The organism is Pedobacter humicola (assembly GCF_056490705.1).
On sequence record NZ_JBWJIG010000002.1, the window covers coordinates 115,344 to 173,014 of the forward strand.

General features: G+C 43.0%; 60 protein-coding genes (2 of these 60 cut by a window edge). 31 read left to right on the forward strand and 29 right to left on the reverse strand.

Translation table 11 applies throughout. The features are described from left to right. The 28 genes from AC04Q1_RS04065 to pepE form a co-directional block, all read left to right on the forward strand. Window positions 1-548: the 3' portion of an ABC transporter permease gene (locus AC04Q1_RS04065; RefSeq protein WP_478362060.1), read on the forward strand. It extends 307 nt beyond the left edge of the window; only the last 548 of its 855 coding nucleotides appear in the window; its start codon lies beyond the left edge, outside the window; it ends in the stop codon at window positions 546-548. 51 nt (window positions 549-599) lie between these two features. Continuing rightward, the gene (locus tag AC04Q1_RS04070) at window positions 600-1,859 is read left to right on the forward strand and encodes an ABC transporter ATP-binding protein (protein WP_478362062.1); all 1,260 of its coding nucleotides are present in this window, start codon (window positions 600-602) and stop codon (window positions 1,857-1,859) included. Continuing rightward, window positions 1,838-2,668: a hypothetical protein gene (locus tag AC04Q1_RS04075; RefSeq protein WP_478362064.1), complete on the forward strand. Its 831-nt coding sequence runs from the start codon at window positions 1,838-1,840 to the stop codon at window positions 2,666-2,668. Before AC04Q1_RS04070 ends, AC04Q1_RS04075 begins: the two co-directional genes overlap by 22 nt. After that, window positions 2,665-3,591, forward strand: coding sequence for a hypothetical protein (locus AC04Q1_RS04080; RefSeq protein WP_478362066.1), 927 nt, complete (start codon window positions 2,665-2,667; stop codon window positions 3,589-3,591). The genes AC04Q1_RS04075 and AC04Q1_RS04080 overlap by 4 nt, the downstream gene beginning before the upstream one ends. Window positions 3,592-3,613: 22 nt before the next feature. Continuing rightward, window positions 3,614-4,408: a glycosyltransferase family 2 protein gene (locus AC04Q1_RS04085; protein WP_478362068.1), complete on the forward strand. Its 795-nt coding sequence runs from the start codon at window positions 3,614-3,616 to the stop codon at window positions 4,406-4,408. A 32-nt stretch (window positions 4,409-4,440) separates the two neighbouring features. Continuing rightward, on the forward strand, window positions 4,441-5,460 hold the full coding sequence (locus AC04Q1_RS04090; RefSeq protein WP_478362070.1) for a hypothetical protein: 1,020 nt from the start codon (window positions 4,441-4,443) through the stop codon (window positions 5,458-5,460). A gap of 90 nt (window positions 5,461-5,550) precedes the next feature. Further along, complete coding sequence (locus AC04Q1_RS04095; RefSeq protein WP_478362072.1) at window positions 5,551-6,324, forward strand: glycosyltransferase family 2 protein; 774 nt, start codon at window positions 5,551-5,553, stop codon at window positions 6,322-6,324. 38 nt (window positions 6,325-6,362) lie between these two features. Next, window positions 6,363-7,211 (forward strand): alpha-1,2-fucosyltransferase, encoded by an 849-nt coding sequence (locus AC04Q1_RS04100; protein WP_478362074.1) that lies wholly within the window; start codon window positions 6,363-6,365, stop codon window positions 7,209-7,211. Between the two features lies 1 nt (window position 7,212). Beyond that, window positions 7,213-7,869: a glycosyltransferase family 25 protein gene (locus tag AC04Q1_RS04105; RefSeq protein ID WP_478362076.1), complete on the forward strand. Its 657-nt coding sequence runs from the start codon at window positions 7,213-7,215 to the stop codon at window positions 7,867-7,869. 1 nt (window position 7,870) lies between these two features. Then, window positions 7,871-9,184, forward strand: coding sequence for a glycosyltransferase family 4 protein (locus AC04Q1_RS04110; RefSeq protein ID WP_478362078.1), 1,314 nt, complete (start codon window positions 7,871-7,873; stop codon window positions 9,182-9,184). Beyond that, on the forward strand, window positions 9,181-10,119 hold the full coding sequence (locus AC04Q1_RS04115; RefSeq protein WP_478362080.1) for a glycosyltransferase family 2 protein: 939 nt from the start codon (window positions 9,181-9,183) through the stop codon (window positions 10,117-10,119). Before AC04Q1_RS04110 ends, AC04Q1_RS04115 begins: the two co-directional genes overlap by 4 nt. Then, a complete protein-coding gene (locus AC04Q1_RS04120; protein ID WP_478362082.1) occupies window positions 10,112-11,071 on the forward strand; it encodes a glycosyltransferase family 2 protein in 960 nt (319 codons plus the stop codon). Before AC04Q1_RS04115 ends, AC04Q1_RS04120 begins: the two co-directional genes overlap by 8 nt. Next, complete coding sequence (locus tag AC04Q1_RS04125; protein ID WP_478362084.1) at window positions 11,068-12,036, forward strand: glycosyltransferase family 2 protein; 969 nt, start codon at window positions 11,068-11,070, stop codon at window positions 12,034-12,036. The genes AC04Q1_RS04120 and AC04Q1_RS04125 overlap by 4 nt, the downstream gene beginning before the upstream one ends. Further along, window positions 12,026-13,057: a glycosyltransferase family 4 protein gene (locus tag AC04Q1_RS04130; RefSeq protein ID WP_478362086.1), complete on the forward strand. Its 1,032-nt coding sequence runs from the start codon at window positions 12,026-12,028 to the stop codon at window positions 13,055-13,057. Before AC04Q1_RS04125 ends, AC04Q1_RS04130 begins: the two co-directional genes overlap by 11 nt. Then, window positions 13,051-13,764, forward strand: coding sequence for an FkbM family methyltransferase (locus AC04Q1_RS04135; RefSeq protein WP_478362087.1), 714 nt, complete (start codon window positions 13,051-13,053; stop codon window positions 13,762-13,764). Before AC04Q1_RS04130 ends, AC04Q1_RS04135 begins: the two co-directional genes overlap by 7 nt. After that, window positions 13,752-14,975, forward strand: a complete 1,224-nt coding sequence (locus tag AC04Q1_RS04140) for a glycosyltransferase family protein (protein ID WP_478362089.1) — start codon at window positions 13,752-13,754, stop codon at window positions 14,973-14,975. The genes AC04Q1_RS04135 and AC04Q1_RS04140 overlap by 13 nt, the downstream gene beginning before the upstream one ends. Beyond that, window positions 14,972-16,255: a glycosyltransferase gene (locus AC04Q1_RS04145; protein ID WP_478362092.1), complete on the forward strand. Its 1,284-nt coding sequence runs from the start codon at window positions 14,972-14,974 to the stop codon at window positions 16,253-16,255. The genes AC04Q1_RS04140 and AC04Q1_RS04145 overlap by 4 nt, the downstream gene beginning before the upstream one ends. Beyond that, complete coding sequence (locus AC04Q1_RS04150; protein ID WP_478362094.1) at window positions 16,249-17,325, forward strand: acyltransferase family protein; 1,077 nt, start codon at window positions 16,249-16,251, stop codon at window positions 17,323-17,325. The genes AC04Q1_RS04145 and AC04Q1_RS04150 overlap by 7 nt, the downstream gene beginning before the upstream one ends. Window positions 17,326-17,495: 170 nt before the next feature. Next, entirely contained in the window at window positions 17,496-18,503 is a 1,008-nt protein-coding gene (locus AC04Q1_RS04155) for a glycosyltransferase family 4 protein (RefSeq protein ID WP_478362096.1), read from the forward strand. Next, window positions 18,496-19,599, forward strand: a complete 1,104-nt coding sequence (locus AC04Q1_RS04160; protein ID WP_478362098.1) for a glycosyltransferase family 4 protein — start codon at window positions 18,496-18,498, stop codon at window positions 19,597-19,599. The genes AC04Q1_RS04155 and AC04Q1_RS04160 overlap by 8 nt, the downstream gene beginning before the upstream one ends. A gap of 71 nt (window positions 19,600-19,670) precedes the next feature. Beyond that, on the forward strand, window positions 19,671-21,017 hold the full coding sequence (locus AC04Q1_RS04165) for a hypothetical protein (protein ID WP_478362100.1): 1,347 nt from the start codon (window positions 19,671-19,673) through the stop codon (window positions 21,015-21,017). Between the two features lies 1 nt (window position 21,018). After that, window positions 21,019-22,230, forward strand: a complete 1,212-nt coding sequence (locus tag AC04Q1_RS04170) for an XrtY-associated glycosyltransferase XYAG1 (protein ID WP_478362102.1) — start codon at window positions 21,019-21,021, stop codon at window positions 22,228-22,230. Further along, a complete protein-coding gene (locus tag AC04Q1_RS04175; RefSeq protein ID WP_478362104.1) occupies window positions 22,227-23,081 on the forward strand; it encodes a glycosyltransferase family 2 protein in 855 nt (284 codons plus the stop codon). The genes AC04Q1_RS04170 and AC04Q1_RS04175 overlap by 4 nt, the downstream gene beginning before the upstream one ends. Window positions 23,082-23,218: 137 nt before the next feature. Next, complete coding sequence (gene xrtY / locus AC04Q1_RS04180; protein ID WP_478362106.1) at window positions 23,219-23,839, forward strand: exosortase Y; 621 nt, start codon at window positions 23,219-23,221, stop codon at window positions 23,837-23,839. A 7-nt stretch (window positions 23,840-23,846) separates the two neighbouring features. Then, window positions 23,847-24,398: a WcaF family extracellular polysaccharide biosynthesis acetyltransferase gene (locus AC04Q1_RS04185; RefSeq protein WP_478362108.1), complete on the forward strand. Its 552-nt coding sequence runs from the start codon at window positions 23,847-23,849 to the stop codon at window positions 24,396-24,398. Between the two features lie 366 nt (window positions 24,399-24,764). Beyond that, window positions 24,765-25,994 (forward strand): helix-turn-helix domain-containing protein, encoded by a 1,230-nt coding sequence (locus AC04Q1_RS04190; protein ID WP_478362110.1) that lies wholly within the window; start codon window positions 24,765-24,767, stop codon window positions 25,992-25,994. Between the two features lie 198 nt (window positions 25,995-26,192). Next, complete coding sequence (locus AC04Q1_RS04195) at window positions 26,193-26,783, forward strand: Crp/Fnr family transcriptional regulator (RefSeq protein WP_478362111.1); 591 nt, start codon at window positions 26,193-26,195, stop codon at window positions 26,781-26,783. 95 nt (window positions 26,784-26,878) lie between these two features. Continuing rightward, window positions 26,879-27,574: a dipeptidase PepE gene (pepE, locus tag AC04Q1_RS04200; protein WP_478362113.1), complete on the forward strand. Its 696-nt coding sequence runs from the start codon at window positions 26,879-26,881 to the stop codon at window positions 27,572-27,574. A 154-nt stretch (window positions 27,575-27,728) separates the two neighbouring features. Here pepE and AC04Q1_RS04205 read toward each other — a convergent pair whose 3' ends face one another. The 29 genes from AC04Q1_RS04205 to AC04Q1_RS04345 form a co-directional block, all read right to left on the reverse strand. Then, window positions 27,729-28,580, reverse strand: coding sequence for a hypothetical protein (locus tag AC04Q1_RS04205; RefSeq protein ID WP_478362115.1), 852 nt, complete (start codon window positions 28,578-28,580; stop codon window positions 27,729-27,731). 59 nt (window positions 28,581-28,639) lie between these two features. Next, a complete protein-coding gene (locus tag AC04Q1_RS04210) occupies window positions 28,640-29,428 on the reverse strand; it encodes a DUF4099 domain-containing protein (protein ID WP_478362117.1) in 789 nt (262 codons plus the stop codon). Window positions 29,429-29,438: 10 nt separating this feature from the next. Next, the gene (locus AC04Q1_RS04215) at window positions 29,439-30,656 is read right to left on the reverse strand and encodes an ArdC family protein (protein ID WP_478362119.1); all 1,218 of its coding nucleotides are present in this window, start codon (window positions 30,654-30,656) and stop codon (window positions 29,439-29,441) included. Beyond that, on the reverse strand, window positions 30,649-30,807 hold the full coding sequence (locus AC04Q1_RS04220; protein WP_478362121.1) for a hypothetical protein: 159 nt from the start codon (window positions 30,805-30,807) through the stop codon (window positions 30,649-30,651). Before AC04Q1_RS04220 ends, AC04Q1_RS04215 begins: the two co-directional genes overlap by 8 nt. 4 nt (window positions 30,808-30,811) lie before the next feature. Next, window positions 30,812-31,252 (reverse strand): M23 family metallopeptidase, encoded by a 441-nt coding sequence (locus AC04Q1_RS04225; RefSeq protein ID WP_478362123.1) that lies wholly within the window; start codon window positions 31,250-31,252, stop codon window positions 30,812-30,814. 32 nt (window positions 31,253-31,284) lie between these two features. Continuing rightward, window positions 31,285-31,701: a hypothetical protein gene (locus AC04Q1_RS04230; protein ID WP_478362125.1), complete on the reverse strand. Its 417-nt coding sequence runs from the start codon at window positions 31,699-31,701 to the stop codon at window positions 31,285-31,287. Window positions 31,702-31,752: 51 nt separating this feature from the next. Then, a complete protein-coding gene (locus AC04Q1_RS04235) occupies window positions 31,753-33,735 on the reverse strand; it encodes a type IV secretory system conjugative DNA transfer family protein (RefSeq protein ID WP_478362127.1) in 1,983 nt (660 codons plus the stop codon). A 25-nt stretch (window positions 33,736-33,760) separates the two neighbouring features. Then, window positions 33,761-34,597 carry a DUF4138 domain-containing protein gene (locus tag AC04Q1_RS04240; RefSeq protein WP_478362130.1) on the reverse strand — a complete coding sequence of 279 codons (837 nt, stop codon included), beginning with the start codon at window positions 34,595-34,597 and terminating at the stop codon, window positions 33,761-33,763. 17 nt (window positions 34,598-34,614) lie between these two features. Next, window positions 34,615-35,829 carry a conjugative transposon protein TraM gene (gene traM / locus AC04Q1_RS04245; RefSeq protein ID WP_478362131.1) on the reverse strand — a complete coding sequence of 405 codons (1,215 nt, stop codon included), beginning with the start codon at window positions 35,827-35,829 and terminating at the stop codon, window positions 34,615-34,617. After that, window positions 35,810-36,217: a hypothetical protein gene (locus tag AC04Q1_RS04250; RefSeq protein ID WP_478362133.1), complete on the reverse strand. Its 408-nt coding sequence runs from the start codon at window positions 36,215-36,217 to the stop codon at window positions 35,810-35,812. Before AC04Q1_RS04250 ends, traM begins: the two co-directional genes overlap by 20 nt. 16 nt (window positions 36,218-36,233) lie before the next feature. Then, window positions 36,234-36,854 (reverse strand): conjugative transposon protein TraK, encoded by a 621-nt coding sequence (traK, locus tag AC04Q1_RS04255; RefSeq protein ID WP_478362134.1) that lies wholly within the window; start codon window positions 36,852-36,854, stop codon window positions 36,234-36,236. 4 nt (window positions 36,855-36,858) lie between these two features. Continuing rightward, on the reverse strand, window positions 36,859-37,998 hold the full coding sequence (locus tag AC04Q1_RS04260; RefSeq protein ID WP_478362136.1) for a TraJ family protein: 1,140 nt from the start codon (window positions 37,996-37,998) through the stop codon (window positions 36,859-36,861). A gap of 2 nt (window positions 37,999-38,000) precedes the next feature. Continuing rightward, window positions 38,001-38,774 carry a hypothetical protein gene (locus AC04Q1_RS04265; RefSeq protein WP_478362137.1) on the reverse strand — a complete coding sequence of 258 codons (774 nt, stop codon included), beginning with the start codon at window positions 38,772-38,774 and terminating at the stop codon, window positions 38,001-38,003. Then, entirely contained in the window at window positions 38,771-39,433 is a 663-nt protein-coding gene (locus AC04Q1_RS04270) for a hypothetical protein (protein WP_478362138.1), read from the reverse strand. Before AC04Q1_RS04270 ends, AC04Q1_RS04265 begins: the two co-directional genes overlap by 4 nt. A 2-nt stretch (window positions 39,434-39,435) precedes the next feature. Continuing rightward, window positions 39,436-40,089, reverse strand: a complete 654-nt coding sequence (locus tag AC04Q1_RS04275) for a hypothetical protein (RefSeq protein WP_478362140.1) — start codon at window positions 40,087-40,089, stop codon at window positions 39,436-39,438. Beyond that, entirely contained in the window at window positions 40,086-40,751 is a 666-nt protein-coding gene (locus AC04Q1_RS04280; RefSeq protein ID WP_478362142.1) for a hypothetical protein, read from the reverse strand. The genes AC04Q1_RS04275 and AC04Q1_RS04280 overlap by 4 nt, the downstream gene beginning before the upstream one ends. Beyond that, window positions 40,748-43,207: a TraG family conjugative transposon ATPase gene (locus AC04Q1_RS04285; protein WP_478362143.1), complete on the reverse strand. Its 2,460-nt coding sequence runs from the start codon at window positions 43,205-43,207 to the stop codon at window positions 40,748-40,750. The genes AC04Q1_RS04280 and AC04Q1_RS04285 overlap by 4 nt, the downstream gene beginning before the upstream one ends. Continuing rightward, window positions 43,182-43,484 carry a DUF4133 domain-containing protein gene (locus AC04Q1_RS04290; protein WP_316847078.1) on the reverse strand — a complete coding sequence of 101 codons (303 nt, stop codon included), beginning with the start codon at window positions 43,482-43,484 and terminating at the stop codon, window positions 43,182-43,184. The genes AC04Q1_RS04285 and AC04Q1_RS04290 overlap by 26 nt, the downstream gene beginning before the upstream one ends. 2 nt (window positions 43,485-43,486) lie before the next feature. Continuing rightward, entirely contained in the window at window positions 43,487-43,798 is a 312-nt protein-coding gene (locus tag AC04Q1_RS04295; protein WP_478362145.1) for a DUF4134 domain-containing protein, read from the reverse strand. Window positions 43,799-43,829: 31 nt separating this feature from the next. Further along, window positions 43,830-44,144, reverse strand: coding sequence for a DUF4134 family protein (locus AC04Q1_RS04300; RefSeq protein ID WP_478362147.1), 315 nt, complete (start codon window positions 44,142-44,144; stop codon window positions 43,830-43,832). Window positions 44,145-44,156: 12 nt separating this feature from the next. Beyond that, on the reverse strand, window positions 44,157-44,354 hold the full coding sequence (locus AC04Q1_RS04305) for a hypothetical protein (protein ID WP_478362148.1): 198 nt from the start codon (window positions 44,352-44,354) through the stop codon (window positions 44,157-44,159). Window positions 44,355-44,505: 151 nt separating this feature from the next. Next, the gene (locus AC04Q1_RS04310; RefSeq protein ID WP_478362150.1) at window positions 44,506-45,138 is read right to left on the reverse strand and encodes a nucleotide-binding protein; all 633 of its coding nucleotides are present in this window, start codon (window positions 45,136-45,138) and stop codon (window positions 44,506-44,508) included. 46 nt (window positions 45,139-45,184) lie between these two features. Next, on the reverse strand, window positions 45,185-46,171 hold the full coding sequence (locus AC04Q1_RS04315; RefSeq protein WP_478362152.1) for a relaxase/mobilization nuclease domain-containing protein: 987 nt from the start codon (window positions 46,169-46,171) through the stop codon (window positions 45,185-45,187). Continuing rightward, window positions 46,168-46,560 (reverse strand): hypothetical protein, encoded by a 393-nt coding sequence (locus tag AC04Q1_RS04320; RefSeq protein ID WP_478362154.1) that lies wholly within the window; start codon window positions 46,558-46,560, stop codon window positions 46,168-46,170. The genes AC04Q1_RS04315 and AC04Q1_RS04320 overlap by 4 nt, the downstream gene beginning before the upstream one ends. Window positions 46,561-46,665: 105 nt before the next feature. Continuing rightward, window positions 46,666-47,607 (reverse strand): toprim domain-containing protein, encoded by a 942-nt coding sequence (locus tag AC04Q1_RS04325; RefSeq protein WP_478362156.1) that lies wholly within the window; start codon window positions 47,605-47,607, stop codon window positions 46,666-46,668. Window positions 47,608-48,443: 836 nt separating this feature from the next. Continuing rightward, window positions 48,444-48,737, reverse strand: a complete 294-nt coding sequence (locus AC04Q1_RS04330; protein WP_478362835.1) for a hypothetical protein — start codon at window positions 48,735-48,737, stop codon at window positions 48,444-48,446. After that, window positions 48,738-49,559, reverse strand: coding sequence for a hypothetical protein (locus AC04Q1_RS04335; protein WP_478362158.1), 822 nt, complete (start codon window positions 49,557-49,559; stop codon window positions 48,738-48,740). 334 nt (window positions 49,560-49,893) lie between these two features. Next, on the reverse strand, window positions 49,894-50,916 hold the full coding sequence (locus tag AC04Q1_RS04340; RefSeq protein WP_478362160.1) for an LLM class flavin-dependent oxidoreductase: 1,023 nt from the start codon (window positions 50,914-50,916) through the stop codon (window positions 49,894-49,896). Between the two features lie 115 nt (window positions 50,917-51,031). Continuing rightward, window positions 51,032-52,027, reverse strand: coding sequence for a glycerophosphodiester phosphodiesterase family protein (locus AC04Q1_RS04345; protein ID WP_478362162.1), 996 nt, complete (start codon window positions 52,025-52,027; stop codon window positions 51,032-51,034). Between the two features lie 291 nt (window positions 52,028-52,318). Here AC04Q1_RS04345 and AC04Q1_RS04350 point away from each other — a divergent pair, with 291 nt between their 5' ends. The 3 genes from AC04Q1_RS04350 to AC04Q1_RS04360 all read left to right on the forward strand — a co-directional run. After that, the gene (locus tag AC04Q1_RS04350) at window positions 52,319-52,918 is read left to right on the forward strand and encodes a GIN domain-containing protein (RefSeq protein ID WP_478362164.1); all 600 of its coding nucleotides are present in this window, start codon (window positions 52,319-52,321) and stop codon (window positions 52,916-52,918) included. A gap of 134 nt (window positions 52,919-53,052) precedes the next feature. Further along, window positions 53,053-53,781 (forward strand): hypothetical protein, encoded by a 729-nt coding sequence (locus AC04Q1_RS04355; RefSeq protein ID WP_478362166.1) that lies wholly within the window; start codon window positions 53,053-53,055, stop codon window positions 53,779-53,781. Window positions 53,782-54,100: 319 nt separating this feature from the next. Then, window positions 54,101-57,671 carry the 5' portion of an amino acid adenylation domain-containing protein gene (locus AC04Q1_RS04360; RefSeq protein WP_478362168.1) on the forward strand. It continues 2,996 nt past the right edge of the window, so 3,571 of the gene's 6,567 nt are visible here — the first part of the coding sequence; the start codon lies at window positions 54,101-54,103; the stop codon falls past the right edge of the window.

Genomic DNA, 57,671 nt, shown 5'->3' on the forward strand with positions numbered 1-57,671 from the left:
CATCCGTATTCCGAGATAATGCAGGAATTTTTGGCAAAGTGTATTTCCCCAGGTTAATTATGCCTTTAAGTATTGTAGTAAGTAATCTGGTACGCTTTGGCGTCCAAATGATCTTGTTCCTTATCATGATGGCTTATTATTATTTTACCGGAGCAGCTTTTAGCGTAAGCTGGGCAATTCTACTGTTCCCACTTGTAGTTATTTTAATGGCAATGCTGGGCCTGGGTACAGGTATGATTATTTCGGCCTTAACCACAAAATACCGCGATCTGGCATTTTTGGTTGGATTTGGTGTGCAATTGTTAATGTATGCTACTACTGTAATCTACCCCCTTTCTACCGCATTGGAGAAATATCCAAAATATGCCTGGATCATTGAATACAATCCGATGACCCCGATAATAGAAACTTTTCGCTATGGTTTTTTGGGTGAAGGAAGTTTTGATTGGGAAAGTTTAGGTTATGCCACTGGTGTTACACTGGCCTTGCTGGTTTTTGGAATCGTGATCTTTAATAAGGTGGAGCGTAATTTTGTTGACACCGTTTAGAAGGAAAATATAACATGAATAATGTAGGATTAAACTTCAGGATATTTTAAAATGTCGAACATCGCTGTTAAAGTAGAAAATCTCTCCAAAGCATACCAATTGGGGCAGATCGGAACTGGCACAATCAGCCGTGACCTGGAGCGGTGGTATGCCCGTATCCGTGGCAAAGAAGATCCTTTTTTACGCGTTGGCGAAAACAATAATCAGCATACCAAAAGCGAAAGTGATATCGTTTGGAGTTTGAAAGATATCAATTTCGAAATCGAACAGGGTGATGCGGTTGGAATAATCGGCCGGAACGGTGCTGGCAAAAGCACCCTACTCAAAATTCTCAGTAAAGTTACCGCCCCCACTACTGGCAAAATCAGTGGAAAGGGTAGAATTGCAAGTTTATTGGAAGTGGGTACTGGCTTTCACCCAGAACTTTCCGGGCGCGAGAATATCTTTTTAAATGGTGCCATTTTAGGTATGCGGAAAAAAGAGATACAGCGGAAATTAGAAGAGATCGTATATTTTGCCGGCATAGAACGATATTTAGATACACCTGTTAAACGTTATTCTTCAGGAATGTATGTTCGTTTAGCCTTTGCTGTAGCTGCTCATTTAGAGTCTGAAATTTTAATTGTGGATGAGGTTTTAGCTGTGGGTGATGCTGAATTTCAAAAAAAATGCCTGGGAAAAATGGATGATGTTAGTAAGGGCGAAGGGCGAACCGTATTATTTGTTAGTCACAATATGGCCAGTGTAGAACAATTGTGTAAAAAAGGCATATATCTATCTAATGGAAGAATTCAAAATACGGGCGATATTAACCAAATTATTGATGATTATACTAATTCCGAAAACGCGAACAACTCCTCATATGAATCAAAAATCAATAAACAAGACGGGAACTTTTTAAAAATAGACCTGTTTGAAGAATCGGGTAAAAAAGGAAATATCTTTTTTAATGAAACAAAGCCTTATTTATTGATAAAATATCAATTAGGTGAAAATGTAAATAATTTTAATGTTGGAATTATCGTTTCTAATTCCTTGAATGCGAACATATATTCCTCAGCCGATACGGATTTGAACCCATCATTAACGTCATTAAAAAAAAGTGGCGTATACCATGTCAAAGTTCCATTAAGTATTTTGAACCTTAACAATGGAAATTATAAAATCACCCTTTTAATGGGTATTATTAATACAACCTTATTTGACGAGGTATCATTAAATTTCACAATTCAGAACAACAATTATCTAAATACCGGCCATAGAGGTGGTATGCTATTAAATATCGTAAAATGGGATTACTTACAAGAATAAAGCAAAAGCTTAAACGTATTGTAAAAAAAGAAAAAAAACTGAAGTTAAATACTTTAGAAATTGACCTTATAAAAAAGAAAAACAGAAATTCACTGAAAGAAATTCAAAACTGGATTAATGATGATGATTTCGAAAAATCTTTTTTTAATTATGGTGTCCCAGATTTTGTTAAACCATTATTGAACCGTGAAATTGGCAATGAAACTACCTATACCGATTTGCTGCTTTATTTTAGCAGGCATTTAAATGCTCCAAAATATTTAGAACTAGGGGTATCTGTCGGTAAAAACTTTTATCAAATCGCTGAAGGACTGGAAAACTCTTTTTTAATGGGTTTTGACATTGAAGATATCAGCAGCCCACTGAAAAATAAATTCAATTTTGTAGAAACTGAAAGCTGGAAAGGGCCCGAAACTTCATTAAGAAACAGGGAGTTTGAGTTAACGAGCTATCATTACAAATCTAATAAAATAAAATATCTGGCAGGCGACATATGGGATGAGGCATCATGGATGAAATTATCAGGAAATAAATTTAACATTCTTTTTTCAGACGCACTTCATACTCCCGAAGCACTTTTATGGGAATATCAAATGTTAAATAAATACCAACTTTTAGATGAAAAATTCATCATCATTTGGGATGACCTTAATAACGGGTTAGAAAAGTCATTTCAGCAGATTGCCAAAAATTTGATCAACGATAAAAAAGTGAACTCAAAGAATGTTTCTCTACTAAAAGTTAATGGCTGGCTTGGAGAAAACGAAATCCCACATGATATTGGTCTAATCACAAATATTGTTTTATGATGAATGTGACTTTAGTTAATTTATCTAACGATTTGTTTAATACCAGTCGAAGCAGACTTAACCTATCTGCTAAAAATATAGGTATCAACCAGATTAATTCTTATCATTTTGACGACTTAAAAGGAACCGAATTCTTCTCGAACAATGAGGAAATACTGGCATACCCAAAAGGTATGGGTTATTGGCTTTGGAAACCATATATTATACTTGAAAGTTTAAATAAGCTTAAAGAGAACGATATTCTTGTTTATTCCGATTGTGGAATAGAACTGATCGATGATATTCAGCCAATCACCCAATTAATTAATAATCAATCTATTATATTATTTGGCAATGCCAATCATCAAAATTATATGTGGACCAAAAGAGACTGCTTCACTTTAATGGATTGTGATACTGAAGAATATTGGTATGGTCCGCATGTGGATGCAGCGTTTATCCTGTTAAAAAAGACCGATTTCACCATTAATTTTATTAAAGAATGGTTACAATTTGGACAAAACAAAAACATCATTACCGATTTGCCAAATGTTACCCTGGAGAATCTGAATGGCTTTATAGAACATAGATGGGACCAGTCTATATTATCCGTTTTAGCCCAGAAACATAAATTAAATCTCTATCGGATGCCTACTCAATTTGGCAATCATTACAAGACTCACAACCTGAGAATAAAAGGTGAATTTAATTGCGTAAATCAAGCTGATAAAACAGAGACAAACTATTATACCACTATTCCCTACTATAATTCACCTTACTTACAGCTTTTGAACCACCATAGGTTTAAAGATGCCGAGGCTATAGTAGAAGATTTACACTTATCAGATACTAAAGTAAATAAAAACCCGGCGGTGATTAATCCTTTAAAAAAATCAGTAAATAGATTGTTGAGTTATTTTGGCATCAAAATCGTAAGAATATGACCGGTTAATGCTTTATTCTTGCATGTTCAGTATTATAATTCCAACATACAATTCATCTGAAACATTAAAAAAATGTTTGGAAAGTATTTTAAACCAATCCTACGAAGACTTTGAAATACTTATTATGGATGGGAACTCAAATGATTCAACTGTTCGAATTGCTAAAAATTATGATCACGATAAGATAAAAATTTTCTCGGAGAATGATTGTGGCGTATACGAGGCAATGAATAAAGGGATAAAGACTGCTAAGGGAGAATGGCTTTATTTTTTAGGGAGTGATGACGAATTATACGAGGATCTTATCTTAAAAAAAATCGCAGATTTTTCTAAAGGTAATTCTAAAATTATATACGGGAATGTTATGGTCGATCGGGATGCTGGATGGGCCAAAAACGGACAGGTATATGATGGCTTTTTTAGCAAAGAAAAAATTATCCAGAATAACATCTGTCATCAATCGATTTTTTATCACAAAGATGTTTTCAATTCAATTGGTTATTATAATCTAAAATATCCTATAAATGCAGATCATGAGTTCAACATAAGAGCTTGTGCCCATTTTGAATTCCGGTATATAGACTTAATCATTGCCAAATTTAAAGGTGGTGGCTTAAGTTCTAATCCTGATCGGCTATTTAGAAGTGACGTTGATAACATCGTTATTGATCATCATTTAAATTTTTTACACAGATTACGGTTAAGTAATAAAAAAATATTAAAAAGAGTTATTTACAACTTTATAAGGTTTAAACCCGTTATCGCTGCCCGTATTTTAATTGTTCTAATAAAAAAATACTTAAAAATTGAAAAATAATTTGAAACGCCTGGAAATCTTGATTAAAAAAAATGAACACTAATCATCTGGTTGTATTTACTATATGTTCTAATAACTACTTAGCTCAGGCAACTGTTTTGGGTCGAAGTATCAAGGAAAACAATCCTGACATCGTGTTTCAAATATTCTTATGTGATGTAAAGAGCTCGAAGATTGATTATAACACATTGGATTTCGACATCGTCGAAATTTCAACTATCGAACCGGATATAGTGCAAATGGCAAAGAAATATAATATTGTAGAATTGAACACTGCAGTTAAGCCCGCTATTTTCAAATATCTTTTTGACCGTAAAAACGTTGAAAAAGCAATCTATTTAGACCCAGATACATGTGTTTTTGACAGTTTAGCCTTTATAGAAGAGGAATTGAATCATCATTCTATAATATTCACACCCCATATACTTACACCGATCCAGAGAGATGGTAAAACACCTGACGAAAACTTATTTTTAAACTTCGGCAGTTTCAATCTGGGGTTTCTTGCCTTGAAGAATGATATTAACAGTTCTGGTTTATTAGAATGGTGGAAAGCCCATACCTATGAGAATGGATTTATTATGTCAGAAAAAGGAGTCTTTGTAGACCAATTGCCTATGAATTTAGCGCCAATATTCTTTGATGGGGTAAAAGTTCTAAAATATTTTGGGTGCAACATGGCGCCCTGGAATTTACATGAAAGATTTTTAACTAAAGAGGGAAAAAAATACACTGTAAATGGTACAGAAAAGTTAGTATTCTACCATTTCAGTTCTTTTACCGTTGATAAAAGTATACTCCCTAAATGGCTTAATAGATTTGTTTTAGAAGACAGGGATGATTTAGCAGAGATTTATAAGCAATACAATGCAAATGTGGTAAACTCACATTTTTATACTTTTTCTAAAATCGCCTCTTCTTATTCATTAATCTACGAGGAGGAAAGAGTGTTAAACCGAAAATTGAAGTGGCAACAAACTTCGGCCCTAAAAAAGACCTTCAGTTATTTAAAAAAAATCATCCCCCAATCACTAAAAAACAGGCTTAAGTAAATGATGTTGGTGAAAGATCAATATCAAATATTTAATATTTAAAAAAATGAAATAGTGATGCTTAACAAAATAATATAAACTTTTATTAGCTTGAAAATCTCCATCATCACCGTAAATCTTAATAATTTAACAGGACTAAAACAAACGGCCGAGAGCGTATTTAATCAGTCATCAAAAGATTTTGAATATTTAATTATAGATGGAAATTCTACCGATGGAAGTAAAAAGTATGTAGAGGAGATCTCGGATAAATTAGCCTATTGGCAATCTGAAAGTGATTCGGGCATCTATGACGCCATGAACATAGGAATTAAACATGCAACGGGTGAATATTTAATCTTCTTAAATTCCGGTGATATTTTTTTTAACGACGATGTAATAAAAAATGTTTTAGATCTGCTGGTTGAAGACATTGTTTATGGCGATATAGAAATCGTAGATCCCAATAAAAAATACATATTTTTTACTCCTAGCACACTGTCTTTTGGCCATTTTGTTAACAATAATCTGCCTCACCAATCGGCATTTATTAAAAGAGAATTGTTCAGTAAGTACGGATTGTATAACGCTGACCTTAAAATTTGCGCAGACTGGACTTTTTTTTTAGATGCCATATTCATTTACAATGTTTCCTATTTACACGTACCGATAACTATTGCCTCATTTAAAACCGATGGAGTAAGTTCACTTGCAGAAAACAACCAGATTATTTTTGTAGAGCGGGATAGTCATTTGATGAAAAAATATTCAGCATTCTTAAGTGATTTTAGAACAAATGAACCGATGATAGCTAAATATAAGGCACTAAAAAATTCCAGGGTTGTAAAAATCTTATCAATCGTCTTCAAACAATTAAGGTTCTAACTAATGAGTTTTTTCTGTAATCAGCAACCAGGATATAAATGATAATTGTTAAATTAAAAGGTGGGTTGGGAAACCAGATGTTCCAATATGCGGCAGCAAGGGGCTCAACAGAAAAAACGATCTATTTAGACTTAACGTTTCTCGAAAGGAATAATCAAACTACCGAATCATTTACTGCAAGAGACTATGAATTAGCTATTTTTGAGAAATTAAATGCTAAGAAATTAAATGGTCTTATAGCAAGAATACTATCTCATACAGGCAGGTTTGCTTTTTTAAAAAAAGTATTGCCCAAACGCTTGGGCAACTTTATAATTTTGAACGATAATAGTTCCTCACAAATAGATGAAGGAAACAATTACATTTTAGATGGTTACTTTCAAAATGAGGATTTCTTTTTAAAAAATGCTATCTCTATCAAAAATGCATTTACCTTTCCAAAGCCGTCAGATTCTGTTATTTCCATCGCGAATGAAATAATCGGAAAGCACAATCCGGTAGCAATTCATGTGAGAAGGGGTGATTATCTCAACTTATCCATTAGTCACCATCATCCCGTGCTAAGTATAGAATACTATAAAAATGGAATAATAAAGCTGAACAAGAAATTAGAAAATATCTCTTTTTACATTTTTTCTGATGATCCAGCATGGTGTGCCTCTGCTTTTGGATTTTTAACTTCAGACTATAAAATAATAAACGAAACGAATACAGATTGGGAGGCGATATACCTTATGTCTATCTGCAAGCACAATATAATAGCAAACAGTAGCTTTAGCTGGTGGGGAGCCTGGTTAAACAATAATCCGGAAAAAATCGTAATTGCTCCGGAGAACTGGTTTCCGGCCTTGCCCAACCCTGCCTCAAAAACCTGGATTAAGATTTAATATGGAAAATTTGGATAAATATTTCGATGAAATTTATTGCATAAACTTAGCAAGGAGGCATGATAGAAAGAGGAGTTTTGAAAAAAACTATAAGAATTTAGGCACAAAAAATGTAACATTTTTCGAAGCTTGTGATGGTAACGACATCGAAGATGCGGAATGGCAATTTTCAAAAGGTGCCTTGGGTTGCAGGTTGAGTCATTTAACGATATACAAAGAGGCGATACGTAAAAAGCACAGCAAAATCTTAATTCTGGAGGATGATGTCATCATCAAAAAACAATTTACTAGAGATTTAAATGCTATCATTTCGCTAGTTGGAGACGATTATGATATGATTTATTTTGGCGGATTTAATTTTCTACCTCCTAAACCAGTTACTAACCATATTCTACGATTACAAAATACATTGGCCCTTCAAGCAGTTGCAATAAATGCCCGATGTTTAGATGCTTTGATCAGAAAAGTGGAAAACGATAAAAGATCAATAGATTCAGTTATCGCAGACTTACATCCCCAACTTAAAGTTTATGGTTTTACAAAAGCTTCTACTGTTCAAAGGAAAGGATACAGTGATATCATGAATAAAAATGTAAATTATACCGGTACATTTTTAGGAAAACTATACCTAAAGATAAATCAATTTATAAAAAACTGATTTGAAAATCCTTTTTATCCTTCCCGAATATTATCCCCATTCCGGAGGGGGTATTTCTACTTATTATCTGCATTACATCAAAGCATTAAAACCGCATGTAAAGGAAATAAAAGTAATTGTAGGCAGTGGTTACACTCAATCAAATGAGAGCTATAATTTAGAAGGGCTGAACATCGAATATCTTAAACCTGAACTATATCAAGATCAATTAGAGAAATTTAGCCGATTTGATTTATTACCAGAATATAAAAAGAATGTAGCTGCAGCATGGGCAATGTGGGAACAGGCAGGCCGGGGTAATGGCTTCGATCTGGTAGAATGTACTGATTTTGGACTGGGGTTTATCCCTTGGTTAGTTAACCATCAGATCCCCGTAATCACCAGGTTACACGGCAGTTCGGGGCAGATAGAAATGTTTGAGCCTGATCTTAAAGAAGGTTTATCAGGCGATCTATTCAGGCATACAGAGCTCAATCTACTTAAACATGCCGACCGATTAATTACGCACAGCGTAGCCAATCAAACATTTTGGAAAAATATTCTAAATCAAGAGGTGATACGGATCCCACCGGTATTTCCCCTGCTTTTCACATCAATCCCTTATCCCGAGAAAGCGCATTTTGGCATAGTAGCTGGTAGAATCCAAGAATGGAAAGGGCCAGATATTTTATGTAAAGCCATACAAGCATTAGGTAATGAAGATATTTTGATCAAATGGTATGGAAAAGATACCAATTATGATAATAAAGAGTCCAAATCAACGCAATTAAAAAATGAATACCCTGCAATATGGGGAACAAAGATTATTGCCCATAAACCTATTGAGCATACAAACCTTCAGTTCATCCAACAAAAAGCACTATATGCGATTATTCCCTCTACATGGGATATGTATAATTTTACGGGTTTAGAGTACATGGCTGCAGGTACCGTATTAATCTGTTCGGATGGTGCCGGTGTTTCCGAACTCATTGAAGGTGGCATAAATGGTTTCAGGTATCAAAAAGAAGATCCTCTTGCTTTAGCCAATTGTATTAAAAAGGTACGGACGCTCAGCAAAAATGAGTACGAATCTATGGTCATAAGTGCCAGGAACACGCTCACTAAAAAGTTATGCACTCTGGCATTGATAGAAGAAAATTTATTGGAGTATAAAAAAGCAAGTAAACAATTTATTCCGACAAAGGCTAATGACTATCAAATTTCGCTGTTTCAGCCATCTGAAACTAAACATCGGATTGATGAACTTCTTGATAAGCAGCCTTTAAAGAAATTAATTACTTACCTGCTTAAAAGAATCAGGAAAAAAATATGAGTACCATAGCTTTATGTATTCCTGCTTATAATGCAGCTTGGTGCTTACCCCGATTATTAGACTCTGCATTAAAACAATTTATCCCTTTTGATGAAATATTAGTTTATGATGACTGCAGTACCGATGCCACAAAAGAAGTGGCAAAACGCTTTGGTGCAACAGTAATTGAAGGAGATATAAATCGTGGTTGCTCTTATGGAAAAAATAAATTAGCTGAGCTATCAGATGCGCATTGGCTGCACTTTCATGACGCCGATGATGAATTGATGCCTAATTTCACCACTTTAGCGCATAGATGGATTGAAAAAGAAAAATGTCCTGATGTGATTCTTTTCGACTATCAATGCAAAGATAATCTAACTAAAGAGGTGATAGATGTAAGAAGGTTTGATTCGCAAGCATTAAATGAAGACGCCATTGCTTACGCACTGTCAGAACAGATCAATCCATTTTGCGGGCTGTATAAAAGAGAAAAATTTTTAGAAGCTGGTGGTTATGACTGTGATCCACTCGTACTTTTCAATGAAGACTGTGCTTTCCATATTTCACTTGCCGTGCACGGACTTTCTTTTGACAGCGAAAAGGAATTGAGTATTATCAATTATTTTGTACCCGGTTCCATGTCACAAAGCAGTTTACATCAATGTGCTGTGGCCAGATTCCATGTTTTAAATAAAGCTGCAAAAAAAACAAATGCCAGATATCATCAAATTATTATAGATCAACTGTATAGATGTGTTTCAAGTCTGTCTGCTTTCCAAGATTGGAAAAATATAACCAAAGCACTGGCTTTATGTCGAAAGCTCGGCCGGTATTATTCATCAAATGGTAATCTAGCATTTAATTTTATGACCAAAATGAGCCCGTACTTTACCGTATGGGTTCGTGAAAAAATTATAAGATTGTTTAAACCACATCTAAGAAGGAATGCCTAGTCCATTAGTGTCCATTTGCATTCCCTGTTATAATGCAAGTAAATTCATTGCCGAAACTATCGAAAGCATCAGTATTCAAAGCTATGGAAATATTGAGGTCATCATTGTGGACGATGGATCTACTGATAATAGTGTAGACCTTATTCTGAAAATTAAACAGAAATATTCCGAAGCAAAAATTTCCCTTTATCAACAAAAAAACAAGGGACAATGCCATGCAGCCAATACCGCCTTTAAAAATTCGAATGGAAAATATATTAAATTTATTGATGCCGATGATCTAATCAATCCCGGGCATATAGAAACTCAGGTTTGTGCTATTGAAAAAAATGACAACCATATTGCTGCCGGCCAGGTTAAAAGGTTTTACAATAACAATATTAAAAACGCATTGGAAGAAAAACTGGCAAACTGGAAGGATTTAAAACCGATTGACTGGCTACTGATGGATAATGGAAAAGGATTGGGCATGATGCAATGCGGCATGTTCCTGATTCCCAGGAATATACTGGATACGGCCGGTTTATGGAACGAGGAGCTTTCGTTGATCAACGACCTAGAATTTTTTCCCAGGATATTGTTAGCTGCCGATAAGGTTATTTTTACCGAAGAGGCCAAAGTATTCTACCGAAGTGGTACAACTAATTCTCTATCGAACATACTAAGCAGAGAGGCGTTAAATTCTGCTTATATGGCACTTTGCCTTACAAGCAGTAGGATACTGGCTTTTGAGAACTCCGATCGGTCACGTAAAGTGATGGCCAATTACTGGTCTTTATGGGCCTATCACTTTTATCCTAAAAGTAAAGCGCTTTTTATTTCTGCGAATGATCAGATTGTTAACCTTACAGGTAAGAAATTTAAACCGCATCAAAGCGGTTTTACTAAAATCCTATCGTACATTTTGGGCTGGAAACTAACGAAACGGCTCAAAGATATTTTGCCCCCATGATTTTAAATCAGTTTCCGCTGATTTCTGTTTGTATCCCCTGCTATAACGCTGAAGCTTTTATAGAGGAAACCCTACAGGCATTCATCAACCAAACCTACAGAAATTTTGAAATTGTGATTGTAGATGACTGCTCTACCGACGGCAGCTTAGCCTTGTTGCAAAGGATTGCACCCTCCGATTCCAGAATAAAAATATTAATGCGCACTGAAAATGCCGGGGCAGCAGCAGCCAGAAACCTGGCATTTGAAAATTCGACAGGAAAATACATTGTATTTTTCGACGCAGACGATCTGATCACGGATGTTTATCTTGAAAAACAGGTAAAATTAATAGTTAACCATCCCGATACCATTATTGCCTGTGAATTGCAGGAATTTTATAATAACGACATCAGTAATACCCGTGAAAATCCCTCTGCAATTAAACAATCACTACCTGCCATCGACTGGCTTATGGCCGACCATGCCAAAGGATTAAATCTCACACAATGTGGTATGTTTTTAATTCCAAGAACATTAATTGAACACTCGGGAACATGGAATGAGCAGCTCTCCTTAATTGATGACTTCGAATTTTTCCCCAGATTGCTATTGAAAGCTAAGTTTATTGTTTACAATCCAGATGTGAAAATTTATTACCGGCGTGATGTACAGGCCTCACTTTCCAATATCTCAGGTGAAAAAGCACTTAAATCTGCATTCGATGCATTGTGTGCAACAACAAAACTGCTTTTGGCATACGAGAACAGCCCACGGGTTCAACTGGCCCTGGCTAATTATTGGCGTGGTTGGGTATATCATTTTTATGGTAGCAACACAGCTTTTTATCAATATGGTATTAATCAGGTGAAAGTACTTACGGGGAAAAAATATTCACCGGACAATAAAGGGGTTACGGGGATATTAGATAAGATTATTGGCTGGAAACTTACCAAAGTTATTAAAAATAAAATGCATGCGAGATAAGTTGCGGATAGCCATCATAGCAGATCCTTACTTACCGATTCCTCCCCAAGGATACGGTGGTATTGAGCGGATAATTGATTTTCTGATCAACCATCTGCTTGAAAAAGGACATGAAGTAATACTTATCGCCCATCAGGGATCAAAAGTACCAGTTCCATTAATTCCATTTTCAGATCAGAACAGTAAACTAAAACACTTATATAATACCATAACCATTAGTAAACTGAAACGGTTTAAGCCCGATATCATCCATAATTTCGGTCGATTGGCATATCTTATTCCCTTCTTAAGGTCTCGAACACCCAAAATTATGTCTTATCAAAGGGAACCTACCTTATCGCAGATTAAAAAGGCAGTATTATTAAGTAAGATGAACTCACTAAGCTTCACAGGTTGTAGTGATTACATTTCCAACCAGATTAAGCCCATAGCTGATACGGTAACCATTTATAACGGCTTCCCGCTCAATACCTATAATCCAAATTTTGATCCCGATAATAACGCCCCACTGGTTTTTTTAGGAAGGCTGGAACATATTAAAGGTGTGCATGTGGCAATAGAAGTAGCAGTTAGAAGTAACAAAAGACTGATCATTGCAGGTAACATTCCGGATGGAGAATCAGCATATTTTAAAGCTCAAGTCGAACCGCACCTTTCGGAGGATATCCAATATGTAGGAACTGTAAACGACGGTCAAAAAAACGAAATGTTAAGAAATGCCTCTGCCCTGTTGATGCCAATACTATGGAATGAGCCTTTTGGGATTGTTATGGCAGAAGCAATGGCCTGTGGAACTCCCGTTATAGGACTAAACAGGGGCTCTGTACCCGAAGTAATCCAGGATAACATTACAGGTTTTATCTGTTCCAACGTGGAAGAAATGGTTATAAATGTAGCTAAGATCAAAACTTTATCAAGAGAGAAGGTCTACGAAACTGCCATGCTTAAATTCAGCAGTAAGGAAATCGCAGACCAATACATCCAATTGTACCAAACTAAACTAAAAAAATCAACATGTTAGGATCATTGATACCAAAAATACTGAAAGATTATCTGAAAGAAAAAATAGGCGTCCCCAATATGTTCAGCAGCTTTAAACACATGAAAAAGCTTGGTTTCGAACCTCAGTTTATATTGGATATCGGGGCTTACGAAGGAGAATGGTCAAAAAAGATGAGCAGTATATTTCCTGCCGCAGAAATCATGATGATAGAAGGCCAAACGGAAAAGGCCACGATCCTAAATGAAATATGCAAAACAACAACCAAATTCACTTTTGAAACAGCTTTATTGGGTGCTACAGACGAAGAAGTAAAATTTAACAAATATGAAACTGCCAGTTCCATTTTAAAAGAAAACAATATTACAAATGCAATAGTTGAAACCAGAACTTTAAAAACACTGGATTCAATCGTTGATCAAAAAACTATTGTAGGGCCTGTATTATTAAAGATCGACACACAAGGTTACGAATTGGAAATATTAAAAGGAGCAACCCGTTTTCTCAAAAAAGTTGATGTAGTTCTTTTGGAGGTTTCCATGCTCAATATTTACATAGATTCTCCTTTAGTTGATGAAGTGATCGTTTTTATGAAGGAAAAAGGCTTTTATCTCTATGATATCTGTTCCATTATCAGAAGACCATTGGATGGCGCCCTTTACCAATCTGACTTTATTTTCGTGACCAAAAGCCTCCTGAACAGAGATAGTAATAAATGGAGCGCCTAAAACACATCGTTTTAATTACATCAGGCCAACCCACAACCAACCCCAGATTGGTAAAGGAGGCTGATGCACTTTGCGAAGCAGGATACCAGGTAACCGTATTATACCAATACCTAAACAAATGGGCAACAGCATGTGACGAAATATTGCTAAAGAAAAAGCGATGGTCGGCGGTTCAGGTTGGCGGCAGTCCCTTTTCGAACAAATTCATTTTCAATTTCACCAGAGCCATCCGCAAGTTAGCTTATATAACAGCCAAATATGGTAGTTTTAAATCAGGAATAGCCGAGCTGGCTATGGGCCGGTGCCTGATGTTACTTTATCGATCTGCCATAGCAATTCATGCAGATCTTTATATCGCGCATAATTTAGCCGCACTACCTGTTGCAGTAAAAGCTGGCAAGTACCATCATGCAAAAGTTGGATTTGATGCGGAGGATTTTCATCGATACGAACTATCAAATTCTCCGCTCGATCTGGATGTTAGGCTAAAAATATACATTGAAGAAAAATATATACCCCAATTAACCTATCTAACCGGCGCAAGTCAGGAGATATCAAAAAAATACAGTCATCTTTTCAAGATAGAAGTGCCCACAATCCTAAATGTTTTTCCAAAAACAGATCAATCATCGCAGCCCAATTTTGAAAAGCCATTAAAACTCTTCTGGTTTTCGCAAACAATAGGTCCCAACCGTGGGATAGAAACCATAATTGAGGCCTTAAACCTGGTACATTTCCCTTTTGAACTGCATCTGTTAGGGAATCCACAAGAAGATTTCTTAACTAACTGTTATACAAAAGCCAATTTTAATCTTAATTGCATTCATATACATCAGCCAATCAGCCAAAATGATCTATTTGCTTTTTCCAGTCTTTTTGATGTCGGTTTGGCAACAGAAAGTGGTTTTTCTATTAATAATGAACTGGCCCTCAGCAATAAAATATTCACCTACATACAATCAGGGCTGTCTGTTATTGCAAGTAATACAATAGCCCAGGAAAAACTGTTAATAAGATATCCACATATCGGGCTGCTGTTTGAAAAAAACAATGCCCATTCTTTAGCTGAAATGTTAAAAAAATACAACAACAACAGGACACTTTTGAACCAGCATAAAGCTGGTAATTACGAACTGGGGCAACTCACATTAAACTGGGAAAAGGAGCAAAATCAATTCTTATCAATCATTAACCAAACAATGGACTTTTGAAAAAGGTATTGATCGTTTCACCGCATTTCCCTCCAAGAAATGCAGCAGATATGCACCGGGTAAGGCTCAGTTTACCCTATTACGAAAACAATGGCTGGCAGCCAACCGTTGTTTGTGTTGATCCGCTTTATTATGATGTTGCAGAAGATCCCTTACTATTAGAAAGCATCCCGAGCCATATTAAAATCCATGAGGTAAAAGCCTTTCAAAAAAAATGGACCAGTAAGTTTGGGCTTGGAAGCCTCGCATTAAGGTCATTTCTTTTTTATAAAAAGTATGTGGATCGTTTGTTAAAAAAAGAAGCTTTTGATCTTATATTTTTCTCAACAACCGAATTTCCAATTTGCATTTTAGGGAACCATTGGAAAAAAAAATTCAATATTCCTTATATTATCGATATGCAGGATCCATGGCATAGCGAGTATTACCAAAATAAGCCCAAAGCCCAGCGCCCTCCTAAATATTGGTTCTCCTATAGGCTGAATAAATATCTTGAACCTATTGCCATGCGAAAGGTTAGCGGTATAATGAGTGTATCTGCCGCTTATATCGAAGAGCTGAGGCAAAGGTACAGTGAAGTGAAAAAAATTCCTACTGCTGTGATTACCTTTCCCGCAGCAATAAAAGATTTTGAAATTGTTGCTGCACACAAAAGGTATTTAGCCACGCCATTACTGGATAATAATACCATCAACCTGGTTTACATAGGCCGGGGCGGACATGACCTTAAAGAAGCAGCCAAGCTTCTTTTTGAAAACTTCAATTCACTTTTACGAGAAAGGGCCAAGTCGTTCGAAAAATTTAAATTTTATTTTATCGGCACCAGTTATGCGCCAAAGGGCACCGGCATTTCGACCATTAAACCAGTGGCAGATCGTATGGGACTGGCCGGGCATGTTCATGAACAGACAGATCGAATTTCATACTTTGAAACTCTATTCTATCTGTCTAATGCTGACGGACTTGTTATATTGGGATCTGATGATCCGGGTTATACAGCAAGCAAAATTTACCCTTACATCCTTTCAAAGAAACCTATATTGGCTATATTTAATTTAAAAAGTAGCGCCGCAAAGATCATTCAGGACTGTAATGCAGGCAGTGTAGCAGATGTTCTGGATAAGGTGCAGGCAGAAAAAATAATCCAGGACTTTTTAAACAACATCGCTACCCCCAACTTTGTTCCCCGACAAACGAATATGGAAAGTTTTTCCATTTACTCGGCTGAAGCACTTACCCAAAAACAATGTGATTTATTTAACCGGACCGTTGAATGCTGATTGAGGGAAAATTAAAAGTAAGTAGAATTACCTCTTTAGATGGCTTTCGTGCGCTGGCTGCAATTGGTGTGTGTTACATTCATTGCTGGTCTTCATTTGGGAATCCCCAGATAAATTTATTTGGCTTCGATTTTTCAAAAATATTTGCACTTGGTGGAAATGGTGTAGACCTCTTTTTTGTAATCAGTGGTTTTATCATGTACACCAATTATGGAACTAAAAATTATTCAGTAAAGCAGTTCCTGATCAAAAGATGGGTTAGGCTCTCGCCTGCATTTTATACCGCATCTATAGTGTACATCTCATTTTTGTATTTTAAAAACACCGATTTTCCGGTTCTTAAAAGTGCTTTTACCAGTATATTCTACCTTAATAACGTTTTGAGCAAATATAACAGTGCCGGCTTATTTTGGACCCTGAGTTTAGAATGGCAATATTACCTCATATTTCCAGTATTCACCTGGGTTCAGGGCCTAAAAAATTTTAAAACTGCCTTCATTACATTTGTATGTATATTCACCATAATTCCCTTAACTATCATAATTTTGTCTCCTCTCGATGCTTCACGCCTCACAGATCAGATTTTATTCAGGTTTTTAGAGTTTGCTTTTGGTATGCTGGCCGGAAGATTTTTTCACAAAAATAACAAGGATAGAAAAATAGATATTCTGCTGTTCTTCCCGTTATTGGTTATCGTTTATCTAGGTCGTTTTTTGATCTCCAAGAACGTTTTAGAAATATTTGCAACATATAATAGCTTTATTAAATGGGTAGGGTTCTCGGTCATGGGATTTGGATTTGCAGCAATCTTATATTGGGGCTTACATCAAAAATGGTTAACCAAAGTATTTAATTTCACAGGATTATCATATCTCGGCAAACTATCCTACAGTTTTTACTTATGGCATGGGTTGGTTGTACAACTATTTGCCCAATATGTTGTTAAATACGGTTTACTGCCTATCACAAACTTGTTTATCACATTCATTTGCACCCTCGTTTTCTTAGTTCCGATCTCCTTGATCAGTTACCGTTATTTAGAAAAGCCTTTCTTGCATTATAAGAGATGAAGAAAAAACTCGCAGTCATTATTACCCACCCCATCCAATACTTTACACCTGTTTTTAAACAGCTGGCACAATATTGCGATCTTCAGGTTTTTTATACCTGGGGCACAGCTGCGCAGGGGCAAAAATTTGATCATGATTTTCAACAGGAAATTGCCTGGGATATTCCACTTTTGGAGGGTTACTCCTATACTTTCTTAAAAAACACAGCCAAAGAACCAGGCTCACATCACTTTTTTGGTATTCAGAATCCAGATATCATAGCTGCTATCAAAATTTTTGATCCACATGCTATACTTATTTATGGATGGGCTTACCACAGTCACTTAAAAGCCCTTCGTTATTTTAACGGAAAGATCCCATTATGGTTCAGGGGAGATTCTACCCTCTTAGATGTTATGCCTTTTTGGAAGAAAATATTAAGAAAAATCTACTTAAAGCTAATTTACAAGATGGTTGATAAAGCATTTTACGTAGGGAGTGCGGGCAAAGCATACTTTTTAGCCTACGGATTAACCGAAAATCAACTTGTATTTGCGCCGCATGCTGTAGATAATCATCGTTTTGCGGAAAACAGAAGTGATGAGGCTAATGCTTTGAGACAAAAACTCGCCATTGGAAGTGAAGATATCTTAATATTGTTTGCCGGAAAGTTTGAACCAAGAAAAAATCCGCTGTTATTGCTCAATGCTTTTATAGAAACCGCTGCTCAAAATGTCCACTTATTATTTGTTGGGAATGGCATTCTTGAATCCGGGATGAAAGCGGTGGTTCACAATATTAGCTCACAAAACAGTCTGGACCATATCCCAGATCAGGTTCATTTTATGGATTTTCAAAACCAAAGTAAAATGCCGGTATGTTATCAGGCCTGCGATCTATTCTGCTTAACCTCAAGCAGCGAAACCTGGGGTTTATCCATTAATGAAGCAATGGCAGCCGGCAAGGCTGTGCTGGTATCTAAACAGGTTGGTTGCGCCCCAGACTTGATAAAAAACAACAAAAATGGATATGTCTTTAAAAATCAGGTTGAGCTTAGTGCATTAATAAAACAAATCGTTGGAAACAAAAAGCTTTTGGCGGATATGGGAAAAGCCTCCAGCCAAATCATTAAAAATTGGTCGATTGAGAAGCAGGTTGCCGCCTTTACCAACGAACTTGAAAATTTAAAGAATGGCTAAAAGGATATTGGTATTTTGTGGGGCTCATATTATTGCCGGAGTAGAAGTGGTAACACTTGCTTATCTCGAAGCACTTAAAGATTTAGGGGTTGAGATTTATTGCATTACCAGTGCCTGGGGGAATGGGGCATTTAATGAACGGTTAAAGGCACTTGCTATTCCCTATTCCTGTATTAAACTCGGATTTATATATCCGAGAAATATAAGATGGACTTTAGATACTTTATTCCATCTCCCCTTTGCAATAAAAGAGATCAGGAAAGTGATCAAGGACTTTAAACCCGATTTATGTTATCACACCTCTTTCAGAACGATATTTATGACCTGTTTCTTTGTAAATACCAAACATATCTATCATGTACATGATTATACAGAACCAAATCCTTTTAATAGATTCATTTTAACGCGGATCCAAAACAAGACCCGCCAGTTTATCACAGTATCTGAAGCAACAGCCCAAAGCTTAATCGAATGTGGTATAAGAGCTGAAAAAATAATAACCTTATATAATGGCACATCGGTGCTACCTGAAAAACATACTGTAGATAATTTTGAAAAACTGAAAATTGGTATTGTGGGTCAAATTGCAGCGCACAAGGGTCATGAGCTGTTATTCCAGGCTCTGGGAGAACTTAAAAAAGACAATAACATTAAATTTCATTTGAAAATTTTTGGTGCGGGTGAAGTCAATTATATTGAGAAGCTTAGGCAGAGTGCTCAAAATAAAGGCATTGAATCTAATATCAGATGGATGGGGTATAAAGCTAGCTTAGATGAAATCTACACTGATCTGAATTTACTGGTTTTACCTTCAATATCTTTCGAATCATTCGGAATGGTTATTATTGAAGCTGGGATCAGGAGTGTTCTTGTTCTATCCACAGATAATGGTGGGCCGGCTGAAATTATTGAAGACCAGCATACCGGCATCTTATTTCAATCCAATGATGTTAATGATTTAAAAGAAAGATTAGTATCTATTGCAAATAATGGCGTAAAAAACAACTATTATATAGCAAATAATTACCTTAGGATTTCCAACGACTTTAACATCAAAACACAGGCAGGGAAGCTATTAAAGATCATTTACAATTAAAACAATCACATAATTTGTTTAAAGACGCTATAAAATTAGGTCCAACGCTGTTAGGTTTAATCTTTATTCTTTTGTTACTGAGCTTATTTAGCACTAACCCGCTAACTACTTTCAGTGCCATTTTATTTGTTCCAGTAACCGCTAAACTCTTATGGAAGAAAGGAGAGATTCCGATTTTATTTTTTGGTATATTTCTGCAGTGGGTGCAGGTATCTGTAAAAATCCTCTATGCATCCTTCATCTCTCTACCCTTTCAAAACCTGTTCACCAATCCCCTCAAAATTGAAGAAGCCTTCTATTATAGTTTATTTGGATTATTGTTGATAAGCTTAGGCATTAATCTTGCCACGAGGGAAACCAAAATAATTTCATTTAAAAACCTTGGGGTAAGTACAGCACGGTATGATAAAAAGAAAATCATGTATGCATACATCTGTGCAATCATTCTGTATCCCATCTTATTAAATGTAGCAGGAAGGTTTGGAGGCTTATATCAGCTTATTATTAAATTGCTTGATCTGAAATGGTCAATTTTTGTACTGTTCTTTCTCATTTCATTTAAGGATCGGTCACAAATGAAGCAAAAATTCCTTCTTATTTTTTCATTGGAAATCGTTCTAAGTTTTACCGGTTATTTTAGCGCTTTCAAAGAATTTTTTGTTATCGGTTTTATATTATATTTATTTGTTAATGAAAAACTAACCAAAAAAGAATATTCTTTCATACTATTTGCCGGCATTATTTTGTTTAATATGCTGATCGTGTGGCAATTTATCAAACCTCAATACAGATCATATCTCTCTGGTGGGAAACAGGCTCAAATCGTCTCTGTATCCAAAACAGATGCTTTAACCAAAGCGATTGAACTAGGAAATTCCATCGATCAAAACAAATACCAGGATGCAGTTACCGCGCTAATCGACCGGACTTCATATATCGACATTTTTTCAGGATCAATTTCCTACGTTCCTACTTCAAGGCCACATGAGCATGGGCGTTTATGGCTTGATGCCATTGAAAGGGTATTTATGCCAAGGCTTTTTTTCCCGGATAAGACTGCAATAAACGACTCGGAAAAAACAATAATGTATACTGGATTGGGCTTTGCAGGTAGTGAGCAGGGAACTTCTATCAGTATGGGCTATGTAGCAGAAACCTATGTTGATTTTGGATTTCCATTCATGCTTCTGCCACTATTCCTATTCGGATTACTTATCGGTTTTATGTTTAAATATATTGTTCATCATTCTTTTAACAATATCTGGGGAGTCTGTTTGGTTATTCCATTATTTTTTCAGATCAGCACTTTTGAATTCGCGCTTGATAAGATCGTTGGGAGTCTAATTACATTTTTCATTATTTACCTACTGATCAATAAATTTCTGGCTAAGAGAATTGATCAATACATCAGGCAATAACTTGAAGATAATCCACATCACAGCGTCTTACAAACCGGCTTACATATATGGAGGGCCAATACAGAGCGTGGCGAAGTTGTGCGAAGCGTTAGCCGCGTTGTGCAACAAGCGTGCGGCGAAAAGCAAAGTCGACCCACTGGTTTTAACCACCACTGCAAATGGAACATCTGAATTAGATGTAAGCATAGGCAAAGCTGTTTTGGTTGAGGGTGTACAAGTAACCTATTTTAAACGTTGGACTAAAGATCATAGTCATTTTTCGCCTGGGTTGTTATGGAGTTTACGGAAAGAGATACTTCCGTACATTCAGAATGACAAACCTATAAACGCTAACCCTGTTGTACACATTCATGCCTGGTGGAACTTGGTTTCTGTTTTAAGTTGTTGGGTAGCGAAATGGTACAGCGTACCTGTGGTGCTCTCGCCAAGGGGCATGCTTACCGTTTACACACAAAATAATCGCCATTCGGTCTTTAAAAAGCTGCTTCACTATATCATTGGTAAAAAACTATTGAAATATTGCCACATCCATGCCACCAGTGAGCAGGAAAAGCGCGATATCCTTGAGATCGTTACGCCAAAAAGTATTACAGTGATACCGAATTTAGTGAATTTAGCACCAGGAGCAGCAAGTATTGAGTCTCAAGTATTGAGTTCAGATAAACCTAAATCATCATCTTTCAAACTTATTTTCCTTTCGCGTATTGAAGAAAAAAAGGGGCTGGAGCTGCTCTTCGATGCTTTATCACAATTAGATATAGACTGGGCGCTCACCATTGCAGGCTCGGGAAAGGAAGGATATGTGAAAAGCTTAAACCTATATGCGCAAAACTTAAGCATTAATCAACGTATCAATTGGATCGGACAGGTTTCTGATCAGGATAAATATATGTTGATGGCTGAACAAGATTTTCTGATACTTAGTTCTTATAATGAAAATTTTGCCAATGTAGTGATTGAAAGTTTAAGCGTTGGAACACCTGTTTTAATTTCGGACCAGGTGGGTTTAGCTGATTATGTAAACGATAAGCAATTGGGCTGGATCTGTAAACTTGACGCTAATGATATTAAAACAGCACTATTAAAAGCTTTTGATGATCAAGAAAAAAGAGAAAACATCAGGCAGTTTGCCCCAGAAATAATCCGTAAGGATTTTAACGATCAGGCTCTGGCTAAACGTTATTTAGAGTTATATAAAAGTTTGGCCCATTGAACAGCGAATTCAGTTTCATCATCTTAACCTTTAACGAAGAGGTCCATCTGCCCCGCTTACTGGAATCTATTAAAGATTTACAGGCTAAAACCTTCATTCTGGATAGCGGAAGTACCGATCATACTTTAAAAATAGCTGCCAGCTATGGCGCTGAAATAAAAAGTAATGCCTTTATCAACCATCCCAAACAGTGGGATTTCGCACTAAAAAAATTTGATATTATCACCCCCTGGATAATCGGGCTGGATGCCGATCAAGTTGTAACGCCAGAGCTTTTCGATCAACTTCAAACATTTAAGGGTGCGGATTTCGAAGGAATAAACGGGATTTATTTCAACCGCAAAAACTATTTTCAGGGGAATTGGATCCGCTATGGAGGTTACTACCCTATTTATCTTTTGAAAATGTTCAGAACAGGCATCGGCCATTCGGATCTGAGTGAGAATATGGATCACCGTTTTATTGTTCCCGGCAAAACGCTAATCTGGAAAAAGGGACATTTGTTAGAAGAAAACCTTAAAGAAAACAATATCGATTTCTGGTATAAAAAACACGAAAAATACAGCGAACTAATTGCTCAGGAAGAAGTGGAACGGATGCAGAAGCTACGGACACAAACGTTAAAACCAAACCTTTGGGGCAATCCAGATGAAAAAAAGGCATGGCTAAAAAGACTTTGGTGGAAACTCCCTTTGGGCATAAGGCCATATTTATATTATAGCTACCGCATGATTTTTCAGTTGGGTGTGCTTGACAGTAAGACGGCCAGAAAATTTCATTATCTTCAGGGACTTTGGTTCAGAAAACTGGTAGACAAGAAAATTCAAGCCTTAAAAAGGCAACTTCAGTAATCTTTCGATATTGCTTTCCGCTACCTAAGGTCACCCAAGCTATTTTGCTCATTGAATTTCAAACCATTAAGTTTTTTGCTTACCATATACAGAACAACAATTCCTTTTTTTAGCACGAAAGCTTTACCTTTAGGCATATGAACGAAATCCAGAATAAACAAGCCAGGAAGCAAGGAGATAAAAAAGCGATCAAATTTGTGATCGCCCTTTTTGCACTCTATATCCTGTTTAGTCAGGGCAATCTGTTTATGAATAGTGTAATGAGCCCAGGGGCAAGGTTTTATAATCCTTTTCTGGCTCAACATTTTGATTATATCCAGGGATTAAAAACGGCGTTGATCGTACCCGCTGTATGGATCATAAAAGCCTTCGGGTTTTATGCCATTTATAACGACTCGGATGTAATGGTTGTAGCAGGCCCTTATCTACGGGTTAATTATTCATGCCTCGGACTTGGCGTAATGAGTTTTTTAGCAGCTTTTGTATTGGCATTTCCTGCACCCTGGAAATCCACTTTTAAGATGTTGACCATTGGGATTGTTACCATCTATATTTTAAATGTCTGCCGGATTGCCGGTTTAGGGGTTCTGCTTGGCTTCTTTCAATCGCAACGACAAAACTTTACCTACCATCATGAAATCTTCAATGTAATTGTATATATCTGCATTTTTGTGATGTTGTATATCTGGATTAAAAAAAATACAAAAGGAACCGGGAAAACAAAAATTGAAGATACCGATCAAGTAAAGCAAGATTAATTCTACCTTGAAAAAAACACAGCTTCATAAGAATTTTAATACAGGCGATTTCCGGATCGGAGCGTCAGTGTTAAAACAGTTTCTATGGTATTTTACGGATGTATTTGTTTTTAAAAGCCGGATCATCCCAGTTAGTTCAGTCCTTGTTTTTATTTTACGGCTTTTTGGTGCCAGGATCGGAAAACAGGTAAGGATCAAACCTGGTATCCATGTAAAATATCCATGGAAGCTTATTATTGGAGATTACAGTTGGATTGCTGATTGTTACATCGAAAATTTAGACTTCGTACACATTGCCGAACACTGCTGTATATCTCAACAAGCGACGCTGATCACCGGGAACCACAATTACCTTAAAACAAGCTTCGATCTCATTACTGCCCCTATTACCATTGAAGAGGGTGCATGGATTGGCGCAGCTACCAGGGTTGGTCCTGGAGTAACAGTTCACAGCCATGCGGTACTTTCCATGGGCTCTGTGGCCACTAAATCGCTGGATGCTTATGGAATTTATCAGGGCAGCCCTGCAGTTAAGGTTAAGGAGCGGAAAATTCTTTAACGGATAACTATTCTATCCCCAGGCTTCATCATATTGCTGGTCTCCCTAGAGCTAGGGGTGGCAGACTGCAGTCTTAACACAACAAAACCATCTTCAACCATCGCTGGAAAACAGCCCTTCTATATTTCGGTATGAAGATAATTCCAATCTTTCCCTCCAAACCTTTCCATTTCATTTTAGATACCTATTTCTAAAACCAAACTTAGATCATATGAGCATGTAAAGCAGGCATGTGATTTTTTTATGAAAACAATTAATTCCTTGAAGCAGCGACGGACAATAAAAAACATTTTATTTGATAATTGTCTAAAAAATCATACTTAATTTCCATTTAACGAACATTTAAGCTTAACTTGCTTTCAAAATATGTCGTTTGTAAAATTTCTGGCGGGCACCACCTGTTTTTTCCTGCTTTTGATTTCCCTCCATTTATTTTTTGCAAAAAATGGGAACAGGAAACAGAATGTACTATTGTCCATATTGCTTTTTTCCCGTTTCGGACAGGTACTTAATTCACTGTTCATTACTAACGGAAAGACAGAGCCGCTTTCGATCTTTTATCAGTTCTTCACCCCCTTTTATTTCGCCGCTCCAGCCTGCTTTTATCTCTACATCACAGGCTTCGTATTGGAGAAAAAAAGGCTTGAGAAAAAAGATTTCCTCCATTTCATACCCGCTGCATTTGCGATAATCCATGTTTTCCCATGGCCTGGATCTGTAGCGCTGGATTGGAATTTAATCATCACCCAGTTGCACGCGGACGGCTATCACTCCCTGATGGCCAAAAGTGGCTTATTCCCACCTGCCTTTCATTTTCTTTTACGGCCGGTCCTCATGATGGTTTACCTGGGCTTAACCTGGTTCGCGGTCATTAAATCCCAGATTTTATGGAAGCAGACCATAGACCAGACCACAAGGGGGTGGGTAATTTTTTTACTCAAGATCGCCACCTTCTTTCAGATCCTGGGTCTGCTGCCCAGGATATTAAGAAGTTTATCTATACCAATGGACAGTTCTATATTTGTTGTAATCAATTGTCTGTGCATATTACTGATCATTTTATATGCACTGCATAAACCCAGCATGTTTTATGGTTTTTTATTGGTGGCCATTGACTGGAACAAAGATGACTGGAAAGAAAAGATCATCTCAGATGAGGCGACTGTACCAAAAGATTTTTTGGTAACAGATATCATAAAGGTGCCTAAAGCCCTGGCTAACCCTGCGAAAAAATTTAATTTACCGGAAAAGGAGATTCTATTGTACGTTGATCTGATCAGAAAAGAAATGGAAGATCATTGTCTTTACCTTGATCGGGAGCTTCAGATTATCGACCTGGCGGCCCGTATCAATATACCAGTCCACCAATGTTCCTTTATGATCAACAACCACATCGGAAAGAATTTCCGGGATTGGATCAACGGTTACCGGATAGCGCATTTCTTAATGCAATATCCCTTACTTTGCGATAAGATAACCATCGAGGCCATTGCGCACGAATCGGGCTTTAAAAATCAGGCTACTTTTTACAATGCCTTTAAAAAGGAAAAAGGCATCATGCCAACCGCTTATTTTGCTAAAGGATTAACGGCCTAAAGACCATTTAACCAGATTCTGCTCTAACGCTTGAATGATTAGAGACATGCGGCACCCTTCATGTAATTTATTTACAGGATAGCCGGTAGATTTGGACCAGTAGTTTTCTGCCTTTGACCAACGGGCTGGAACATCACCGAATTTACTATTTACTGTCCGAACTAAGCAATGATAGCAGGTATTGACCCTAGTCTTCTTATGAAGCCATTTTTCAACCATTTGGAAAAATTCCATCCCCTATCGAAGAAATTCATTAGCCATTATGAGGAAAATTGCCAGGTGGTCAAGATACGCAAGCACAAGCACATCCTCTCGCCCATAGATACCAACAATGCCATGTATTTCATCATTAAAGGCGTGGTGAGGGGCTTTGTCAGGGAGCATAAAAAAGACATCAGCACCTGGTTCGGTTTCGAAAACCAGATCATAGAAGCCATCCGACATCCCGAACAACGGTCCGACCATTCATTCGAATATCTGCAGGCCCTGGAAGATTGTTACCTGGTCCGTATCCCTTATTCGCTTACTGAATCCTTATCTGCCAATCACCCAGAGTGGAACATTATTGCCAGGAAGATTTTGGAAACCCAATATTACCAGGCTGCAGAAAGGTCAATTATCGCAAGGATACCAAATGCACTTGGAAGGTACCTGAAACTGGCGAGTACAGCTTTTGATATTGATAGAATACCTCAACGGTACCTGGCCAGTTATCTGGGTATGCGTTTAGAAACCCTGAGCAGAATAAGAAACAGGACTGATGATCAGGATTTAAAAATGATGGCTTAATCAAGATTTAAATTGAGCTGGAATGGGAGATGTAAACCGAAAAGTCTTTCTGTTTTTTAACTTTGCCTCTGCACAGTTATAGAAATTGACTAAAGATGAATGTTATACTTGCCTCAACTTCTACCCTATTCGGTGGAAATTACCTGGATTACCTAAAGGATGAGCTGATCAATCTCTTTGAAGGAATAGATGAAATCATATTTATCCCCTATGCAAGACCAGGGGGGATTTCTCACCAGGATTATACCGAAAAGGCCAGCGTTTTTTTCGCTTCGATAAAGATCAAGGTTAAGGGTTTACATGAGTTCGCAGACCCTGTACAGGCCATTCATGCTGCCAAAGGCTTTTTTACCGGCGGGGGAAATACTTTTCTGTTGGTCAAAACATTGCATGAGCATGGGGTAATGGAGGTTTTAAGTGAAAACATCAAAAAAGGGAAACCCTATCTGGGCTGTAGCGCGGGAAGTAATATTGGCGGGATCAATATGAAAACTACCAACGATATGCCCATTGTTTATCCTGCTTCTTTTGACTGTATGGGATTGGTTCCATTTAACCTCAACCCGCATTATCTGGATCCTAATCCGGATTTAAAACACAATGGAGAAACAAGGGAAACCAGGATCCAAGAGTTCTTAACACAGAATGAGATCAAAGTAGTTGGCCTTCGTGAAGGAAACTGGATCAGGATATCGGGCGATAGAATAACAACTGAAGGAAGTGAAGAGACCAGGATCTTTGATCCGGGCAAGGCGGCCTGTGAGCTTCCGCCTGGCAGTTCTCTTTTATAAATGATAGACAGCCCGTAATAACGGTACAGGCTCAGCCAGGACATCTTTGCACAGCATTATTTATCGGCTTACGGCCTATATGAATTTAAGTCTTTTTTTTGTTACCCCAGAACCTCTAAAGGGGGCTAAATCAGTCCGGTTGTTCCTGGTGTAATCACCTTCCGATCTTAGGCCCTTTATCACCGCCCTGCTGCTTCCACGGGAATTGCTTTGCTACCTGCGGCGGAGGCAGAATACCCTCAAATGCCCGCGGGGCATTTTGCCCTTCAGTCTTCTGGGAAGAAAAGATCTGATTATCCCAGAGCGGCCGCATATCCTTTGAATAAATATCAAGGGTTTTAAGCCGGGGATTGGCCGCCACATAGACAGCCTGTTCTTTACCTTCTATGCTAAGGGAGAGTTCGACCAGGTTACCATAGCGGAGCGCTTTGGTTACGGCCTGTTTTTTTTCCTCATCCTCGAGGCCCTTAAAGGGATATTTCCCGATAGACTGTTCCAGGTCATATCCATAGCCGGGAAAAAATTTGTTTATGGGATGGTTCCCATTGTTACCGGTGACCGAAAGGTCCAGCCTGAACCAGACCGGCACCCGCTCGCGTTCCCCTTCAGTGCTACCGGAGGTATTCTTTACAAGGATTTCTTTTTGCAGGGAAAGACCGCATAAAAGCTTATAACATTGAAGAGCGGACATTCTGTTATCCCGCTCCAGTTCAAAAAGTTGCATAACAGGTTCACTTGTGTTGTATCTGATTAGAGAGGCCTCATAACTGTTCAGGAAATAAACCCCGGTTTCTTTTGCTTTTGAAAAATTGATTTCAAAGCGCATCTGGTCCACCCCCTTAGCCGGATCTGACCTGAATTCTCCGGGAATATACCGTTGGTTGATACCCAAAGAAAACCTGTCCAGCCCGCGGTAGACCGCAGACTCCAATACTTCATTTAACTTAGTCCCAAAACCCAGGTAATCGAGGGTTTTCTGCAGGTATTCCAAATTTTTCTGATCCATAATCGTTCATTTTAAATTGCCGTTTTCTATTGTTTTTTCTTTTCCTCAATGTCTTTCATTTATCGGGACACACTCCTTGCCCGCTCCGGGGGCGAAAGGGAGAGGGATTCTCCAAGGCCATCTTCTTCCTGCCGCAGGGGCCTTTGCCCCTGCATTTCTTCAGTTGCTCTTAAAAAAGACGGCGTGGCATAATCCACCTGCGCTCCTCCCTCTTTTAAAGACCTGATCCCACGGAGCAGCAGATAGGAGATCCCGCCGTCCAGCAGTACCGATAAGATCAGGGCCTTGCGGTCAGAAAGCAGCCCAAGCGGCTCAGCCGCGCGGTGCCGGAGCTGGGTGCCGTCGGACATGGTTAGCATCTCTCCCCGCCTGAAGGCTGACTTTTCTTCCTGGGAAAGCAGCATACCGTTCACCAGGTCCGGCGCCTGGACGTTGGGAACATCATAGGAAATAAATTCTTTGGTCTCTCCATCATACTCAATATTGAGCATGGAATACCTGCCTTCTTCCCTTTGGATGCTTTTACCGATAAAATCTGACTCCCCCGAAACGAGCCTGGACATTTCCTCACCGCTGAGCAGGGGATGTTTTCTGATTTCTTTATAGATAGGATGAAGCAGCAGTTCCACCTCGCCCAGATCGTTCCTGAACAGGGAAAGCTTGGCATCGAGCCGCTCAAGGTTAAAGGCTTCCCAATGGATCCCTCGGATGGATACCAGTTCGGTCCTTCGGCCTGAAAGCAGGGCACGGATGTTATGCGGATCAAGCAGCAGCTGTCCCTGATAGTAGATACCGAGCTGCTCGAGCTGGGAAATGGGCAGCTCATGGATATTGAATAATGTTTTCATAGCTATGGGTTTATCTTTTGATTTTTATTTCGGTACTGTTTACCAGCTCTGATCCCATGGGCTTCAGAGCAGGTTGAGGACTGAGCTGCTGCATGGAGCGCTTAGCCTCAAGCAGGGAATGATAGAGCTGGTCGGTCCTGGAAAGGGTGAAGCGCAGGCCTGAAGGCTGCAGCTCCACGCGGAGCCTGCCCTGCTTGAGATGTCCCTGAATATGGTAAATGTTATTTTTATAGCTGATCTGATCTCCTGTGGAAAGGTGTTTCAGTTCCTTGACGGAGGGCTGTTCTGCTGCCGTTACTTTATGCTGAGCGATACCGATATTCTCTTGGACCTTAAGCTCTATATCCCGGATAAAAGAGAATATCTTTTCGGCATCCATCGATGCGGCATGGATTTCCACCGGGCTGTCCTCCAATATCGAAACCCAGCTTTCTATGTAGGCTGCATGCTGAGAGGGATCATGACCGATCCGGAGCTCATCGCCCAGTAGCATTGAGGCAATTTCTGCACGCAGCTCTTCTTTGGCATAGGCCTGCATCCCGTTGGTCATCAGGCTTTCCCTGTTGAGCCTGTTAGGATGCCCGGTCCAGTGTCCAAGTTCATGGAGCAGGGTGGCATAATATCCTGCGGAAGAACTGAACTGGCTCCGGTCGGGCATGGTGATCACATCATAACGGATGTGGTAGCTGGCACGGTCGATAAATTGATGGTCGATCTGCGCGCCACTATGGCGGATCAGCTGCTCTGCCCGCTCGACCGGGTCCCAGTCTATTTTTCTGGGGAGAAGGGAAAGCGGGGGGATCCCGCTGATCTGCTCGGCATTGAATACCCAGGCGTTACTGACTATGGCCCTGTTTAAGGGCAGTTTTTCCATGATCACCTTTCCCGTTTCATCATAGAGCAGGCCACCTTTTTCATCACGGAGGCTAATGAGCTGATGTGTCTTGACAAATTGGATAAGGGTTCCCCGCTCCCTGTGGTTAACCCTGAAGCCCGCCCCCTCGGCCTGCTTAAAGGTGAGCCAGCGGGGATCCTCATGTCCGGAGAGGAGCAGGTTTATTGCATTGATGCCCTTGTAGCGCTGACCGCTCTGCTGGTTATAAGGCATTGAAAATACCGGGATACCCTCTGCGCTCCAAGGTTTTTGCCATGGCGAGGTACCTGACTTGAGCTGCTCGATGAGCCTTTGGGCGACCTGGACATATAAGGGCTGTTGCGGCTTATCCATCCTCTCCCCCTTCCTGCACTACAAGTTCATCACCCTGGAGGGTACCGTAGATTCCGGCCTGGTCTTCGCTGAGCTCTAGGCTGCCTTCAATGGCGATGGCCTGAAGAAGCTGCTCCAGGGAAACCAGGTTTTTATCATAATCTGTTTTCATGGTCTTATTGGTTTAGTGTCCCGCAGGACTGTAGAAAAAGTAGAAATCTTAAGGGATGGACCTGCTGACCGCGAAAGCTGACCGAAAAATGCAGGTGCTCTCCGGTCACCCTTCCGCTGCTGCCCGATATCCCGATCACCTCCCCTGTACCCACCAGCGCCCCCCTTGAGATGAATACCCTGGAGAGATGGCCATAGGTGGCCAGAACTTTCCCACTGCATATGCGCACAAAGTTTCCCAGAAAGCGGTGATAGCCGCATGCGCTGACCTCCCCTGCCATCACTGACCTGACAGCAGATCCCCTTGCTTTGAGATCTATGCCCTGATGAAAACCGGCTTTTCCGCTGATGGGGTGTATTCTGGGGCCAAAAGAACCCGTGGGTATGATGGGAAAAACGGGAAGGCAAAAGCTTTGGGAAAGGGCAGCAATGGGATAAGCAGACATCAGGGGCAGAATCAACAATAAAACCGCCCTTTTCACCTCCTGCTCCCCCTCTCTGCTCCCTCTTGCCTGCCAAGGCTGACAGAGAGCCCGGTATCCAGGCTGACCATGGCCAGACTGGCCGCCCCGGGGTTGTCCTTCAGCATCTCCATAGCTTCCAGTACAGCCGCCTGGCCGGGCTTTTCCAAAATCAGACTGACCCTGAAAACAGTTTTGAAATCAGCGGTCTCCATGATGGAAGCCGAGGTCAACAGGTCCTGATAAAGCCTGTTTTTATCTTTCAGCACCAGCACATCAGTTGCGGAAATGATGGAAACAGAGAGGTCGCCAAAGGCTATCTCCGCCCTCATCAGCCTGGGATCAACTGCACTGATCAGTCCGATCCGGATTGTTTTATCATCCGCATCGCTCTGGTCTCTGGCCAGGGCGAGCTTTCCTAAATATTCTTGCATAGCATTTGGGTTTTAAGGTTATTTTTTCTGTTTAGCGGGCATTGTGATTTTCTATCCGGCAGGAAACCTGGAGACGATCCGGAATACCTCGTCTTTAATGCGTGTAAAGTTTTCAAAAAGGATTTCATCCTTTCTGCCCTTGAAGTCATAATAGATGGGCATGTCCGGATAGGCAGCTTCTTCCGCTGCGACCGCTTTTAAATCTATATCGACCCGGCAGTTGACCGCCGATGGCTGAAATTCCCCGGTAAAGGATCCTACAGTATCCCCCGCCAGTATCCCCACCAGCTCCCCGGCCTTCAGCGAGGAAATCTTGCCCGATGGGATGAGGTATTCAAGCCGCTCGCTGAGCGATACAGACGCCTTTCCACGGTCCAGCGAGAGGCTCTCGCTGAGCTGCTTAACCTTACCGAACAGTTTTTCCAGCCAGTCCAGGGTTTCTTTGTTCCTGACCGAGCCTGAGAGTACATTGCCCACCACCGAGCAGATCGTTGTTGCGGTATCTTTGCCGTATTGCTGCTGGAACTGTGGAAGCTCCTGGAGTCCCATCAGTACCGCAACGCGGTTTGAACGGGCAGTGGCGATCAGGTTCTCGATGCGGTGAACATATAAGGTGGGCAGCTCATCCAGCACCAGTGCACTGGGCAGATTGCTTTTGGAGTTGATCAGCCGTGTGAGCCGGTTGAGCACCACGGAATAACATGCTGAATTGATGTTCTGGGTATTGGGATCGTTGGCCAGTACCAGCATGGCCGGGGAGCGGTGACTGCTGATCTTTAGCGGGAAATCATCCCCGGAAAATACCCAGAAACTCTCCTTTGTGGCCAGTCTGGAGATAAATATCTTCAGTGTTCCCACCTGCCCTTCGAGCTGATCGAAAGCTTTCGCCCGGTAAGCGCTCATAAATGGTGAAAGCAGGGAGTCGAGTTCAGCGTTGGAGGTGAGGGTGGAAAATATCTGCTCATATGGGCAGTTCAAAAACGAAAGTACATGCGGCAGGGTCGAGTAGCGTCCGTTTTCATAGCGGGAGAAAAAATAGATACAGGCTGAAAGAAAATTCACCGCACTCTGGGTAAAGAACTGATCGCTACCGGAAGACCTGTCCCCCTTTTTTAGCGCCTCTACCAATGCTTCTGCAGTTTCAGAGGCATCGGCCAGGGTAAGGATATAGTCTGATCGCAGTACATTGAGGCGCCTGCTCATCTCGACGGCATTGAGGTTGATCACATGAAACCGGTAGCCTTCTAATCTTCCCTGCTGCTTGCCGAGCAGGTAATGATAATAGGCCAATTGTCCCAGATCGCAGAACTTATAATCGTACAGACAGATGCAGAACTGCTTTTCGATCAGCTGCCGGATGAAGGGCATCACGATCCCAAAACTTTTACCCGATCCCGGTGTACCGATCAAAAGGGTGCCTCTGAAGACATTCTCGATATTGATAAACCCCCTGTGCACCTTTTTGCGATAATAAAAAAGACTGGGTATGCTTACCTGGTAAGGCCCGTTTTTTTCCCTGGTAGCCTGCATGAAGGATTCTTCCTCAATGTTCCAGCGGTCCTTGCCAAGGCGTGAGCTGATGATCTTGGAAATGTTGCCCATGGCGGCATGGATCAGCACGGTCCCAAAAAAAAGAGATGCGCAGTAGGCGGTGTCTCTCCAGCTGAATAGGAGAAAAACCGTTTTTCCAGGGAGGCCATAAAACCACAAGCCGCCAAAAAACAGCAGCAGCCCCAGGCTTAAGGGATAAAGAATGGCCCGGCGGTAGTCCAGGTCTATCTCCTTTTTACTTAAAGTGCCGATACAGACCAGTATCACCAAAGAGAGGATAAAGGCCCTGGAATATACCGGAAGGGAATAGATGGAGAGTCTTGATATGGCATCATATACCCTTATCAGGCCATACCTCCCAAACCGGGGAAAATTGAGCAATCTGGGTGCGCAGATAAAAATGAAGATATCCGCCGCGACACAGAGATAGATGCAGAACTGCATAAAACGGTGCAGTCCCTGCTGTTCTTTACTTTCTTCCATTTTTTTACGGCTTTAATATCCGGAGCTAAAAGGTATCCGCTCCCATTAGATCACCGTATTTTATGGGCAGGGTAACGGTCCTTGAGGAAAGCTGCTTTTCGCTCAGTGTAATCTCAAGGCGCTTTTCATGGGGAAAAGCGATCTTTTCGATAACATAAATGTTCCTGGATATCCTGGAGAAACTGCGCAGGGGATAGAGTGAAAATACCGGACTGAGGGCTATGGACTGCGAGTTGGTAGCCCTATTGATCTTTTTATCTTCTAATGAAAACCTGAGTTCTCCAGAATCATAAATGAGCCGGGAAGAGTTTTCGAAACAAAGGTCCAAAAAGATAAGCTCTCCGACGCAATACACCCTTTTAAGGCTGATACTGATCCCATGCACGGTCTTTTTGCGTAAAGGCCGTTTTCCCCTTTCCAGCAGCATATCCAGCGCATGTGATTTTATAGCAGGTGTGGGAATCCGCTTACGCTGGGGATCCAGGGGCAGCATCGCCCCGGGCAGGATCTCGATTTCCGTAGCGGGGGCAGGTACTGCCCGAGAGGATCTTTCCAGCCGGTATTGGGCCATAAAAGTTTCCCCTGCTATGGTAATGGTCCCCAATGGATCACCCTGGGATATTTTAAGCGCCGAATCGGAAGGGATTTTAATGCGGAGCACATTTTTTAGCGGAAGGTCCCCACTGATACGCTGATCAGAAATATCGCTGTAACTGATCGGCTCGGGAGAGCGGAAATGCAGTGAAGATCCGGGGGATACTGCGATACAGGGCAGATCGGATAAGTGCCTTATGCCCTCGGACTGCGCAAAAAGAGCTTGAGAGAATAGCAGCATCAGTGCTGCAGTGAATATTTTTTTCATAATCAATTGGCTTATTGTTACTTATTTGAGGAAAGTTGTTGGGGATCGATCAGGTATACCATGGCTGCAAATCGTATTTTTGCCTTGTTCGCGCGGACCAGGCGGCTGAGCGCTCCCGAGCTGGACTGAAAGACCCTTCCCATGATGCTCATGAGCTGCCTGTTTTCTTCCCCACCGCCCGCAACGGATATTCCCTGCAGCGGGGAGCTGCCGAGTTCCCTTGTGAGATCCCGGAAAGCAGAAGAAGGTACATATATGCCCTTTAATCCGTCCAGATCATAGAGCTCTAAGTGCACGGGAAGGATGCCCCCTTCACTGAGCAGAGAGGAAACCGAGATCTGGATGCGCTGGGCGGAAAAAGAAGAAACCGTTCCGTACACCAGGCTCCCTTTTTTTAACGTAACTGTGCCTGCCCTGATATTTTCCAGGATCCTTAAGGGGATCCTGGACCCGGAATAAGCAGTCAGTTCCTGATCGATCATAGCCGGGATATAAACGGGTGTGCCCTGCTCTGCCCGAACGGTATTAAAGGCTCCCTGGCTTCCACGCTCAATGGATACAATAAGGTTTTTCACTTCCCTGGTGGAATCCCCGTTCACTGCACGCTTTTTTTCCTGCATCAACTGGCTACGGGTGGCCGGATCGTTTGCTTTTCCGATACTGTCCACAATGGCCATCTGCGCCCTGAATATTGCCATGGGATCTCCCGCATCTATTTTTTCTGTGGCCGCAGCCTCGCTTTGGACCGGCCTCATCGCCTCAATTGCCGCAGCAAGCGCGCGGTCCTGGGAAAGGCCGTGGGAAATGTGTTTTTCCTTTGGCCCACGGTAATTGTAAGAGGCCTTGGGCACTGGGACGGCAGCTGCCTGATCCATTCCATAATGGGACTTAATCGAGGATTCAATGGAGTCGAGCATGCGTTTTTCCTTCTCGGAATAGCCTGCACCGCTCATCGCCGGAGCCTGCTGCTCTTCTGATAGACTGCCAACTGCGGTATAGCCGTCCCCCTTTCGGTAACGGTCCTGAAAAGCCTGGAGCTTATCCTGGAGCTTTTGCCCTTTGATCTGCTGGGACACCCCGGCAATATCGCTGCGCAGGGAATCTGCTGAGAGTGCAGGATCATGTGGGGTATCAGCTTCCCGCTGCCGCAAAATGCTGTACAGTATAATAATAAAGGGCAGGCAGATCAGCGGGATGACGTACCGTGGGCTTTTAAGGTTGATTTTTTTCATGGTTTTTGATATTAAGCTGAAGTTTTTTGATTTTTTCCATCATTTCCGCCATACGCGTGCTATCGGATGCACCGGGGCCGGTTTCAGCCATCATCGCACCGAGCTCAGCCTGCATTTTAAGCACATCGGAAAGCTGGCCTGCAGCATGGTAAGCACCGCCGATCCGGCCTGCTGCCATGTCCGGGATATGGGCAGACTGCCGATTTTTCAGCGGCCCGCTTCTGAGCAGGGTAAAGCAGAGTAGCGCAGAACCTGCAAGAAGGAGGAGCATCAGGCAATAGATCAGCCTGGGACGCCGTTTTAAAAGCAGATCTGCATGACCTGAAACCCGGCCCCGGGAAATGGAAAGCTGCCGGGTGAGCTGAGAGAAGATATTCATCGTTTTCATAAGGATAGGGAATTGATTAAAGCGGGTTTTTGGCGGTATTGGAAAGGTCCCTGTTTTCCAGGGTCTTCCATCCGGTGATGATTACCGCGTGGGGATTATTTTCCGAGCGTGCCGAAAGATCGCTCAGGTGGCCCTCGGTGAGCAGTGAACGGGTAATGACCGAACTCCTGCGGTCTATCCGCTGGGTTCCATAGTAGCGGAAATACCTGTTCTTTTCATCTAAGAAGATAGAATCTGCCTGAATGGTGAGCACTGCCGAAGAAGAAAGTACAGAAGAGAAAAAACTGCGTTCCTTCAGGTTGTTGTACTGCTGCGCCCCGCTTTCGTCAATCAGGTACATCGCCTGCCTCATCTGGTTCTCGATGTATTTTTCATCGGGGATGAGTGAAAAGAAAAGACTGTGGAAGCGGGCAATATGTGCCCGGTATTCAGCGGCCCTGTTCGCCTGCACATCCACTCTTTTGGCCATAATGGGAATATTGCCGTTATCGAGCAGATAGATGCTTTTTCTGGAATCGCTTACCTGCCGATAGGCAAAGAAAGACACTACCGAGGCAATAGAGAAGCACAGGATAAAACTTCCCAGGGAAAGGAAAGTAGCAAGGCGTACCTTGCTTTCGATATTCTTGATCAGCATATCCTCATCCTCCCATCGCCTGAGTGGCCATACTGCCCATCCTGCTTGCGCCGGATCCCATCGCGCTGGCTGCAGAACTCACTCCCGAGGTGGAGACGATCCAGGTGGAAATGCTCGGCACGGTAAACATGGTAAGGGCCCCGATGATAAAGGTGATGATCACCATGCCGAAGGACAGCACCCCGTTGGCAGCAAACCAGCCAAGTTTTTCCATGCCCGCCCCCGAAGGGCCAAGCAGCTCCTGGTACCGGCTGATTTCAGCTTCCAGGGCGTAATGCTGAAATAGGGAGGCCACATACATGACCAGAAAACCGATGCCCGAATACAGGTTGACCGAAACAAACCGGGCAATCCAGGTTGAAAAGGAATCCCTGAACATGGGCAGGATACTCGCTGCAACGGAAAAGGGGCCAAGTATGATGAGTATGGTGGAAAAAATGATTTGCATGATAAAGATCACATATACGCTGATCCTCAGTATCCATATCGCCAGGGTTTCCAAAAGCGAGGTGGCCAGTAGCTGAAGGCCGATCTGCAGGCGGTTGCGCATTTCCACAACCGGGTTCCAGACCTGGGAAAATCCCTCCTTGACCGAACTTTTTACAGATTCCCAGGCATGTTCATACCAGCTGTCAGCTTCCTTGCTGGCCACCTCGGTCTCTGCCTGGACCTTCAGAAGCTCATCGGCCACTTCCACCATCAGCTTTGCACGCTGCATGCGCAGTGAATTGATATTCTGCTGGCTGCCCTCAAAAAGCGCGGCAGTGCGTACCTCCACGACTTCTTCGGGAAAGGCAACCACCCTGGTAAAGACCGGCCACCAGAGGATGACCATGGCAAGGCCGAAGGGCCTGAGCAGGGGCATGATTTCCAGTCTTTTATCGCCCGAGATCATCTCATAGCTTTTAATGGCAAAAAAAATGAGCATAAAAATTGCGCTGAGTGCCTGCGCATCGGCAATAAAGGCATCATAATGGGTCCAGATGGTGGACTTCATCTGTTTTAAAAAATGCATCATCCCCTCCTCGTATACACCGTTCCCCTGCAGGAAATTAAAAGTATCCTTGAAAGAATCCGGCACCTGGACCGGGTTGGACTGCATAAAAAAACCGGCGGTGCCGGTCAGAAAACTTATGGTCTGCATAGTTATAGTTTTGAATGTTTTAAAATCCTGTCGGCTATTTCAATGTCCCCTTTTGCCCCCGGGCTGGTTCCCTGGGTATTATCCCTGATGGCGGACCTGGCCGAGGATATGGAGATATACTTCCAGGCCAGACGTTTTTTCTCGGACCAGGAAGCCTCCAGCCTGCGGTATTCCATGAGCAGCCGCTGATAGGACAGGAGCCGTTCACTGCGTTCAAGCGTACTTTTACGGGTAAGGGAAAGCCGCTCGGCAAGACTGTTGCGCTCTGAAGAATACCACTCGGACAGTCCCGAGGAAATCAGGTACTGCCTTTCCTTTTCTCCAAGATGGCCCAGGTCCAGGGGAGCCGGGCCGTTCAGGAGCGGAGAAAATTCATGACGGTAATACAGGTTCCATAAAGGATCAAGATCGCTGAGCATCCCCGAATACGCAGACGCCTTGATCAGGGCCTGCTGCCGAAGGGTATCACTGTGTAACCTGAAGCGCCTTTCACTTTCTGCCATGGCTATGACAAGACCTAAGCGCTGGGTCTGGGGCCCCGAGGGGCCGAGCGGTCTGAGGTCTGTTCTGGGATAGTTGGGGTGCAGGGCCCAGGTGAGCCAGTAATTGGGATTGAGCCCCAAAAAGCCCGGCTTGGGGGTAAACTTGTCCCGGTCCCATTGTTTGTAAACCATGCGCTCCTGCTGGTTGGTGACCGCGCCGTCGCTGATGGTCCGCTGTGCGCTGCAGAGCAGTACCTGCATGGCGATGAAAAGGGTAAATAGCAACTTTTTCATTTTTGTTTAAGTGTTTTAAGGTCTAACAGCAGATTTTCTACCATCCGCTTATCGGTATTGACAAACCCGCCAAAAGGGTTTACCGAGTGCAAAACACCCTTGACCCTGGCCCAGTACATGCATTTTTTGATACTGAACAGCAGTGCCCGGATCGTTTTGAGCTCCAAGGATATTTTTTTGAGCAGTGCATCGCGCTTTGCGAAATCCATCAGCAGGTCCTTCCCTTCCTTTAATATTAGCACGGAGACTTCCGCTGACAGCTTTAACCCACGGTTAGAGAGCTGCCGGCAGGTGTCCTCGGCAAAAGCAAGCAGATAAGGGGCGGCCACCGCCTGCCCGAGCACGGCCCTGCTTTCGCTGATAATCTCCAGGCTGAGCTGGCCTATCTGCCGGACGGCCATGGCACTTTTCAGTCCCTGGTCCACCTGGGTAAGTGAACTGAAGATGAGCTGTTCGGTCAGGATTACCGCGCCAAGGTTCAGACTGATCTCCTTCTGACGGCCATTGATGTCTTCAAGGCTTCCGATATGGAAAAGCTCGCCAGAGATCCTGGCGGCATTATTTTCCATCACGGCTTTCAAATGGCCCCGGTCCAGGATGATCCGCTGGGAAAAGCCCCTCTGGCAGAGCAGCAGCAAAAGGATGAGAATAGTTTTCATGGTCAGTTTTTTAAGGTTTTGACCCTTTGCAGGATATTTTCGATCAGGGACCGGTCGCGGTCCACAAAGCGGCTGAAAGGGCTTTTTTTGAGCTGGTATTTTTCCTTAGCCGCCCTGGCTACTAGGCAGAGCCCTTTAAGGGACCCATGGATAGACCGGAGTTCGTTTATCACATGGGCGAAAAGAAGCCTGCGGCCGCTCTGGCTCATCTGTCCCAGATCACCCGTACTCAGGATGATCCCGTAAAGAAACCTAAGCAGCATTTCTGCCCTTCGGGCAAGATCGGCCTGGGCCACTGCCACTAGCGGGATCAGCGCGGGATCATCACTGCACAGCCCGATCAGCTCAGATTCGCCCTGATGGATTTCCCAGATCAGGGGACGGGCTTCCAGGCCGGTCTGCAGAAAAGCCGCTGCGTTTCCCAGCAGAGAAAAGCGGGACCTGATTTCGCGGTAAGTGTTTTTCAGGCTTCCCATTGATGCACTGTGGAATTCTTCTGCCAGTGTAGATGCAGCCTGGTTGTCCCTGGCCCTGGACTGAAGGGAATGCTCCGATTTGCTCTCGGAGACAAGCTGGTGCAGCAGGGCAATATTGATCTGGGCCCAAGTGAGCTTATAGAGGAGCAAACAGAAAATAAGCATAATGAACTTTTTCATGGCCTGAGCATTTTGGCGTTTAACAGGATATCATCAGCGATACGCTTATCCAGATTGATAAACCCGCTGTAGGGATTTAGCGAATTCCAGAACCCGCGCTGCTTTGCCCAGTACATCGAGCGGTAGAGACCGTAAACCACCCCGCGAAGAATGCTCATCTGCCGGCAGATGCTTCCCAGCAGCCTGGCGCGCTCTCCCGAGTCCATCAGCCCGTTTTTTCCGCCTTTAAGCACAAAGGCGGAGACTTCGCTGGCAAGGGCTGTAGCCCGGGCCTTAAATTCCCTGGCCCCGCTTTCTGCAAAAAAAAGCAGGGCGGGATTATTTTCAGCAAGTTTCACCGCCCGCGAGGCATCAGTGATGATGTCCTGGGATATTTCATAGATATCTTTGATGGAAAGCAGCGAGCGCATCACTCCGGACACCTCGCTCAGCCCCCTGTATAGCCCTGCCTGCAGGTCATTTGCAAAGGCAAGCTGACCGGTGATCGCAAGCTGGGATCTCTGGATCAGCGTCAGTCTGTCGTTTGTCCTGTTGAGCTGAGAATTCATTGCCCCCGATCCTGCCGCCACTGCGGCCGAGACGGCCGGGTCAACATAGATCTGGGCAGAAGAAAATAATGGCCCCAAGAGCATTAAATAAATTAAATGGATCCTTGTTTTCATAATATACCGTTTGGATTGGATGAAGAATTGACCCGGGCGACAAAACCCTCAAGGGTCTCTCCCGAGGATTCCAGGTCTGCGATAAAGGCATCAAGGCCCTTATCATAGGACCCCTGCTTTGATATGTAGTGTTCGAGCGCCTGTTTTTCCGGCTTTTCGGTTGAAAAGGTGATATACTGCCGCAATGAGACCTCTACCCCGTAAACCTCTCCGGTCATTCCCCTGCGGATGTAGACTTCTTTGAACCTGGCCCGCCCGGCACGGTTGTCCAGGCGGTTAATGGTAAAAATTTTCTTCTGCTCGGTTTCACTCAGCGACAAAAGCGAGGCCACCTGGCCATAGTTTTCCCTGAATTTTCCCTGATCGAGCAGGCAGATGGTATCGGAATTACTGATGATGCTGTCCTTGATGATGGGGTTACCGATGATATCCCCCAATTCCTGGGTGACCACTATGGCCTCCCCCCAGAACTTGCGGACGGTCTTGTACATATAGACCAGATAGGAGGCCATCAGTGGCGATGCGATCGCTTTCCACGCCTCCTCCAGAATAATGGCCTTTCGCTGGTGGTTCCGGTGCCTCATTTTTTGCAGGAAGACATCCATGATGATCAGGGTAACAATGGGGAAAAGGGTTTTATGCTCACGGATCGCATCGATCTCAAAAACGATGAAGCGCTCACTGAACAGGGAAGCATCAACATGCTGATTGAGCAGCTGGCCGAATTCGCCGCCGCTGCAGAATTTTTTGAGCACGTAGCGGTATTCATCCAGATCAAAACTGATCCGCTCCTGCTTTCTGATCTGCGCGATCTGGGTACAGGAGTAATGGTAGAAAGAATCAAAGCACAGTTCCCATTCTGGATTTTCCATCGCAAAATAATGGGCATAATAACCGGAGATCACGCTGGATATCACCGTGTCCTCCACCTGGGAAACTGTTCCCTCAGACCCTTTGAACAGCAGGGAAACCAAAGTTTTAATGAAATCTTTTTTTTCTATGTTATATTCTGCCATGGTAATGGCAAAAGGGTTCATGGTGATGGGATGCTGTTCGCTGTATGTCAGGTAGCGCCCCTTAAAATAAGCGCAGAGCCCACTATAGGAATGCCCGGTGTCCACGATCACCACATCCATATTATAGTGCATATACTGTTCGATGAGTGCGTTCATAAAAAAAGACTTTCCAGATCCCGATCCGCCAAGGACGAATTTGGAGCGGTTGGCAATCCGTCCGCTCCTCATGGGAAGATCAGCAGGGTCAATGCCCAGAGGGATGCCCCGCCGGTCGGTAAAACGGATCAGAAAACCGGACTGCTCGCTTTCCTGGAGCCGCTCCTTGAATACCAGGCAGGCCGCCGCCTCGCAGCTCAGCAGATACCAGTCATAGTCCTTTAGTGATATCCCGTTACCGGGAAGGACCGAGGAAAAGAGTTCGAGCTGGTTGTAAGCGTTCCTGGAAGGAATGATCCCAAGCTGAAACAGCGAGGATTCGACAAAGTTCACCGCCCTGGAAAGCAGCTCCGGGGCAGCGCAGAGCACCAGGTTATAATGTGCATGGATAAGCATCTGGTTTTCCCTTGCCACCTCTTCAAGAAGCTGATCGATATCCTCTACGCACATCTGGTTGGCAGGATCGGTCAGTCCGGCATGGCGCCTGCGTTTGAGCGACAGCCTGGACAGGGTTGAGCTTTGTGCAGGTATTTCGATGAGCTGGTTGTAGACCATGCATCTGTATTGCGGCACATGATGAAGGAAGGAGAGGTTGTCCATGGGAAAATCACTGAACGCCTTTCCATCGCTGTTTTGCTGATAAGTGCCGATCCTTGAAGGGAGATCGATGGCATCGGTATCGATGAAAGAGATGCTTTTGATACTTTTCCCCCCCTGCTCCAGGCCATTATCTCCGGCCAGAATATTATCCAGGGCTACGTGGGGGGATGAAAAATCCATAGCCAATATACGCCTGGTAAAAAGCTGGATCTGCCGGGCGCTGAGCAGGCTGGGCGAAAGGGAGTTCTGGGCGAGCAGGTCCATGATCTTATTGACCCTGGAGAGAAAATCACCCTGAGCGGAGGCCTCGTATACATAAAACCTTCCCTTCTTGATCAGTCTGGTCAGGGTAAGATAAGTATGGATCTTGGCAAAGGTCCTGCCCAGAAAATGCTCCTGGTAACTCTGCTGGAGAAAACCGCCCCCCCTGATTTCCCGGTAGCGCTCCATGGAAAAAATATCCTGTTTCTGGATCATGTGCCCTTCGCCCAGGATCTTGATGATATTGACCAACAGGTGGTGGAACTCCTGGTATGCAGAAGCATCTGCGGCATATTGCAGTACGGGGTTGACCATTTTTATCACGACCGAAAAATCCCCGCGCCCGGAGTACAGCAGGTCCACGCCTTCCGCGCTGATAATCCCAGAATAGGGAAGTTCAAAGGTTCTGTTTTTTGTTTTCATAGCTTATTTTTAGTCTTGAAGGCTGGATGAAAATGCCCCTGTCCCGCTGTCTGGAATGCAGTCCCTTTTTCTGCCGGTAAAGGATGAATGAAAACATCACCGGGATGCTCAAAAGGGTAACCGCTGAGCCCAGGTACATATTGACCAAGGCTCCGCTGAGCCCGCCGGACAGCAGTCCCAAAGCAAGGGCAGCGGCGCCCCAGGCGATAAATTTTCCTTTCAGCCCTTTATAGCTCAAAGGCTTCTGGAGGCCTTTATAGATAGGATACTGCCGCATAGCTATACTCCGAAAAATGCCTTGATCACCACCGATACCAGTACCAGAAAAATACAGGATCCGCCCCAGCTCATCACTTCCTTGCTGATGTCCCGGTCACCTGAGTTCCATTTGATGTAGACCATGACCCCTCCGATCAGACCGACTACCGCGCCGATGCCAAGGATCAGGTTTCCCACAGGATCCACATAAGCAGCGAGCGATGAGGTGGCCGCGTTGATACCCGTTGTTCCTCCCCCTTGAGCGAAGGCACCCTGGGAAATCAGTAGCAGCATTGCAGGGACAAAAAGGGCCCTTGATTTTAGAATTTTCATAAAATTGAATTTAATGGATGAATAAAAATGTTTATAGTCCGAACAGGCCACGAAGAAAAACCCCGGTCAGAAGGAGAAAAAGACAGGAATAAAACCAACCGGTGACCTGAGCATCAATATGGTGCCTGCCCGACTGCCAGTTGGCAAATACACGCAGTCCGCCAATCAGGCCCACGATCGCCCCAAGCACCAGGCTCAGATCTGAAAAACTGTAGTAATAGTCGTGAAGGGTGCCCGATGCCCGGTAAAATTCATTGATGCCCGGAGGATCCTGCGCGAAAGCACCAGTCCGGCCAATCCCTGTCAACAGCAGCAGAAAAGCCACAGCTTTATTAGCCTCGCCCATACCGCTGTGGATTTAAGAAGGGATCTGTGAGGAGTAAAGGATACTTTCTTTAAGGGCATCTCCCATGGCCTCTTTGAGTGTTATCCCTCCAGTTGAACTGATGGGCCCTGAACTCAGCAGTCCTTCGGGCAGACCTTCCCGCCCGGGAAAAGTGCCTTCACTGATCATGCCGGCATCCAAAGGAACGTCCAGATCAGCGATATTTAGCATCGGGGATGATCCTCTGGACGCAGGGCCTGATCTCCCCCCCCTTGACAGGTCGTAGGCCAGGTTGAGCAGGTAATAAAGAAAATAGCCCGCGCTCAGGCAGTAGATAAATTGGCTCCAGTTGTTCATTTTGATATATGTTTAGGATTTATTGTTAAGGTCTGCCTGTTTTTGGCAGATAATGATGATAGATCAGATCAAGCACGGGAAGGCTCCTTTTTAAAAATGCCGCACCTAAGCTCATCGAGCTGATGCGCTGAAAACCGATATGCTCGGTGATCCCCGCGCAGACCGGGGCAATCTGGCGGAGCACCCGGTCAGTTTCTTCCCGTAAATCATGGGCTGCCCTGGAACTGACCCTATTGGGCAGGAAAAGCAGGGAAATCCCTTTTTTAATGCGCCTGGAAAGACAGGCAAAATAAACAGAGGAATGCAGCGTCGGGACGTCATAACAAAATGGGATAACCAGCAGGTCGGCAGCCAAAAACAGCGGCACGATATCCTCATTATAGCCTTCAGAGGGAAATTCCACGAGTATAAAAGTCTCCGCTTCTGCACTGAGCCTGGAAATCAACAGGTTTGCACCGGAAAGGCCACAGGCAAAATACTCAAAGGGCAGGGAGTGCTCGAGAATTTTTGAGCGCTGATGAAACTGGTTCAGAGCACCATTGTCCCCTACTTCAATCAGGTAAACCCGGCGATGCAAAGAAGAGAGATAGCTTGCCAAAAGCAGCAGCAGGGAACTCTTGCCTGTCCCGGCTTTGGTGTTTCCAAATGCAATGACCATATGTTCCTTTTTTGTTTTTTTGACCCCTTTAGATAAACCGGTTTTCCTAACGCTGAAAAGCCCTGGCCTGCTCTCCCTGCGGGTTCAGGACGGAAGAAGAAGTTATCCTGGAGAGCTCCATGATCTGCTGGCTGTCAAAGAGCTGGCGTTGCCTGTGGTCGATCAGGATAAAACCGTTAACCACTGCGGATGAGAAAAGATAACAGATTTCAAGACCTGCCGCGCTGAAAAGAAAATCGGCCAGGTCCGAGCGGAATGCTTTGATCTTTTTTTTTCCTCTCCCCGCGCTTGCCTGATATACAGGAGAGGTTCTTCCGCTATGGAGCCCTAATGCCCCCGTGATCAGCGTGCGGATTTCTGCTGCCCTTTCATCGTCCCTGACAGCGGCCTGCAGGCTTCGCTGGAGACTAGCCGAAGGGAGCCGGAGAAAGGTCTTTCCGTACCTGCGGATCAAAAACTGTTGGTTATGTAAAAAAAAACGATAACCGCTTTTTTCAAAAAGGATGCGCAGTTGAAAAGTACTGCTGCAACGGTAATCCAGCAGACGGGAAATATCCTTTCTGAAGCCTTCGGCCTCATTAATCCCACATAGCCTGTTGAGATGTGTTATGGCCCGCACGCGGTCAAAGGAATCTGATATCTTGGTCCCGTCCGGCCGCACGTCAGTTGATACGATATGGAGGTGCCGGTTTTCGGTGTCGGTATGAAAAAAAACCAGATAGGGCTGCCGGGCATAGCCCATTTCAGCAAGCCATTTTTCCGCAACCGTTAAAAATGCATTTTTATGGATATCTGTGCCCCGGATGGAAAGAACCGCATGGAACTGATCGAAACGGCTTGTAGGGTTTAGCGATGCCACTGCGCCGAAATAATGTTCCAGATCCACGGTTCTTAGTGAAGAATAAAGATCCAGCAGTTCAAGGTTTCTCTTACAGAGCATTTCTGCATCACCGGCATGGACTTTATCCATATTGTAGCGGATGGCTGAAAAACCCACCGAGGTGGTAAAGAGTTTTACGATCATGGTGTTCATAACATTTTTTCTTTTCTGTCCATTCTGATCAGCAGCATCCTGATGGCTTTTTCCAGACAGGTGATATCGGCCTGGTATTCCATCAGGTATCTACAGGCATCTGCTACAGGGCTTCCGATAGATATTTCCCCTGTCTGTGCCAGGTGATCTTTGATCTCTGAGATACACAAGCTGATCCGGGCGATATCCCTTGCAATCTGCACAAATACATCAAGCAGTTTTACAGGGTCAACGTCCAGCAGGCCCCCATATACTACCTTAGCCCTGATCAGGTCAGAAACTGAAATATTAAGGGAAGTAGTGTAGGACATCAGCCGGCTATATTCCCCATCGGTCAGGTAGCAGCGGACCGGATTGGCCCTTCGGCCTCCTTCTTTTCTTTTTGCCATAATGTAGGGTTTTGGTAATGGGTTTTATTCTTTTGCAGCTTGGGGTATGCCGGCTCTTTAGCGTAAATATTGCTCAGATATGACCCTGCGGTAGAAATATCAGGCTTACCTCTGTTTCCCTTTTATCGCAGGGATCTGCTTCTCTCCGCTGCGGCTCATGCGTTTCCCTGTCATATGCTGTATTTTTTCATTGTAATCATTAAAGCCCCCGTAGAGTTCAGAGCGGTCAGCCGCCCAGGGAAGGTTTTTCAGAAATTCTCCGCTGGCCTTTTTCCCGGATGGGTCGTGGTCAAAAAAAAGCTCCACTGCAGAATAACCCTGCGCGAAGCGCATAGCGGGCTTTAAAAAAGCGACAGAATTCAGGATCAGCACGCTGGCGGCATCACCGGGATGTTCAAGCTTCCAGCTTAAAAAATCCATCATGCCCTCGAATACCGCCAGGCGGTTTTCCCCACTGATAAAGCGCATTGATTTTTTGCCAAGGCACCCTTTGAAATGGCTGTTTCTTACCTCCCATCCCCCCAGATCGGTCTGCCAGCCCGCAGCAAAGAGTTCCATGCGCCTGCCGTTTTCTTTTTTAATGGTGTAATAGACTTCCTTGATATACGGCCCGGCCACCTCTAAAATCCCTCGCTGGGACAGATAAGCGCTTATTGCGGGATTGCCGATACTTTCCCTTATTTCCCTGATCTGGTAGCTAGGGTGCCGCAAAGGCATTTCCATTTGCGCAGGCCTGATTGGTGGGGGCAACTGAAGGCTTCCTGAAGCCTCATTCAGTTTTCGCATGGCCTCACGGAAATCGCATCCCGGCCAGTAAGCGAGTGCAAAATCGATAACCGTTCCCCCCTTTGCCAGCCCATGGTCATACCAGAGGCCGAGCTTTTCATTTACACAGAACGATGGAGCGGTGTCATTTTCCCTAAGCATGGAGAGATAAAAAAGCTCTCCACCTGAACGCTTCAGGGGCTCAAAGCCAAGTTTTGAGAGCAGGGAAACCAGGTCGGTCTGCTCCCTGATCTCTTTGAGGTCAAAACGGTTGTCTTCCATAAGTCAATTTTCTTTATCGGGTAAAATCTGATCCCCTTATATAACCGGAAGAAAAACCAAGGCGTTGTGGTACACGGACATAAATAATGAGTAGGGAAAAGCGAGTAAAAGGTATCAGTGTAAAGGCAAAAAAAATGGGCATAACGCTGTGCGCCTGCCCATTGATCCTGTGGGTAGTGTACCCGTAGGTTATATATATTGTATTCCGGAACTACCCACGTCAGTCTGTACAGACCGGGCCCCATGGGCCTGCCAATGCGTTTTCACCTTTTTGACGTCATCTCAAGGCTTCGCAAAATTTCCCGCCGTAGCTGGGATAATGTTTCGTTCCTGCATGTCAAAGACCCTTCAGTCCGCCTATGCAGCAACGGTTGCTGTCTGCACACAGGGGACAGAACAAAGGTTTGACATGTGCACATTTTTCTTTGACAGTCCTGTAACACTACCCAACGATTTTTTAGCGGAACGCCCCTAACGCCCCTTGTAGCTAACATTTCCCAGAAATTTAAATATTCTTTTAAGCCACTAAAAGCTATGCAGACAAAAAAAATTAAGCCCACGACGGGGCCGGAAAAAGATTTAGAATGCAACCCTGTAAATCTTGCAGATCTATCTGACAGTCCGTTAACAGAACGTAAGGATTTTCAAACCCCTCATAACGGACCATAAAAGACACCGCCATCAGAGCGGTAACAGTTGGTCTTACAGCAATATCCGGTTGCCTGTAATTACTGCATCTGCCAGGGGGAACGGTAAATCATGGGATCGGTTCGTTGGGTAACCAAAGTGGCCTGCTAATCGGTCGCGATATTAATTTAGCCGCGGACAGTGGGCTATTATAAGTGTAGTCCTCTTTTTTTAAGATAAATCAGCAGTTCGGCCGCCCTGTCGGTTTGAAGCACTATTGGTTGATAAGCAATCAGCCAACCCCAGCTTTCCTCCTTTTCGTTTTTTTCCACCGCAAGGTCATCATCATGTCCCCCATTGAGTGATGGCCATAAACTGTTCAGCCAGATCAGGGGTTTATCTTTTGTTTCTTTTAAAGACCTTAGGTTAGCTAAAGTATCAGTATCAAAAATAGGCTGAATGATTGTTTTTTTATTTGACGCATAGTGCCATCTCTGCTTGATCTACTTTGGAGCATTTAAAACCTTTATGATTTTTGCAATATCTCGATGCTTAATTCCAACTTTTGCCAGTTCATCAAAATCTTCGAGGAAACCATCTCTGTATGTGATATTGGGCGTGTCTAACGGCAAGTCTTTATACTTTACATAAAATGCGTGCGCTTCTTTATAACGTCCTTTTAAAAGAAGCAGCAGCGGAAGGTTTGAATATGGGTATTTAAATAGAGGGTCGTATTTAATGCTCTGATGAAGATAATACTCAACGCCATCGAGTTTTTGCGTCAGGATACTAAACCAGGCAAGGCTGTTATAGTGACGAGACAACTGCTTTCTGACCACACTGTCTTGCGTCCGTTCATAAACGGCAGCATCGAGGCTGACCAGATTATAATAATAAGCGCGTGTATCGGCGTTTGATTTCAGGGAATCTTTACTGTATTTCATTAATGAGATCTGGTAGGTCTGAAGTTGGTCCGGATCTGACAGAAAAAGCAAACGGGTCTTGGTATCGGAGGTATATTGGTAAGCGGTCAGACTTATTTTAAGCCTGCTTCCAACATCACTTTTTGATGTGATCATGTGATCCACTAAAGAATCGGCCCGCTTGTGGTCATTTTCCTGAAGGTAAAACGCATAGTACCTTAAAACAGATCCGAAGCGCTTATCCTTTACCAACACTTTTATATTTTTCTTTTTCAGGTTAAATTCATTCCTGTCGGAATCCTGACTGGTGTTACCTTTAAACGGCGTATATTTTACTTTTGCATTTAAACTAAGGCCTCCGATAAGCAGTAGAAGAAGAAATAATATCAATTTAGATCTCATGTTATGACGGGTATACTGTCCAATGCTTTTTTTTAATACACTGGAATATCACAAAAGTAAACTTGTTATCTAGGATATCTTTACATCATTCGGTGAAAAAGTTATATCATTTCACTATTTGATGATCAATTTCCATCTCCAAAAAGATAAAGTAATACACATCGCTACTTCCACAATTCAAATCACATTAAAACGATTAATTCTTTATTGTTTATACCGCAGGAAAAGCACAAAAAACCACTTAATAAATCATCTTAAGTGGTTTAAACACATTTTTATTTAAAGAGATCTTTAATTCCAAAGTTCAACTATAGCGCTTGAGAAGGCGACTTGTTTATCGCCAACCCAATGCCGGAGCAACATGCTCCAAAATCGATGATAGCACGTGGATGTTGTAATCAACACCCAATGTATTCGGTATGGTGAGCAGCAGTGTGTCCGCTTCCTGTATGGCCTCGTCCTGAGCCAGTTCTTTAATAAGCTGATCGGGTTCGGCAGCATAACTCTTACCGAAAACCGCCCTTTTATCGGCTTCAATATAACCAAAGCTATCAGCTCCCCTCCCCTGTTGCCCGAAATAGTACCTGTCCTGATCGTTTACAAGTGGAAAAATCGAACGGCTTACCGATACCCTTGCTTCGCGCTGATGACTTGCATTTTCCCAGGCCTCTTTATACATCCTGATCTGCTCGGCCTGCTGAATATGGAACGGTTTACCGCTTTCGTCAAATTTTAGTGTCGAACTTTGCAGGTTCATGCCTTTTTCAGCCGCCCAGATGGCGGTTGCATTAGAGGCAGCTCCCCACCAGATGCGTTCGCGCAAGCCTTCCGAATAGGGTTCAAGGCGTAATAGCCCTGGCGGGTTCGGGAACATTGGATTCGGATTGGGCTCAGCGAATCCGACACCATGCAATTTATCCAAAAACTCAAGGGCTTTTTGGCGTCCCATGTCTGCATCGATTTCTCCTTCGGCAGGCTGATAACCAAAATGACGCCAGCCTTCAATCACCTGCTCGGGTGAACCCCGGCTGATCCCCAGCTGTAAACGGCCGCCTGAAATCAGATCGGCAGCACCGGCATCTTCCACCATGTATAAGGGGTTTTCATAACGCATGTCGATAACACCAGTTCCAATTTCTATTTTATTCGTTTTTGCCCCTATTGCTGAAAGCAGGGGAAATGGCGATGCCAATTGTTGTGCAAAATGATGGACACGGAAATAGGCACCGTCTACACCTATTTCTTCCGCAGCAACAGCCAGGTCGATGGATTGTAATAAAGTGTCGCCTGCGCTACGGGTTTGATATGAGGGATGGTCAGTCCAGTGCCCAAATGATAAAAATCCAATTTTCTTCATTATAGATGATTTAAAATCAAATGTAAGCATACAGCTGTTGCACACAGGTCACAGCCCGGTCAAAACGGAATTTACCGAAGTCCACAATTTTGTGGCTAGCTATACGAATGGGTAATTATTTGTGCAATCCTCTTTTTTTAAGATAAATCAGCAGTTCGGCCGGCCTGTCGGTTTGAAGCACTATTGGTTGATAAGCAATCAGCCAACCCCAGCTTTCCTCCTTTTCGTTTTTTTCCACCGCACGGTCATCATCATGTCCCCCATTGAGTGATGGCCATAAACTGTTCAGCCAGATCAGGGGTATATCTTTTGTTTCTTTTAAAGACTTTAGGTTAGCTAAATTATCAGTATCAAAAATAGGCTGAATGACCGTTTTTTTATTTGACGCATAAGAGCTGATCACCGCCTGCATATCTTTGTTCTTTGCATTTACAACCACCATCAGATAAGCATCGTTTGGAATGGTGTTTTTCGCGGTCAGTTCTCCATATGGGATGTTATCGCCCACGTTAACAATAGCCTGATCGATGGTAGAAGTTTCGCGCAGCACCTTAAATACCATATCGAGATGATCATTTCCTTTATCCACATTGATCAGGATTTTGCCTTTGGCCGCCAGCATCATCTCGCGCATAGTGGGAATCTGATGCTGGGTAAGGCGCCCAAGGCCATTTTTTAGCCTGAACTTTTTCAATTCTTCCAGGGTATAATTCCCTACCTTTCCCTTACCGTTTGTGGTCCGGTCGATGGTATTGTCATGCATCACCACCATCACACTATCACGGCTCATTTTCACATCGAGCTCCATCAGGTCAAAGCCTTTTTCGATGCTGTTGGAAAGTGCCTGCATTGAATTTTCGGGAGCGTTTCTCCAATCGCCTCTATGCGCAGCCACTAGGACCGTCTTGTTTTTCTGCTGAAAAACCGCACTGAGTTTTTCGGCCGGACGCTGTGCAAAGCAAACAGATGTGAGGGTAGCGAATAATAATAAACTGCTAAGAATACGGTAACGGTTTTTCATATGGATCAGAAATGGCAAAAACACCAGTTCAGACAAAGCTATCAACATTAGTTTAAGCGGGTGTTCGCTATATGTTAATTTAATGTTCATCTTTTTAACAGTACGGCAGATCGCTCCGTTCAGGCATATTATTTATTAACGCATTAATAATAATGATGGAATATAGCATAGGAATTAGCCCCTTAACTTTGTAGCGGAAAAGAAAATAATAGGATCTCATCAAAAATGAACAGCCATTGGACGAATGATAAAAGCCGTTGGTCGAGAATTACACTGCGTTGGTATAAAGATCGATTTAATGCTGCAACGTTTTGCCCTTCCCTGCGTCTCATTATCAAAACAATCACAAAAACATTTTATAAAAATATAAATAACAGCATTATGAAAACTTCAATCACAACCCTAACAAAATCTTTATTGGCAGCTGTAATATTAAGCGCTTCAATCTTCTCTACTGTTGTATCAGCAGAAGAAAAACAACCCGTTAAAATCTCTGCTCCAAAAAACTTCGACAAACTTATAGTAAGTGGAAACGTAGAAGTTACCCTGATCCAGAACGGCAGAGAGGGCGTAAGTTATAACGATGACAATACCGGTAAAGTAAAAGTGATCCAGGATGGATCGGCCCTAAAGATCACTTCAGCAGATAACAGCCCTGCAAAAATTACCGTTTATGTAAAAAACATTTACCGAGTACAGGCTTCGGATGATGCTGTTGTAAAAACTGATGGCAAACTGGAGGTAAAATATCTTCAGGTATTTTTAAAAGGAAATGCACTTGCGCAGATCAACTCTAAAACAGAAAGTTTATATACCGTAATGGAAGAAAATGCAGACCTGAAATTGACAGGTGCCACAGGTGACCACATTCTTGTAATGGGAAGTACACCAACATTAAACCTGGACAGGTTTGCCGCATTAAAAACAGAAATGAGCGCACCAAAAACAGGTGACATCCAAACTGCTTCTTTAGCAAAATAAAAAACAAGGCATTTTTCTTTTTTAAAAGCGACAATCGATTTGTCGCTTTTTTTATGCGCGGTAAAAAGCAGTTTATATTTTTCCAGGTACAAAACATATATTTACCATCAAATCTTATAACGCTCACTTGATAAATGAAAAGTATCTGGAAAATTTTATTGGTTTGCAGCTGTGTTTCCTGCCATTCGAATTCAGAAAGGAAAGACACACCAATTGTTCCCAAGACAGTTGAAAAACCTGTTTTAGCTAAAAAAATCAATAAAAATGAACCGTTGTCAAATGACATCATGGAATTTGTTAACTACAACGACGATGGGGATTATTTTTTGCTGAACGCAAAACGGAAGGATAAGACGTTTTCTTTTATCAACGACAGCAACGACGACAGAAGTCTTTTGAGGGGCGACATGATTGAGATCAGCTGGAAAAAGGACAGCATCTCTATCGCAGGCGACGGTGAAACAAGAGTAGAAGCCGAACGGATCGTTTCAGTAAAAAAAATAAAGGATGGAAATGTTTCCAGGTTTAGAAAAGCCTATCCTCAGCCGCTCAAATACACCTGGCCACAGGAAGAGCAATATACTAGATCATACCTGGACAAGCTTTACCTTCTCACTGAATATTATATTGCAAATTCGGGCAATGCGCTCTTGAAACAGCAGATTAAAAACAAGGGGGAGCTGAGCTATTCGATAGAAAAACAGACCAGGGAAAACAAAGAATACATCCTGATCGGGATAGCTACGGTAACCGCGCAGCATGCAGAAACAGTTCAATGGTTATACTTTGATAATGACCGGGACCTGTTATACGAGTATGATCTGCATCAGGACCGTTTGGTCAAATATGAACAAAATCATTAGATTAGTGTTAAAAGGATAGGTAAAATGATATGAAAATATCGGATTTATGTATCGTTAACTACAGATGGGCAACCGGATAAAATATAATCAAAAAGGATCAGGATGAATGATTAAGAAAGTACCGCAAATGGATGTAATAGCAATTTTGAAAGAATTTAATGGAATTTATAATACAACAGATAAGGCATTCCATTTCAGCATAAAAGATAGCTGCGATCAATTACGCAAATCCGGCTGCCTCCCGCTATATCCCGCTATTGAACTAAAGTGCCTGCCGTTAAAAAAGAGGTTCATCACCAATTAAAAAAATTGGAACTCCATGAAAAACATCGATAAGCACAATATAGAACATACTACCCCTCTTCCATCGATCTACAGCCTTTTCGAAAATGCAGTTAGATATTTTCCAAAAAATGCTGCCGTATCGTTTGGAAATGAGCAGCTGAGCTATGAATCTTTGTTGGGAAAAGTACAGAGCCTGACTGAAAAAATCATAAGATCCACCACTGAAGAAGAACTGATCGGCATAAGTACCACCCGTTCTGTTGACATGATCATCGCAGTGCTAGCAGTGCTTGCATCAGGAAAAGCTTATGTGCCATTGGACCCAGCTTATCCTGTACAGCGGCTTGAGCAGATGGTCACAGACTCCGGCATAAAAACCTGTCTGGCACCGGAACAGGAAGAAAAATTCTTTAGCAGGTTGGGGCTAACCTGCACTTCCGGTCTATCCGCTCAAGGAAAGGATGAGAACGCTCCTTCTAAAAAGCAGAATCCGAATATATACGTCTTGTATACTTCTGGCTCTACCGGCAGTCCCAAAGGAGTTTATATGACCCAGGCGGCGATGTCCAATCTGATTTTGTGGCAGCAGCAGCATTCCGTTGCCGGCCCTGACAGCAGGACGCTGCAATTTTCCCCGCTGAGTTTTGATGTGTCTTTTCAGGAGATCTTTGCTACACTTACCACCGGTGCTACATTGGTTCTGGTAGGAGACAACCTCAGATTGGATCCGGTAAATCTGCTAAAATATATTAATGAAAAACAGATCGACCGCATTTTTCTTCCCTTTGTTGCCCTGCAGTTTCTCGCAGAAGCAGCAAGCAGCACCCGCAACTTTCCGCAGAGTCTTAAGGAGGTCATCACCGCGGGTGAACAATTGAAGATCACGCCTCAGGTCAAAGCATTCTTTGGTGGCCTGGATAACTGTACCCTTTACAACCAGTACGGCCCAACCGAATGCCATGTGGTTACACAGCTCACGCTCAGTGGCCCCGCAGATTACTGGCCACTGCTGCCAAACATCGGAACACCCATATCCAATACTAAAATTTATATTATAGACCAGGATAAAAACCTGCTTCCCCAGGGAGAAACAGGTGAACTGGCTATCGCTGGGATCAGCCTTGCTGCCGGTTACCTGAACCGACCTGAACTGACAGCAGAAAAATTTGTACAGATTAGTGTAGATGGTACCAATCAGAAAATGTACCGCACAGGTGACCTTGGATCAATCCTCAAAGATGGAAGCATCCACTTTCAGGGAAGAAGGGACGACCAGGTTAAAATCAGGGGTTACCGAATTGAGCTCGGAGAGATCGAAGTGCAGCTCAATGCCATCGAAGGGATCAAACAGGCTATAGTTATTGCTAAAAACGATGCGGCCGGTCAAAGCAGGCTGCTTGCATATCTGGTATCCGGCAATGGAACCCAACATACCGTACAGGTACGGAAATACATGGAAGAGAGACTGCCTGATTACATGATCCCTTCCTTCTTTATCTGGATGCAGGACCTGCCCAAGACCAGCAGTGGCAAAGTAGATAAGAGCGCCCTTCCCCAACCAGAGCGCAGCCGCCCCGAACTCTCTGTTTTATACAGCGCGCCTAAAACAGCTGATGAAAAGAAAATTGCAACTATCTGGTCTGCTGTGCTGGAGCTCGATAACGTAGGCACACACGATAATTTTTTTGAACTCGGCGGGAACTCCATGCTGGCGGTTAAAACGGTCTCGCTGCTGCGCTCGGCACACCAGATGGAATTACCGGTCACAAAGTTATACCAGTTTCCAAGCATTAGCCAGATCGTAAATTATTTTAATGCCGAATCCGGTCGGAAGAACAAAAGAAAACCGGCGCAATCTGCAGACCCAGGACAGCCAGTTGCGGTTATCGGCATGGCACTAAGGTTTCCCGGCGCAAATACTGTCGATCAACTATGGGATGTGCTGCGTAAAGGCAAGGAAACGACCAGCTTTTTTAGCAAGGAAGAACTGGACAGCGCTATACCAGAAGAGATCAGAAATGATCCTGACTATGTTCCCGCAAGGGGTATTATCGGGGATGCAGAATTATTTGACCCTTTATTTTTCGGCATCAATCCCAAGCTTGCAGAAGCGATGGACCCCCAGCAACGCATCTTTTTGGAGATCAGCAGGGATGTACTGGAGAAGTCAGGTCATCTTCCCGCTGTTTATGACGGGCTGATCGGTGTATTTGCCGGATCAGGAAATAACAGTTATTATCAGCATAACGTTTCAGGAAATACCGGACTCATCAGCCAGGTCGGAGCTTTCCAGGTGATGACGGTAAACGAAAAAGATTATATTTCTTCCAGGACAGCGTATGAGCTTGACCTTAAAGGCCCTGCAGTAAGTGTTTTTTCCGGATGTTCAACATCCCTACTTGCGGTGTCCCAGGCTGTAGAAAGCCTGCGCAAAAACCAGTGCGATGTGGCCATTGCGGGCGGGGCAAGTATTACCTCTCCGCTTAAAAGCGGACATATTTACCAGGAGGGCGCAATGTTGAGCAAAGACGGGCATTGCAGATCATTTGATGCAGATTCTACAGGTACCGTTTTCAGTGACGGTGCCGGAGTAGTCCTGCTAAAAACTCTTTCAGCTGCAAAGCAGGATGGAGATACCATTTATGGAATTATCAAAGGGACGGGCGTAAGTAACGATGGTAGCAATAAAGGCAGTTTTACCGCACCAAGTACCGATGGACAAGCTGCAGCCATCGAAATGGCTATCCATGAAGCGGGCATCGATCCTTCAACACTCTCATATATCGAAGCGCACGGAACTGGAACGCCATTGGGCGACCCTATTGAAATCGAAGGTTTAAAGCAGGCATTTGGTAAACAGAAAACCCAACAGTATTGTGCAATCGGTTCCATCAAAAGTAATATGGGACATATGACCGCTGCAGCAGGTGTGGCTGGCCTCATTAAAACCGTTCTCGCATTATATCATAAAGAGATTCCGCCTTCGATTAATTTTGATCAGCCCAACCCCAACATTGATTTTGATTCATCACCGTTCTATGTCAATATAAAATTAAAATCCTGGCAAACAGATTCGGTCAGGCGGGCCGGCATCTCTTCCTTTGGCGTTGGGGGGACCAATGTCCATGTCGTGGTGGAAGAATATGATCATCCGGAAACAGTAAATGATAAACCCGGAAGAACAAAGCAGATCATTGGCTGGTCTGCCAAAACGCCCCAAAGCCTACTGGCCTACAGAACGGAACTAAAAAAATATACAGCTGGCCACCCGGAGCTGAATATCGCTGATCTGGCCTATACCCTGCAGTCAACAAGAGAAGATTTTAATCACCGGGTTTTTATCGTTACAGGTTCAAATAAAGAGCTGATAACAGCGCTGGATCAGATACCTGCAGCAACACAGCCACTAAAGAACCTACCTGGAGAAACAGTATTCCTGTTTCCCGGACAGGGTTCACAGTACCTGAATATGGGTACTGAACTTTATCAGCAGGAAGAAATATTCAAAAAAGCGGTCGATGAATGTGCAGGGATCCTAAACGCTTATCTGGACGGGGATATCCGTAAAGTAATTTACGCGGAAAGTAACCCTGAAACGGAGGCCA

Bases quoted from the DNA above. Each gene is read 5' to 3' on its own strand.
- AC04Q1_RS04070 (WP_478362062.1), top strand. From the start codon at position 600: ATGTCGAACATCGCTGTTAAAGTAGAAAATCTCTCCAAAGCATACCAA.
- AC04Q1_RS04075 (WP_478362064.1), top strand. From the start codon at position 1,838: ATGGGATTACTTACAAGAATAAAGCAAAAGCTTAAACGTATTGTAAAA.
- AC04Q1_RS04080 (WP_478362066.1), top strand. From the start codon at position 2,665: ATGATGAATGTGACTTTAGTTAATTTATCTAACGATTTGTTTAATACC.
- AC04Q1_RS04085 (WP_478362068.1), top strand. From the start codon at position 3,614: ATGTTCAGTATTATAATTCCAACATACAATTCATCTGAAACATTAAAA.
- AC04Q1_RS04090 (WP_478362070.1), top strand. From the start codon at position 4,441: ATGAACACTAATCATCTGGTTGTATTTACTATATGTTCTAATAACTAC.
- AC04Q1_RS04100 (WP_478362074.1), top strand. From the start codon at position 6,363: ATGATAATTGTTAAATTAAAAGGTGGGTTGGGAAACCAGATGTTCCAA.
- AC04Q1_RS04105 (WP_478362076.1), top strand. From the start codon at position 7,213: ATGGAAAATTTGGATAAATATTTCGATGAAATTTATTGCATAAACTTA.
- AC04Q1_RS04115 (WP_478362080.1), top strand. From the start codon at position 9,181: ATGAGTACCATAGCTTTATGTATTCCTGCTTATAATGCAGCTTGGTGC.
- AC04Q1_RS04120 (WP_478362082.1), top strand. From the start codon at position 10,112: ATGCCTAGTCCATTAGTGTCCATTTGCATTCCCTGTTATAATGCAAGT.
- AC04Q1_RS04125 (WP_478362084.1), top strand. From the start codon at position 11,068: ATGATTTTAAATCAGTTTCCGCTGATTTCTGTTTGTATCCCCTGCTAT.
- AC04Q1_RS04130 (WP_478362086.1), top strand. From the start codon at position 12,026: ATGCGAGATAAGTTGCGGATAGCCATCATAGCAGATCCTTACTTACCG.
- AC04Q1_RS04135 (WP_478362087.1), top strand. From the start codon at position 13,051: ATGTTAGGATCATTGATACCAAAAATACTGAAAGATTATCTGAAAGAA.
- AC04Q1_RS04140 (WP_478362089.1), top strand. From the start codon at position 13,752: ATGGAGCGCCTAAAACACATCGTTTTAATTACATCAGGCCAACCCACA.
- AC04Q1_RS04150 (WP_478362094.1), top strand. From the start codon at position 16,249: ATGCTGATTGAGGGAAAATTAAAAGTAAGTAGAATTACCTCTTTAGAT.
- AC04Q1_RS04160 (WP_478362098.1), top strand. From the start codon at position 18,496: ATGGCTAAAAGGATATTGGTATTTTGTGGGGCTCATATTATTGCCGGA.
- xrtY (WP_478362106.1), top strand. From the start codon at position 23,219: ATGAACGAAATCCAGAATAAACAAGCCAGGAAGCAAGGAGATAAAAAA.
- AC04Q1_RS04190 (WP_478362110.1), top strand. From the start codon at position 24,765: ATGTCGTTTGTAAAATTTCTGGCGGGCACCACCTGTTTTTTCCTGCTT.
- AC04Q1_RS04195 (WP_478362111.1), top strand. From the start codon at position 26,193: ATGAAGCCATTTTTCAACCATTTGGAAAAATTCCATCCCCTATCGAAG.
- pepE (WP_478362113.1), top strand. From the start codon at position 26,879: ATGAATGTTATACTTGCCTCAACTTCTACCCTATTCGGTGGAAATTAC.
- AC04Q1_RS04205 (WP_478362115.1), bottom strand. From the start codon at position 28,580: ATGGATCAGAAAAATTTGGAATACCTGCAGAAAACCCTCGATTACCTG.
- AC04Q1_RS04210 (WP_478362117.1), bottom strand. From the start codon at position 29,428: ATGAAAACATTATTCAATATCCATGAGCTGCCCATTTCCCAGCTCGAG.
- AC04Q1_RS04215 (WP_478362119.1), bottom strand. From the start codon at position 30,656: ATGGATAAGCCGCAACAGCCCTTATATGTCCAGGTCGCCCAAAGGCTC.
- AC04Q1_RS04220 (WP_478362121.1), bottom strand. From the start codon at position 30,807: ATGAAAACAGATTATGATAAAAACCTGGTTTCCCTGGAGCAGCTTCTT.
- AC04Q1_RS04225 (WP_478362123.1), bottom strand. From the start codon at position 31,252: ATGTCTGCTTATCCCATTGCTGCCCTTTCCCAAAGCTTTTGCCTTCCC.
- AC04Q1_RS04230 (WP_478362125.1), bottom strand. From the start codon at position 31,701: ATGCAAGAATATTTAGGAAAGCTCGCCCTGGCCAGAGACCAGAGCGAT.
- AC04Q1_RS04235 (WP_478362127.1), bottom strand. From the start codon at position 33,735: ATGGAAGAAAGTAAAGAACAGCAGGGACTGCACCGTTTTATGCAGTTC.
- AC04Q1_RS04240 (WP_478362130.1), bottom strand. From the start codon at position 34,597: ATGAAAAAAATATTCACTGCAGCACTGATGCTGCTATTCTCTCAAGCT.
- traM (WP_478362131.1), bottom strand. From the start codon at position 35,829: ATGAAAAAAATCAACCTTAAAAGCCCACGGTACGTCATCCCGCTGATC.
- AC04Q1_RS04250 (WP_478362133.1), bottom strand. From the start codon at position 36,217: ATGAAAACGATGAATATCTTCTCTCAGCTCACCCGGCAGCTTTCCATT.
- traK (WP_478362134.1), bottom strand. From the start codon at position 36,854: ATGCTGATCAAGAATATCGAAAGCAAGGTACGCCTTGCTACTTTCCTT.
- AC04Q1_RS04260 (WP_478362136.1), bottom strand. From the start codon at position 37,998: ATGCAGACCATAAGTTTTCTGACCGGCACCGCCGGTTTTTTTATGCAG.
- AC04Q1_RS04265 (WP_478362137.1), bottom strand. From the start codon at position 38,774: ATGAAAAAGTTGCTATTTACCCTTTTCATCGCCATGCAGGTACTGCTC.
- AC04Q1_RS04270 (WP_478362138.1), bottom strand. From the start codon at position 39,433: ATGAAAACTATTCTCATCCTTTTGCTGCTGCTCTGCCAGAGGGGCTTT.
- AC04Q1_RS04275 (WP_478362140.1), bottom strand. From the start codon at position 40,089: ATGAAAAAGTTCATTATGCTTATTTTCTGTTTGCTCCTCTATAAGCTC.
- AC04Q1_RS04280 (WP_478362142.1), bottom strand. From the start codon at position 40,751: ATGAAAACAAGGATCCATTTAATTTATTTAATGCTCTTGGGGCCATTA.
- AC04Q1_RS04285 (WP_478362143.1), bottom strand. From the start codon at position 43,207: ATGAAAACAAAAAACAGAACCTTTGAACTTCCCTATTCTGGGATTATC.
- AC04Q1_RS04290 (WP_316847078.1), bottom strand. From the start codon at position 43,484: ATGCGGCAGTATCCTATCTATAAAGGCCTCCAGAAGCCTTTGAGCTAT.
- AC04Q1_RS04295 (WP_478362145.1), bottom strand. From the start codon at position 43,798: ATGAAAATTCTAAAATCAAGGGCCCTTTTTGTCCCTGCAATGCTGCTA.
- AC04Q1_RS04300 (WP_478362147.1), bottom strand. From the start codon at position 44,144: ATGGGCGAGGCTAATAAAGCTGTGGCTTTTCTGCTGCTGTTGACAGGG.
- AC04Q1_RS04305 (WP_478362148.1), bottom strand. From the start codon at position 44,354: ATGCTAAATATCGCTGATCTGGACGTTCCTTTGGATGCCGGCATGATC.
- AC04Q1_RS04310 (WP_478362150.1), bottom strand. From the start codon at position 45,138: ATGGTCATTGCATTTGGAAACACCAAAGCCGGGACAGGCAAGAGTTCC.
- AC04Q1_RS04315 (WP_478362152.1), bottom strand. From the start codon at position 46,171: ATGAACACCATGATCGTAAAACTCTTTACCACCTCGGTGGGTTTTTCA.
- AC04Q1_RS04320 (WP_478362154.1), bottom strand. From the start codon at position 46,560: ATGGCAAAAAGAAAAGAAGGAGGCCGAAGGGCCAATCCGGTCCGCTGC.
- AC04Q1_RS04325 (WP_478362156.1), bottom strand. From the start codon at position 47,607: ATGGAAGACAACCGTTTTGACCTCAAAGAGATCAGGGAGCAGACCGAC.
- AC04Q1_RS04335 (WP_478362158.1), bottom strand. From the start codon at position 49,559: ATGAGATCTAAATTGATATTATTTCTTCTTCTACTGCTTATCGGAGGC.
- AC04Q1_RS04340 (WP_478362160.1), bottom strand. From the start codon at position 50,916: ATGAAGAAAATTGGATTTTTATCATTTGGGCACTGGACTGACCATCCC.
- AC04Q1_RS04345 (WP_478362162.1), bottom strand. From the start codon at position 52,027: ATGAACATTAAATTAACATATAGCGAACACCCGCTTAAACTAATGTTG.
- AC04Q1_RS04350 (WP_478362164.1), top strand. From the start codon at position 52,319: ATGAAAACTTCAATCACAACCCTAACAAAATCTTTATTGGCAGCTGTA.
- AC04Q1_RS04355 (WP_478362166.1), top strand. From the start codon at position 53,053: ATGAAAAGTATCTGGAAAATTTTATTGGTTTGCAGCTGTGTTTCCTGC.